56 protein-coding genes and 1 riboswitch (2 of these 57 cut by a window edge) are annotated in these 55,191 nt (G+C 63.4%); of the genes, 33 read left to right on the top strand and 23 right to left on the bottom strand.

Features of this window, described 5'->3' with window-relative positions; genetic code table 11:
- Nucleotides 1–1,536, top strand: partial view of an ABC transporter transmembrane domain-containing protein gene (locus tag ACYG9Y_RS27435; RefSeq protein ID WP_023737877.1) — the 3' portion only. Its footprint begins 267 nt before the window's first position; only the last 1,536 of its 1,803 coding nucleotides appear in the window; the start codon falls outside the window, past its left edge; its stop codon occupies nt 1,534–1,536.
- A 10-nt stretch (nt 1,537–1,546) separates the two neighbouring features.
- Here ACYG9Y_RS27435 and ACYG9Y_RS27440 read toward each other — a convergent pair whose 3' ends face one another.
- Entirely contained in the window at nt 1,547–3,034 is a 1,488-nt protein-coding gene (locus tag ACYG9Y_RS27440; RefSeq protein WP_023733004.1) for a carboxypeptidase M32, read from the bottom strand.
- Nucleotides 3,035–3,180: 146 nt separating this feature from the next.
- On the opposite strand from ACYG9Y_RS27440, the gene ACYG9Y_RS27445 reads away from it, so the two are divergent.
- Entirely contained in the window at nt 3,181–3,534 is a 354-nt protein-coding gene (locus ACYG9Y_RS27445; RefSeq protein ID WP_023668751.1) for a DUF1304 domain-containing protein, read from the top strand.
- A 78-nt stretch (nt 3,535–3,612) separates the two neighbouring features.
- Here the strand turns inward: ACYG9Y_RS27445 and ACYG9Y_RS27450 are convergent, their stop codons facing one another.
- From ACYG9Y_RS27450 to ACYG9Y_RS27480, 7 genes are all read right to left on the bottom strand, one after another.
- On the bottom strand, nt 3,613–4,038 hold the full coding sequence (locus ACYG9Y_RS27450; protein ID WP_023737876.1) for a hypothetical protein: 426 nt from the start codon (nt 4,036–4,038) through the stop codon (nt 3,613–3,615).
- Nucleotides 4,039–4,277: 239 nt separating this feature from the next.
- On the bottom strand, nt 4,278–5,309 hold the full coding sequence (locus ACYG9Y_RS27455) for a peptidoglycan -binding protein (protein WP_023684164.1): 1,032 nt from the start codon (nt 5,307–5,309) through the stop codon (nt 4,278–4,280).
- A 1-nt stretch (nt 5,310) separates the two neighbouring features.
- Nucleotides 5,311–6,336: a MotA/TolQ/ExbB proton channel family protein gene (locus ACYG9Y_RS27460; RefSeq protein WP_023668754.1), complete on the bottom strand. Its 1,026-nt coding sequence runs from the start codon at nt 6,334–6,336 to the stop codon at nt 5,311–5,313.
- A gap of 179 nt (nt 6,337–6,515) precedes the next feature.
- Nucleotides 6,516–7,232, bottom strand: coding sequence for a PAQR family membrane homeostasis protein TrhA (gene trhA / locus ACYG9Y_RS27465; protein ID WP_023737875.1), 717 nt, complete (start codon nt 7,230–7,232; stop codon nt 6,516–6,518).
- Between the two features lie 109 nt (nt 7,233–7,341).
- Nucleotides 7,342–8,142, bottom strand: coding sequence for an inositol monophosphatase family protein (locus ACYG9Y_RS27470; RefSeq protein ID WP_023684166.1), 801 nt, complete (start codon nt 8,140–8,142; stop codon nt 7,342–7,344).
- Between the two features lie 22 nt (nt 8,143–8,164).
- The gene (efp, locus tag ACYG9Y_RS27475) at nt 8,165–8,731 is read right to left on the bottom strand and encodes an elongation factor P (protein WP_023668757.1); all 567 of its coding nucleotides are present in this window, start codon (nt 8,729–8,731) and stop codon (nt 8,165–8,167) included.
- Nucleotides 8,732–8,872: 141 nt separating this feature from the next.
- Nucleotides 8,873–9,757: a LysR family transcriptional regulator gene (locus tag ACYG9Y_RS27480; protein WP_023737874.1), complete on the bottom strand. Its 885-nt coding sequence runs from the start codon at nt 9,755–9,757 to the stop codon at nt 8,873–8,875.
- An 80-nt stretch (nt 9,758–9,837) separates the two neighbouring features.
- Between ACYG9Y_RS27480 and ACYG9Y_RS27485 the strand changes: the two genes are divergently transcribed.
- On the top strand, nt 9,838–10,854 hold the full coding sequence (locus tag ACYG9Y_RS27485) for a zinc-dependent alcohol dehydrogenase family protein (protein ID WP_023737873.1): 1,017 nt from the start codon (nt 9,838–9,840) through the stop codon (nt 10,852–10,854).
- Nucleotides 10,855–10,863: 9 nt separating this feature from the next.
- Here the strand turns inward: ACYG9Y_RS27485 and ACYG9Y_RS27490 are convergent, their stop codons facing one another.
- The 3 genes from ACYG9Y_RS27490 to ACYG9Y_RS27500 form a co-directional block, all read right to left on the bottom strand.
- On the bottom strand, nt 10,864–11,928 hold the full coding sequence (locus ACYG9Y_RS27490; RefSeq protein ID WP_198018613.1) for a tetratricopeptide repeat protein: 1,065 nt from the start codon (nt 11,926–11,928) through the stop codon (nt 10,864–10,866).
- A gap of 46 nt (nt 11,929–11,974) precedes the next feature.
- Nucleotides 11,975–12,622 carry a thiamine phosphate synthase gene (locus ACYG9Y_RS27495; RefSeq protein WP_023737871.1) on the bottom strand — a complete coding sequence of 216 codons (648 nt, stop codon included), beginning with the start codon at nt 12,620–12,622 and terminating at the stop codon, nt 11,975–11,977.
- A 142-nt stretch (nt 12,623–12,764) separates the two neighbouring features.
- The gene (locus ACYG9Y_RS27500; protein WP_023684172.1) at nt 12,765–13,682 is read right to left on the bottom strand and encodes a DMT family transporter; all 918 of its coding nucleotides are present in this window, start codon (nt 13,680–13,682) and stop codon (nt 12,765–12,767) included.
- A 129-nt stretch (nt 13,683–13,811) separates the two neighbouring features.
- Between ACYG9Y_RS27500 and ACYG9Y_RS27505 the strand changes: the two genes are divergently transcribed.
- On the top strand, nt 13,812–14,249 hold the full coding sequence (locus ACYG9Y_RS27505; RefSeq protein WP_023704892.1) for an Lrp/AsnC family transcriptional regulator: 438 nt from the start codon (nt 13,812–13,814) through the stop codon (nt 14,247–14,249).
- On the opposite strand, the gene ACYG9Y_RS27510 is transcribed toward ACYG9Y_RS27505, so the two are convergent.
- On the bottom strand, nt 14,206–14,703 hold the full coding sequence (locus tag ACYG9Y_RS27510) for a GNAT family N-acetyltransferase (RefSeq protein WP_023737870.1): 498 nt from the start codon (nt 14,701–14,703) through the stop codon (nt 14,206–14,208). The two genes, ACYG9Y_RS27505 and ACYG9Y_RS27510, sit on opposite strands and share 44 nt — an antisense overlap.
- Before the next feature lie 229 nt (nt 14,704–14,932).
- Between ACYG9Y_RS27510 and ACYG9Y_RS27515 the strand changes: the two genes are divergently transcribed.
- The gene (locus ACYG9Y_RS27515) at nt 14,933–15,703 is read left to right on the top strand and encodes a sulfite exporter TauE/SafE family protein (protein WP_023737869.1); all 771 of its coding nucleotides are present in this window, start codon (nt 14,933–14,935) and stop codon (nt 15,701–15,703) included.
- Here ACYG9Y_RS27515 and ACYG9Y_RS27520 read toward each other — a convergent pair.
- Nucleotides 15,700–16,251, bottom strand: coding sequence for a DUF2269 family protein (locus ACYG9Y_RS27520; protein ID WP_245260371.1), 552 nt, complete (start codon nt 16,249–16,251; stop codon nt 15,700–15,702). The genes ACYG9Y_RS27515 and ACYG9Y_RS27520 overlap by 4 nt on opposite strands.
- Nucleotides 16,252–16,562: 311 nt before the next feature.
- Here ACYG9Y_RS27520 and ACYG9Y_RS27525 point away from each other — a divergent pair, with 311 nt between their 5' ends.
- From ACYG9Y_RS27525 to ACYG9Y_RS27560, 8 genes are all read left to right on the top strand, one after another.
- The gene (locus ACYG9Y_RS27525) at nt 16,563–16,946 is read left to right on the top strand and encodes a hypothetical protein (RefSeq protein WP_023737868.1); all 384 of its coding nucleotides are present in this window, start codon (nt 16,563–16,565) and stop codon (nt 16,944–16,946) included.
- Between the two features lie 347 nt (nt 16,947–17,293).
- Complete coding sequence (gene rcdA / locus ACYG9Y_RS27530; RefSeq protein WP_023688956.1) at nt 17,294–17,824, top strand: protease adaptor protein RcdA; 531 nt, start codon at nt 17,294–17,296, stop codon at nt 17,822–17,824.
- A 67-nt stretch (nt 17,825–17,891) separates the two neighbouring features.
- The gene (gene ruvC / locus ACYG9Y_RS27535) at nt 17,892–18,401 is read left to right on the top strand and encodes a crossover junction endodeoxyribonuclease RuvC (RefSeq protein WP_023737867.1); all 510 of its coding nucleotides are present in this window, start codon (nt 17,892–17,894) and stop codon (nt 18,399–18,401) included.
- Nucleotides 18,402–18,457: 56 nt separating this feature from the next.
- Nucleotides 18,458–18,727 (top strand): AbrB/MazE/SpoVT family DNA-binding domain-containing protein, encoded by a 270-nt coding sequence (locus ACYG9Y_RS27540; protein ID WP_023737866.1) that lies wholly within the window; start codon nt 18,458–18,460, stop codon nt 18,725–18,727.
- Nucleotides 18,705–19,124, top strand: a complete 420-nt coding sequence (locus ACYG9Y_RS27545) for a type II toxin-antitoxin system VapC family toxin (RefSeq protein WP_023737865.1) — start codon at nt 18,705–18,707, stop codon at nt 19,122–19,124. The genes ACYG9Y_RS27540 and ACYG9Y_RS27545 overlap by 23 nt, the downstream gene beginning before the upstream one ends.
- 28 nt (nt 19,125–19,152) lie before the next feature.
- Nucleotides 19,153–19,773, top strand: a complete 621-nt coding sequence (gene ruvA / locus ACYG9Y_RS27550; protein ID WP_023737864.1) for a Holliday junction branch migration protein RuvA — start codon at nt 19,153–19,155, stop codon at nt 19,771–19,773.
- Between the two features lie 43 nt (nt 19,774–19,816).
- Entirely contained in the window at nt 19,817–20,854 is a 1,038-nt protein-coding gene (ruvB, locus tag ACYG9Y_RS27555) for a Holliday junction branch migration DNA helicase RuvB (RefSeq protein ID WP_023700287.1), read from the top strand.
- 134 nt (nt 20,855–20,988) lie between these two features.
- The gene (locus tag ACYG9Y_RS27560; protein ID WP_023737863.1) at nt 20,989–21,891 is read left to right on the top strand and encodes a metallophosphoesterase; all 903 of its coding nucleotides are present in this window, start codon (nt 20,989–20,991) and stop codon (nt 21,889–21,891) included.
- A gap of 143 nt (nt 21,892–22,034) precedes the next feature.
- On the opposite strand, the gene ACYG9Y_RS27565 is transcribed toward ACYG9Y_RS27560, so the two are convergent.
- A complete protein-coding gene (locus ACYG9Y_RS27565) occupies nt 22,035–23,285 on the bottom strand; it encodes a glycoside hydrolase family 5 protein (protein WP_023737862.1) in 1,251 nt (416 codons plus the stop codon).
- A 65-nt stretch (nt 23,286–23,350) separates the two neighbouring features.
- On the opposite strand from ACYG9Y_RS27565, the gene ybgC reads away from it, so the two are divergent.
- The 9 genes from ybgC to ftsH all read left to right on the top strand — a co-directional run bounded on the left by ybgC (nt 23,351) and on the right by ftsH (nt 33,354).
- Entirely contained in the window at nt 23,351–23,821 is a 471-nt protein-coding gene (gene ybgC, locus ACYG9Y_RS27570) for a tol-pal system-associated acyl-CoA thioesterase (RefSeq protein WP_460223143.1), read from the top strand.
- A 311-nt stretch (nt 23,822–24,132) separates the two neighbouring features.
- Complete coding sequence (tolQ, locus tag ACYG9Y_RS27575; protein WP_023673844.1) at nt 24,133–24,843, top strand: protein TolQ; 711 nt, start codon at nt 24,133–24,135, stop codon at nt 24,841–24,843.
- 9 nt (nt 24,844–24,852) lie between these two features.
- Nucleotides 24,853–25,305, top strand: coding sequence for a protein TolR (gene tolR, locus ACYG9Y_RS27580; RefSeq protein ID WP_023673843.1), 453 nt, complete (start codon nt 24,853–24,855; stop codon nt 25,303–25,305).
- Between the two features lie 7 nt (nt 25,306–25,312).
- Nucleotides 25,313–26,470 (top strand): energy transducer TonB family protein, encoded by a 1,158-nt coding sequence (locus ACYG9Y_RS27585; RefSeq protein ID WP_023737861.1) that lies wholly within the window; start codon nt 25,313–25,315, stop codon nt 26,468–26,470.
- A gap of 40 nt (nt 26,471–26,510) precedes the next feature.
- The gene (tolB, locus tag ACYG9Y_RS27590; protein WP_023737860.1) at nt 26,511–27,815 is read left to right on the top strand and encodes a Tol-Pal system beta propeller repeat protein TolB; all 1,305 of its coding nucleotides are present in this window, start codon (nt 26,511–26,513) and stop codon (nt 27,813–27,815) included.
- Between the two features lie 249 nt (nt 27,816–28,064).
- Nucleotides 28,065–28,571 carry a peptidoglycan-associated lipoprotein Pal gene (gene pal, locus ACYG9Y_RS27595; RefSeq protein WP_023684182.1) on the top strand — a complete coding sequence of 169 codons (507 nt, stop codon included), beginning with the start codon at nt 28,065–28,067 and terminating at the stop codon, nt 28,569–28,571.
- Nucleotides 28,572–28,784: 213 nt separating this feature from the next.
- Nucleotides 28,785–29,867, top strand: a complete 1,083-nt coding sequence (gene ybgF, locus ACYG9Y_RS27600; protein ID WP_023737859.1) for a tol-pal system protein YbgF — start codon at nt 28,785–28,787, stop codon at nt 29,865–29,867.
- A 51-nt stretch (nt 29,868–29,918) separates the two neighbouring features.
- Complete coding sequence (tilS, locus tag ACYG9Y_RS27605; protein WP_460223144.1) at nt 29,919–31,325, top strand: tRNA lysidine(34) synthetase TilS; 1,407 nt, start codon at nt 29,919–29,921, stop codon at nt 31,323–31,325.
- Nucleotides 31,326–31,428: 103 nt separating this feature from the next.
- The gene (gene ftsH / locus ACYG9Y_RS27610; RefSeq protein WP_023684183.1) at nt 31,429–33,354 is read left to right on the top strand and encodes an ATP-dependent zinc metalloprotease FtsH; all 1,926 of its coding nucleotides are present in this window, start codon (nt 31,429–31,431) and stop codon (nt 33,352–33,354) included.
- 66 nt (nt 33,355–33,420) lie between these two features.
- Here ftsH and ACYG9Y_RS27615 read toward each other — a convergent pair whose 3' ends face one another.
- A complete protein-coding gene (locus ACYG9Y_RS27615; protein ID WP_023688965.1) occupies nt 33,421–33,789 on the bottom strand; it encodes a winged helix-turn-helix transcriptional regulator in 369 nt (122 codons plus the stop codon).
- Nucleotides 33,790–33,973: 184 nt separating this feature from the next.
- Here ACYG9Y_RS27615 and ACYG9Y_RS27620 point away from each other — a divergent pair, with 184 nt between their 5' ends.
- Both ACYG9Y_RS27620 and ACYG9Y_RS27625 read left to right on the top strand, forming a co-directional pair.
- Nucleotides 33,974–34,738, top strand: a complete 765-nt coding sequence (locus ACYG9Y_RS27620; RefSeq protein WP_023737857.1) for an SDR family oxidoreductase — start codon at nt 33,974–33,976, stop codon at nt 34,736–34,738.
- 28 nt (nt 34,739–34,766) lie between these two features.
- Nucleotides 34,767–35,642, top strand: coding sequence for an NAD(P)-dependent oxidoreductase (locus tag ACYG9Y_RS27625; RefSeq protein WP_023737856.1), 876 nt, complete (start codon nt 34,767–34,769; stop codon nt 35,640–35,642).
- 73 nt (nt 35,643–35,715) lie between these two features.
- On the opposite strand, the gene ACYG9Y_RS27630 is transcribed toward ACYG9Y_RS27625, so the two are convergent.
- Complete coding sequence (locus ACYG9Y_RS27630; protein ID WP_023688968.1) at nt 35,716–36,168, bottom strand: hypothetical protein; 453 nt, start codon at nt 36,166–36,168, stop codon at nt 35,716–35,718.
- 238 nt (nt 36,169–36,406) lie between these two features.
- Entirely contained in the window at nt 36,407–37,408 is a 1,002-nt protein-coding gene (locus tag ACYG9Y_RS27635) for a hypothetical protein (RefSeq protein WP_023737855.1), read from the bottom strand.
- A 347-nt stretch (nt 37,409–37,755) separates the two neighbouring features.
- Here ACYG9Y_RS27635 and glmM point away from each other — a divergent pair, with 347 nt between their 5' ends.
- From glmM to serA, 5 genes are all read left to right on the top strand, one after another.
- On the top strand, nt 37,756–39,108 hold the full coding sequence (gene glmM / locus ACYG9Y_RS27640; RefSeq protein WP_023673591.1) for a phosphoglucosamine mutase: 1,353 nt from the start codon (nt 37,756–37,758) through the stop codon (nt 39,106–39,108).
- 251 nt (nt 39,109–39,359) lie between these two features.
- Nucleotides 39,360–40,175: an outer membrane protein gene (locus tag ACYG9Y_RS27645; protein WP_023684191.1), complete on the top strand. Its 816-nt coding sequence runs from the start codon at nt 39,360–39,362 to the stop codon at nt 40,173–40,175.
- Between the two features lie 229 nt (nt 40,176–40,404).
- Nucleotides 40,405–41,175 (top strand): outer membrane protein, encoded by a 771-nt coding sequence (locus tag ACYG9Y_RS27650; RefSeq protein WP_023737854.1) that lies wholly within the window; start codon nt 40,405–40,407, stop codon nt 41,173–41,175.
- Between the two features lie 201 nt (nt 41,176–41,376).
- Nucleotides 41,377–42,552 (top strand): phosphoserine transaminase, encoded by a 1,176-nt coding sequence (locus ACYG9Y_RS27655; protein ID WP_023737853.1) that lies wholly within the window; start codon nt 41,377–41,379, stop codon nt 42,550–42,552.
- Nucleotides 42,553–42,610: 58 nt separating this feature from the next.
- On the top strand, nt 42,611–44,212 hold the full coding sequence (serA, locus tag ACYG9Y_RS27660) for a phosphoglycerate dehydrogenase (RefSeq protein WP_023699182.1): 1,602 nt from the start codon (nt 42,611–42,613) through the stop codon (nt 44,210–44,212).
- 64 nt (nt 44,213–44,276) lie between these two features.
- Here the strand turns inward: serA and ACYG9Y_RS27665 are convergent, their stop codons facing one another.
- The gene (locus ACYG9Y_RS27665; RefSeq protein ID WP_023737852.1) at nt 44,277–44,741 is read right to left on the bottom strand and encodes a DUF2231 domain-containing protein; all 465 of its coding nucleotides are present in this window, start codon (nt 44,739–44,741) and stop codon (nt 44,277–44,279) included.
- 105 nt (nt 44,742–44,846) lie between these two features.
- On the bottom strand, nt 44,847–45,752 hold the full coding sequence (locus ACYG9Y_RS27670; RefSeq protein ID WP_023737851.1) for a DMT family transporter: 906 nt from the start codon (nt 45,750–45,752) through the stop codon (nt 44,847–44,849).
- 209 nt (nt 45,753–45,961) lie between these two features.
- On the opposite strand from ACYG9Y_RS27670, the gene ACYG9Y_RS27675 reads away from it, so the two are divergent.
- Entirely contained in the window at nt 45,962–47,260 is a 1,299-nt protein-coding gene (locus ACYG9Y_RS27675) for an adenylosuccinate synthase (protein WP_023737850.1), read from the top strand.
- Nucleotides 47,261–47,336: 76 nt separating this feature from the next.
- Nucleotides 47,337–48,989 (top strand): hypothetical protein, encoded by a 1,653-nt coding sequence (locus ACYG9Y_RS27680; RefSeq protein ID WP_352608889.1) that lies wholly within the window; start codon nt 47,337–47,339, stop codon nt 48,987–48,989.
- A 26-nt stretch (nt 48,990–49,015) separates the two neighbouring features.
- On the opposite strand, the gene ACYG9Y_RS27685 is transcribed toward ACYG9Y_RS27680, so the two are convergent.
- From ACYG9Y_RS27685 to ACYG9Y_RS27700, 4 genes are all read right to left on the bottom strand, one after another.
- Entirely contained in the window at nt 49,016–49,315 is a 300-nt protein-coding gene (locus ACYG9Y_RS27685) for a CcdB family protein (protein WP_023737342.1), read from the bottom strand.
- Nucleotides 49,315–49,497 carry a type II toxin-antitoxin system CcdA family antitoxin gene (locus ACYG9Y_RS27690; protein ID WP_023707246.1) on the bottom strand — a complete coding sequence of 61 codons (183 nt, stop codon included), beginning with the start codon at nt 49,495–49,497 and terminating at the stop codon, nt 49,315–49,317. Before ACYG9Y_RS27690 ends, ACYG9Y_RS27685 begins: the two co-directional genes overlap by 1 nt.
- Before the next feature lie 105 nt (nt 49,498–49,602).
- The gene (locus tag ACYG9Y_RS27695) at nt 49,603–51,423 is read right to left on the bottom strand and encodes an ABC-F family ATP-binding cassette domain-containing protein (protein WP_023737344.1); all 1,821 of its coding nucleotides are present in this window, start codon (nt 51,421–51,423) and stop codon (nt 49,603–49,605) included.
- Between the two features lies 1 nt (nt 51,424).
- Nucleotides 51,425–52,084, bottom strand: a complete 660-nt coding sequence (locus ACYG9Y_RS27700; RefSeq protein WP_023690494.1) for a thiamine diphosphokinase — start codon at nt 52,082–52,084, stop codon at nt 51,425–51,427.
- A gap of 162 nt (nt 52,085–52,246) precedes the next feature.
- A riboswitch (TPP riboswitch) is annotated at nt 52,247–52,361 on the top strand.
- A gap of 43 nt (nt 52,362–52,404) precedes the next feature.
- Here ACYG9Y_RS27700 and thiB point away from each other — a divergent pair.
- On the top strand, nt 52,405–53,412 hold the full coding sequence (gene thiB / locus ACYG9Y_RS27705; protein ID WP_023737345.1) for a thiamine ABC transporter substrate binding subunit: 1,008 nt from the start codon (nt 52,405–52,407) through the stop codon (nt 53,410–53,412).
- Between the two features lie 220 nt (nt 53,413–53,632).
- A protein-coding gene (gene thiP / locus ACYG9Y_RS27710) for a thiamine/thiamine pyrophosphate ABC transporter permease (RefSeq protein ID WP_023737346.1) crosses the window boundary here: on the top strand, nt 53,633–55,191 show its 5' portion. The gene runs 40 nt beyond the window's last position; the window shows 1,559 of its 1,599 coding nt (coding positions 1–1,559); its start codon is at nt 53,633–53,635; the stop codon falls past the right edge of the window.

Below are 55,191 nucleotides of genomic sequence, written 5' to 3' on the forward strand. Positions count from 1 at the left end.
CGCTACTACTTCGTCATCACGCTCGGCGAGCGGGTCGTTGCCGACATCCGCAGCGACGTGTTTTCGCATGTCACGACGCTTTCGCCGTCCTTCTTCGACACCGCGCAATCGGGCGAGATCGTCTCGCGGCTTGCCGCCGACACCACGCAGGTGAAATCCGCCGTCGGCGCCACTGCCTCGGTGGCGCTGCGCAACGTCATCCTCGGGCTCGGCGCGGTGGCGATGATGGTTATCACCAGCCCGAAACTATCGGGCTTGGTGATCGCGGCCATTCCGCTCATCGTGCTGCCGCTGGTCGCGTTCGGCCGTTCGGTGAGGCGCCGGTCACGGCAGGCGCAGGATACGCTGGCGCAAGCGACCGCCTATGCCAGCGAGCAGATCGGCGCGGTGCGCACGCTGCAGGCGTTCACCAACGAGACGCTGGTCACCGGGCGGTTCTCGGCCGCGGTGGAAGCCGCCTTCCAAGCGGCGCGCTCGTCGATCTTCTCCCGCTCGCTGCTCACCTTCTTTGCCATCTTCATGATCTTTTCCTCGGTCGTGGCGGTGTTGTGGTTCGGCTCGCGTGACGTGCTTGCCGGCACGATGTCGCCCGGTACGCTCGGCCAGTTCCTGCTTTACTCCGTGTTTGCCGCAGGCGCGCTGGGCGCACTGTCGGAAGTCTGGGGCGAGCTTGCCCAGGCGGCGGGTGCGGCCGAAAGGCTGACCGAGATACTCGACGAGACGCCGGCGATTCAACCGCCGGCCAATCCGCTGCCGCTGCCCGCCAAGGCGACAGGCGCGATCAGCTTCGACGACGTCTCCTTCTCCTACCCGGCAAGGCCGGACCGTGCCGCCGTCCACGGCTTGAGTTTTCAGGTCAAGCCGGGCGAGACGGTGGCGATCGTCGGCCCGTCGGGCGCCGGAAAGAGCACCGTCTTTTCGCTGATTCTGCGCTTCTACGATCCCGAAACCGGCCGCATCGCCATTGACGGCGTCGACGTGCGCGAAGCCGATCCGGCTGAAGTGCGGGAGCGCATTGCGATCGTGCCGCAGGATGTCACCATCTTTGCGGCAAGCGCGCGCGACAATATCGGCTTTGGCAGGCCGGGCGCGACGAATGCCGAGATCGAGGCCGCCGCCGGGGACGCGCTGGCCGACGAGTTCATCCTCAGGCTCGACAAGGGCTATGATAGCCAGGTCGGCGAGCGCGGCGTCACCTTGTCCGGCGGCCAACGTCAGCGCGTGGCGATCGCCCGCGCCATCCTGCGCGACGCGCCGATCCTGCTGCTCGACGAAGCCACGTCGGCGCTCGACGCCGAAAGCGAAACGCTGGTGCAGACGGCGCTGGAACGGCTGATGCAGGGCCGCACCACCATCGTCATCGCCCACCGGCTGGCGACCGTGCTGAAGGCCGACCGCATCCTGGTCATGGATGGCGGCCGCATCGTCGAGGAAGGCACGCACCAGAGCCTGGTCGCCAAGGGCGGCATCTATGCAAGGCTGGCCAAGCTGCAGTTCGAAACCGGAGCAAGCGCCTTCAGGGGTGCCGCGGAGTAGCAACCCGCAATCAGGCGGGACCATACCGCTTGCGGAGATGCTCGGTGAAATGCGCGGCATTCAGTTTCTCGCCCGTGGCGCGCTCAAGCAGTTCGGGCGTCGACCAGCGCGATCCCTGCGACCAGATATTGTCGCGGCGCCAGTCATTGATGGCGGCGAAATTGCCCCTGGCGAGATCGCTGTCGGCTGAAGGATGGTCGCGCGTCAGCGCAGCCCATTGCTGCGCCGCCATCATGGCGCCCAGCGTATAGGACGGGAAATAGCCGAAGGCGGCGCCTGGCCAATGCACGTCCTGCATCGGTCCGTCGGCTGGGTTGTCGATGGTCGAAAGGCCAAGATACTCCCGTATCTTGGCGTCCCACGCTTCGGGCAGGTCGGCCGCCTGCAGCCGCCCCGAGACCAGCTCCTGCTCCAACTCGTAGCGCAGGATGACATGCAGCGGGTAGGTGACCTCGTCGGCGTCGACGCGGATCAGGCCGCGCTCGACCCGGTGCACATGCGGCAGGATGTCGTCCAGCGACCAGGCCTCGCCGAGATGCTTTTCCACCACCGGTAGCGCCCAGCGCCAGAATTCGGGGTTGCGGCCGATCTGCTTCTCGACGAACAGGCTCTGGCTTTCATGCACCGCCATGCCGCGCGCCTTGCCGAGCGGCCAGTGCGCCCAGGCCTTCGGCAGGTTCTGCTCGTAGAGCGCGTGGCCGGTCTCGTGCAGCACGCCCATCAAAGCCGACAGGAAATCGGACGTTTTGTAGCGGGTGGTGATGCGCACGTCGCTCGGCACGCCGCCGCAGAAGGGATGGTGCGATACGGACAGAGAACCGTGGGTGAGGTCGAAGCCGACCGAAGCCATCATGGCGAGACCAAGCTCGCGCTGCCGGTCGATCGCATAGCTGCCGGAGAGCGGCTTCACGGGATGCCTGGCCAGGCGCGCTTCCTGCGCGGCCAGGGCTTCCGGCACGAAGCCCTTCAGGAATGTCTTCAGCTCGGTGAACACCGGCGTGATGTCGGCGGCGCGGTTGCCAGGATCGTATTGCTCCATCAGCGCGTCGTAGGGATCGAGGCCGAGCGCGTCGGCGCGCAGGGCGGCTTCCTCGCGCACCAGCGCGATGACACCTTCGAGCGCCGGCAGGAATCCGGCCCAGTCATTCTTGGCGCGCAGGTCGCGCCAGAGCTGCTCGGAGCGCATACGCGCCACCGTCTGGCGCTCGACGAATTCGACCGGCAGGCAGGTCAGGTTGGTGTATTGGCGACGCAGTTCGCGGACCGCCGCCTGCTGCTCCTCGTTCAGCGCCTCCTGTTCGGCGGCGGCGAGCCAGTCGGCGATCTCCGGCGCCGTTGCCCTGATATGCAGCATCCCGGCCAGGGACGACATGGCTTCGGCGCGCTTCTCGCCGCCGCCGACGGCCATGTGGGTCGCCTCGTCGGCGCCGAGGATAGCGAGCGCATGTTCCAGCGCTTCGAGCTTGTGGCCGAGATCATCGAGCTTCTGAAAAGACATGACAGGTTCCGCGTTTTGGACCGCGGGAAAAGATACCAACGCGCCAGGATTGGCAACCCTCAAAGGTGGCTATGCAGCTTGCGCCGGTGAGCTGGTGCGTGGAATGCTGGCTGACGGTGGAACACCGCCATGGAGGGGAGACTAAGATGATCGGCAATATCCTGGTCGGGCTGGTGGCCCTGATCCACCTCTTTATCGTCTATCTGGAGATGGTGGCGTGGGACACACCGCGCGGGCACAGGGCGTTCAACCTCAAGCCGGACTTCGCCAGCGCATCGAAGGTGCTCGCCGCCAATCAGGGGCTCTACAACGGCTTCCTTGCCGCCGGGCTGATCTGGGGCCTCTATCTCGGCGCGGCGGGATTCCAGATCAAGGTGTTCTTCCTGCTTTGCATCGCCGTCGCCGGCCTCTATGGCGCGGCGACTGCCAGCCGGAAGATCCTCTATATTCAGACCGTGCCGGCGGTGCTGGCCCTCGCTGCGCTGTGGCTGGGCTGGTGACAAAAAAGACGCCCTCGGAGCCAGATCCGGGGGCGTCAGACAGTCCCTTCCTCATTCCTGGAGATATCAGAGCGGATCTCAGCCGTTCGGATAATTCCCACCGTCGGAGCCATCACCGATCATGAAGCCGCTGCCGGTGTCGGACATCAGCCTCTGATCGACATTGTCGAGGCGGCGCAGCAGATCGTGATATTGCGCGGCCGGGATCCGGCCATGGTCCGAAGCGGCGACCCGTTCGGCGGCCTGGCCGATATGCGCCGCACGCAGATGCAGCCACTGCGCTTCCGAGGTCGAGATGCCCTTGGTTTCGCGCGCATCCGCGATGCCCTGTTCGACGCCCCGCACCTGCTCGATCAGGCCGGTCACACGCGGACCGGTCATGTCGGTCGGGTCGCTGGCGTCGAGGGCGCCCTTGTGATGTCCGGCGGCATAGGCGCCGGCGAGTGGAACAGTGATCAGAAGTGTCGTGAGGGTTGCGGTCCTGAGAGTCTTCAAAGAGCGCATGATGTGCGTCTCCTCCTGCTATGGAAGGGGCAAGCGCTTTCGCTCCGCCTTCCGGAAGCGGGCCGTCCGGTTCCGTCGCGTCGCGATGGGAGGCATCGCCGGCGGTTCTCGGCCCTGCGCGTCAAAGTAGGAGCCCGGAAACGCGAAGTGTAATTAAAGAAAGATAATGTTTTCAGGCCTTGCCGGCCTGGCGTTTCGCCCTAGAGTTGAGCTGGCAAACAATTTCGCGTGACTGAAAATCACCGTTCGGTGAGTTTCAGTTCAATGCGTCGGTTCTTGTTGCGGGCGTCTTCGGTGTCGGCGGGGTCGAGCGGCTGGAATTCGCCGAAGCCGGCCGCAACCAGCCGGTTGGCGGGCACGCCGTTCTCGATCAGGAACTTGACCACCGAGGTCGAACGCGCCGTCGACAATTCCCAATTGTCGCGATAGCGGCCGGCGCCGGACAGCGGCTTGTTGTCGGTGTGGCCGTCGACGCGCAGCACCCAGTTGATCTCGGGCGGGATTTCCTTTTGCAACTCGATGATGGCGTCGGCGAGCTTCTTCATCTCGACCTTGCCGGCATCGTTGATCACTTCGGAGCCGGTCGGGAACAGAACTTCCGACTGGAAGACGAAGCGGTCGCCGACGATGCGGATGTTCTCGCGATCGGCGAGGATTTCGCGCAGGCGGCCGAAGAAGTCGGAGCGGTACCGGTTCAGTTCCTGCACGCGCTGCGCCAGCGCGACGTTGAGCCGACGGCCGAGATCGGCGATCTTGGTGTTGGAATCGCGGTCGCGCGTTTCGGACACGTTGAGGGCGTCCTCGAGCGCGCCGATCTGCTTGCGCAGTGCCGCGATCTGCTGGTTCAGGATCTCGACCTGGCTCAGCGCCTGCTGGCTGATCTGGCGCTGGCTGTCGAGTTCGCCGCCGAGTTCCGCGGCGCGCTGGGTGGCGGCGTCGCCGGCGCCGGCACCTTGTGCCAGCAGCTGCTCGAGCCGGCTCTTCTCAGCTTCGGCGGCCGACAGCGACGCCTGCAGATTGGCCAGCGAATCGTCCTTGTCCTGCGCGCTCGAGCGCTCCAGCGCCAGCAACTGCGTCAGTTCGTTGATCTGCGAGTTGAGGCGCGTGAGCGCCGTATCTTTGCCGGAGAGTTCGCGTCCGAGCAGGAACTGCGCCAGCACGAAAACGGTGAGCAGGAACATGATGGCGAGCAGCAGCGTCGACAGCGCGTCGACGAAGCCCGGCCAATAGTCGATCCGGCGATCGGTGCGCCGGCCCCTGGCGAGAGCCATGCTAGTGGACCCCGGGTTTCTTCAGCGCGTCGGCGATCTTTTCCAGCGTGTTGCGCATCGCCTTCTGCTCGTCCGATTGGGCCTCGACCCAGTCGCGCATGATCTGCTGCTCGGAGCGCATGTTCTTGACCAGTCCGGAAATGCCGTCGGCGAGATTGGCCATGGCGGTGGCGACGCGCGGATTGGAGCCGCCGCCGCTTTCCTGCATGCTGCGCAGCCGTTCCGACAGGACCCGGATCTCGTCGGAGGATTCAGTCTTGGCCGGGTCGGCGACGGCGATGTCGGAGGAGAGATCGGTGACCGAGGACAGCCAGTTTTCAAGCTCGGTATAGAAGCGGGTCTGCGCGCGGCCGGCCTGCAGGTCGAGGAAGCCTAGCACCAGCGACCCGGAAAGGCCGAACAGCGAGGACGAAAAGGCCGTACCCATGCCGGCCAGCGGCGCCGACAGCCCCTGCTTCAGCGAATCGAGCACCGCGGCGGCGTCGCCGGTGCCGGGATCGAGCGATTCGATGGTTTCGCGGATCGAGCCGATGGTGTTGAGCAGGCCCCAGAAGGTGCCGAGCAGACCGAGGAACACCAGCAACCCGACGAGATAGCGCGAGGTGTCGCGGCTTTCGTCGAGGCGGGTGGCGATCGAATCCAGCATGGTGCGCATCGAAGACGTCGAGAAGGCGACCGTCGAGGAGCGGCCGATCATCGCCTTCATCGGCGCCAGCAGCACCGGCTCGGTGGTTTCGGAACCGGCGCGGAAGGAATTGACCCAGCGCACTTCGCGAAACAGTCGTCCGACCTGGGCGAAGGCGAGCAGGATGCCGACCACAAGGACGCCGACGATGAGGCCATTGAGGCCGGGATTGCTCCCGAAAGCGGTCGAGATCTGGCGGGTGAGGATGGCGGCGATGAAGGCGACGATGACCAGGAAGATGACCATGGTCAGGAGGAAGACCTGCGGGCTCGACAGTTTGTGCGGATCGTACATCAGGACATCAGAACGCCTGCCCACGCCGAAGGATCTGAGAAAAGCCATCCGTGCCCCGTTTCCGATGCTCTATTTGCCTTGACGCAATTCCGAACGGGAAGCCGCTCATACTTCCCTGGAACCGCTCCATTGCCGCCGATCACGTAATTCGCGACTCTAAACGGAATTGTGACCAAATTGAATGGCGCTTGGCAATATTGCCCGACTGTCGGGCCGCACCACGCCGTTCAGAGGCGGTTGACGACCAGGCAGTCGACCATGGCGGCAAGATGCAGCCCGGCGCCGGTGACGACAAAGCCGTGCCAGAGGGCATTGTGGAAGCGCAGGCGTTTCCAGGCGAAGAAGATGACGCCGCAGGAGTACACGACGCCGCCGGCGACAATCAGCGCGATCGAAGTCGTCGGCAACGTCGCCACCAGCGGCTTGACCAGGACGACGCCGCTCCAGCCGATGGCGAGATAGAAGACAATGGCCAGACGATCAAAGCGGCCGGGCAGGAACACTTTCATGGCAATGCCGGTCAAAGCAGCGGTCCAGACAAGGACAATCATCGGCAGCGCCAGCGGCGAGCCGTCGAGCTGGGCCAGAAAGGGCGTGTAGGTCGCGGCGATCAGGAGGTAGATCGCCGCATGATCGAAGCGCCGCAAGATCCACTTCGCCGGCGACGTCACCGGCCACAGATTGTAGGTCAGCGAAATCAACAGCACAGTCAGCAGCGACACCACGAAGAAGGCGGCGGCGATGTATTCGCCGGGACCGGCATGGAAGGCGGCCAGCGCCAGCAAGGCCGAGCCGGCTGCTATCGCCAGCACGATGCCGACCGCATGGACGATGCCATCGGCGATCATCTCCGCACGCGAGTAGTGCCAACGCCCGACAAAAGGGATTTCAATTGGCTGGTCTGGCTGCGCCTCTCGCGAGGATAGTGAAGGTATGCTCGTCATAAAAGATCCTGCGTCCCCTTATCTGGGCGGCCGCCGGGCAGTATTTCAAGCTTTGATTGCGGTTTTGCGACTGCGGCGCTTCAGCACGCCGCGCCGGCATGCCAAGTGATCAGCGCGCCGAAAGCGGCTTCTTCACCGCCTTGAGCAGCGCGCGCTGGATGACCTCGTTGCCGGCGACGAGCGAACCCGCCTCGAGCATATCCTGGCCGCCATCCATGTCGGAGACGAAGCCACCGGCCTCGCGGATCAGCAGCAGGCCGGCGGCAATGTCCCAGGCCGAAAGGCCGGTTTCCCAAAAGCCGTCCATGCGGCCGGCGGCGACATAAGCGAGATCGAGCGCGGCGGAACCCAGGCGGCGCACGCCCGAGACCTCGGCCATCACATTGCGCAACTCGACGAGGAAATTGCCGTGCTGGCCGCGGCCGAGATGCGGCACGCCGCAGCCGATGACGCAGTCGGTGAGCTTGCTGCGGCCGGCAACGCGCAGCCGGCGATCGTTCATGAAGGCGCCGCCGCCGCGCTCGGCGGTGTAGAGCTCATCCATTGCCGGATTGTAGATGACAGCGGCGACCAACTGGCCCTGTCGCTCCAGCGCGATCGAGATGGAAAAGATCGGAATGCCGTGCAGGAAATTGGTGGTGCCGTCGAGCGGGTCGACGATCCAACGGTGCTGGTCGTCGTCCCCTGCGATCATGCCGCGCTCTTCCATCAGGAAGGCATAGCCCGGCCGTGCCTTCGACAGTTCGGCAAACAGAATGTCCTCGGCCTTGCGGTCGGCTTGGCTGACATAGTCGCCCGGTCCCTTCATCGACACCTGCAGGTTCTGCACCTCGCCGAAGTCGCGCGACAGCGAGCGGCCGGCCTTCATGGCGGCCTGGACCATGACATTGAGAAGTGCGGAGCGTGCCATCGTATCTGTTCCTGCCTACGCGTCAGTCTGCGCGGCGCATGTAGGTGAGTTCGTTGGTGTCGACGACGATGCGTTCGCCGGCGCCGATGAATGGCGGCACCAGCACGCGGATGCCGTTTTCCAGCACCGCCGGCTTGTACGAGGACGCGGCCGTCTGGCCCTTCACCACCGGGTCGGCCTCGGTGATGGTCAGCGTCACCTGGTCGGGCAGCGAAATGCCGATCGGCCTGTCCTCATAGAGCTGGACCGTCACCATCATGCCGTCCTGCAGGAAGGCGGCGCGGTCGCCGACGAAATCCTTCGCCAGCTCGAGTTGCTCGTAGCTCTGCGTGTCCATGAACACCAGCGCGTCGTCCTGGGCGTAGAGGAAGGAAAAATCCTTCAGATCGAGCCGGATCTGCTCGACGGTCTCCGCCGAGCGGAAGCGCTCGTTGAGCTTGGTGCCGTTGATCAGGTTCTTCAGTTCGACCTGGTTGTACGCGCCGCCCTTGCCGGGCTTGACGGTGTTGGTCCTGACCGCCACCCAGAGGCCGCCATCGTGTTCGATGACATAGCCGGGACGGATTTCGTTGCCATTGATCTTGGCCATGATGAGATTGATCCGGGATGCTACCAACGGCTTGGCCGTTGGTATGGGGATGGTCGCTGGACAAGCGATTTCGGGCCCCCAAGACCACAAATCGGCAGGAGAGGCAAGGGATGCCAGATCGCCCGACAGCGGCTGGTAGCCTCAAACCTGGGCTGCAATGACTTTGCCGACGGCCTCGACGATGGCATCCGCAGCCTCAGTCAGCCGGTTGAGATGAGGCGAGCGAAGTGCGGCGACCTGTAAGGAAAGGTCGACATCTGCCGTGTTGACGAGCATGAGGCCGTCGGGAAGTCGGCGCCTTGCAAGACGCAACGGCATTAGCCCAAGGCCGTGCCCCCGACGGACCCATTCCATCTGCAAGGCCGGATCCTGTATCTCCGCCGCGATCTCGAAATGACGCCTTCCGCCGACCAGAACGGACGTGAGCTTCTGGCGCGCGTCGCAAGGTGCCGGACTAAGCACCCACGGCATGGGTGTCCGGCCACCGTCTTCCGGATCGGCGACGGTGGACGCAGCTATGACGCCAAGACGTTCAGTGCCAAGCGCTTCCGGACCTGGCTTGTCCGACGATCGCAGAACAATCGTCACATCGAGCTCGCCGCGTTCGAATTGATCGATCAGTTCGGCGCTCCAGCCGGTCTTGAGCCGTAGCGACACTTTCGGGAACGCCGCCGCGGCGTTGGCGATGGCCCCCGCTATGTCGCGGTCCGAGAGGCCATGGGCGAGACCCAGGCGGAACAGTCCTTCCGGCTCGGTCTTTCCGGCGAAGGATTTCAGCGCTTCTACGGAAGCGATGATATCGCGGCCGCGCGCCAGCACTTCCAGCCCCGTCGGCGTCAGTCGCGGCGGCTTTTGCCGGCGGTCGAGCAGCGTCGTGCCAAGCATGTCCTCCAGCCGCTGGATTTGCCGGGTCACAGCCGGCTGCGTCAGCGGCAGGCGCCGGGCGACCTTCTGGATCGAGCCCTCCTCGGCAAACAGGGCGAGCGTGCGTAATTCCTCAAGCATAGCCAGAACGATGTTTTGCAAGCATAATCATTCTGAACATTATGAATTTGAAATCCACCGCCTGGCAAGCGATTTTCCTTTCAAACGGAAGGACAATGACAATGAAGGCAATCGAACTGCAGAAGCCGGGCGGCATCGACAATCTCAAGATGGTCGAACGACCAACGCCGGAGCCCGGCCGTCAGGAGATGATCGTCCGCGTCAAGGCGACGGCGCTCAACTACCGCGATGTCGAGATCGCGCGCGGCAGCTATCACACGACATTCCCCTTGCCGCTGGTGCCGCTTTCCGACGGCGTCGGCGAGGTCGTTGCGGTTGGCTCCGAGGTCAGCCGCTTCAAGGTCGGCGACCGGGTCTGCGGCACGTTCTGGCAGCGATGGGTCGGCGGCAGCTTCGCCATGGCCGAACCCTCATACCAGCGCGGCGGCCCCATCGACGGTTTGCTGAGCGAATTCGCCCGGCTGGACGAACAGGCGGCTGTCATCGCGCCGGCGCATCTCAGCGACGTAGAGGCGGCGACGTTACCCTGCGCCGCCGTCACCGCTTGGCATGCCTTGTTTACGGAAGGCAACCTCAAGCCGGGCGAGACCGTGCTCAGCCTCGGCACGGGCGGCGTATCGCTGTTTGCCATGCAGTTCGCGAAGGCGGCCGGCGCGCGGGTCGTCGTTACGTCGAGCAGCGATGAGAAGCTTGCCCGGGCGAAGGGGCTTGGCGCGCATGATGGCGTCAACTACCGCGACAATCCGGATTGGTCGTCGGCCGTGCTGGCGCTGACCGATGGCCGCGGCGCCGATCACATCATCGAAGTCGGTGGTCCCCAAAGTTTCGCGCAGTCGCTCAAGGCGTCGGCGCGCGGCGCCCAGATCAACGTCATCGGCTATCTCGGCGGCAGCGAAGGGGTGATCAATCCGCTCGACATCTTCCGACGCCAGGTGAAAGCACGCGGCATACCGGTCGGCTCGCGCGAGTCCTTCGAAGCGATGAACCGGGCGCTCGCCGTCAATCGGCTGCGGCCGGTGATCGACCGGGTCTTCCCATGGGCAGAGGCAGCGCAGGCCTTTCGCCATCTCGAACACGGCTCTCCCTTCGGCAAGGTCGTGCTGGATCATACAGAGTGACGTTGCGTGTCAGGGCAGGCGGTTGGCCTTCTGCAAGGCTTGCTTTGTCTGATCGTCGGTCAGCCCTTGCAGGAAATCGTCCATCTCCGGATCGATAAGGCCGGCGCGGCGGGCGACCACATACCAGGCCCCAGCCAGGATCAGGTCGGGGTCGGTGCCGATGCCGCCCATATAGAGCTTTGCCAACCGGTTCTGGGCAGCGACATTGCCGCCTTCAGCTGCCTGCTTCATCCAGTTGAAGCCGGATTTCAGGTCGCGAACACCGCCCCGGCCCTCGATCATCCAGGCGGCAAGATCGATCTGCGCGGTGTCGTAGTTCTGCCTGGCAGCCTGTGCCAGCAAGCTGCGCGCCTTTCCATCGTCTCGCGTCTTGCCGCCGACGCCATTGGCATAGACCTGCGCCATCGCATACTGGGCGTCGGCAAGCCCTGTCGCCGCGGCACGCTCATAATAGGGCACAGCCCGGGCGATGCCGGCATCGCCCGGATCCTGCTGCACGAGCAATTGCGCGAAGTTGAACTGCGCCAGCCGGTTGCCGGCCTCGGCGGCGGCCTGCATCAGCGCATAGGCTCCCTTCTCGTCCTTCTTGACGTAGCGGCCGTCGAGCAGCATCAGCGCATACTGGAACTGCGATTCAGGAATCCCCTGCTCGGCGGCCTGCGCATACCATTTGGCGGCCTCAGCCGGGTTGAGCGGCACGCCCAGCCCGCGCGACAGAATCTCGGCCACGAGCGTTTGCGCCGCCGGGTCGCCATTCTTGGCCCGCACCAACGCCAGATTGTAGGCGGTCTTGTAAAGACCGCGCTGGAAAGCGCCATAGGCGGGGTCCGCCGGCTTGGCGCCGAAACGTTCGGGGTTGATCGCGTCGGCCGACGGCAGCGGCGCGGTTGTCGCCGGCTGCGGCAGCGGGGTGTCGATCGGCTTGTCGATATGGACGCCGGAATCCGTGGCACTGGCTTTTGGGGCACCCGCATCGGGGGCGACCGCATCCGGCACGCTGAGGGCGGGCGCGCTGGTGTCCGGCCTCGGCTGCGGCAGCGGAACGGTCTCCGCCGCGATCGCTGCCCCGCTCATCAAGGCCGCAACGAGAACCGCGAGAGGAAGTCCAGGTCGGCGCACGTCAGCCCTCGAAGCGCGGCGCGGTTTCGTCGAGCAGCGCATTGGCGGCAGCAATCGCCGCCTTCGGATCGGCGCCTTCGGCAAAGACGGCGCTGGACAGCGCCACGAACTCGGCGCCAGTGGCGGCCACCGCTTCTACCGAAGCGATGGCGGAACCGGCCATGACGACGCAAGGGATCTCGATCACGTCCGCCCACCATTGCCCAAGCGACAGGTTGCGCGGGTGCGGCTCGGGCTTGTTGTCGTAGCCGAAGCGGCCGAAGAAGATGTAGTCGGGCCTGGTTTCGCCCAGTTCCAGCGCGTCGTCGCGCGTCTTGGCGCCGCCGGCGCCGACCATCATCTTGCCCTGGAAGTGCTCGATGGTCTCGGCCAGCGCGTCCTTGGAAACCTCGACATGAATGCCGTCGGCCTGGACACGGCCGGCAATGCGGGTGTCGCCGCCAATGATGACGGCGATGCCGGCCGCTTGCGCCGCCGGTACGATCTGTTCCGCAAAGGCCTGGAAGGCAGCCTCGTCCATGCCGTTCTCAGGCAGGATCAGCGAAGCGATATCACCGCCGTCGAAGGCAGTCGCAATACGCTCGGCCGGAGCGTCCTTAGGCGCGATCAGCACGATGCGGCAGCGGTTGGGGGGTGTTGCGTCGTTCATGGCTTTCGATCCCGGGTTTCGCCTATGCCGGGCGAAGATGGTTGCATTGCGGCATAGAACAAAGCGCCCGCCTTGAACAGGCGGGCGGGGAACGATGCGCTGGCTTTGGTTTACGATCGCCGGCGAGCCGACGCTCTGCGGCTCATTTGACGGCTTGCGGGCTTTCGACCGTTGGTTTGGCTTTCCACAAAGTCCAGCCGAGGTTCATGCCGGCGGCGGCGACCAGGATCGCGGCGGCGCCGACGAGCTGGGCCGGATGCAGCCGGTGGCCGAAAGCCATGACATCGACCAGGATCGCCACGACAGGATAGATGAAGGACAGCGACCCCTGCAGATGCGTCGGCAGTTTCTGGATGGCGGCGTACATCAATATGTACACCAGGCCGGTGTGAACGACGCCAAGCGTGGCCAGCATGGCCCAGCTCCAGGCATCGGCGGGCAAATGCGAGAGGTTGGCGAAGGGCGCCAGCATGACGACGCCGACGCAGACCTGGATCAGCGCGATCAGATGCGGCGGGGTGCCCTTGAGCTTCTTGGCGACGATTGCCGCGACAGCCCAGAAGAAGGCCGCTCCGAGCGCCATGACGATGCCGATGACATAATCTGTGCCGGTTATGCCGGAACCGACACCCGCATCGGGCCCTGTCTGCACGATCAGCAGCATGCCGGCGAAGGCGATGCCGAGCCAGGTCAGCTTGGCCAGGGTCAGCCGCTCGCCGAAGAACAGCGCGCCGAAGCCGACCAGCATGAAGGGCTGCGTGTTGTAGACCGCCGTGGCAATCGAGATCGAGGCGCGGGAGAAGGCGCTGAACAGCAACAGCCAGTTGATGACAATGGCCGCGCCGCCAAGAGCGGCGATGGCAACAATGCGCAGCGTCAGCCTGCCGCGCAGCAGCCCGAGTGCCGCGCAGGTGATCAGCAGCGCCACCGCGCCGAAGGCGCAGCGCCAGAACACCACGTCCATAACGGGCTGGCCCGACATGACGACAAACCAGCCGATCGTGCCGACGATCGTCATCGCCGCCGTCATCTCGATCGTGCCGCGTACCGTGTTGTCCATGACAATACCTCTATCTGTTGAGGCCATAATCTCATGCCGTCTTGAGGGTTTATATGCCCTATGAAAGGTGATAAGGGGGCAACACCTTATTTAATAAGGCGCGCGCTGCCCTTTTGCGAGGAGATGAAAATGCTGGACGAGTTGGACAGAAAGCTTCTCGACATCCTGATCCTGGATTCGCGGACTTCGTTGAAGGATCTGGCGCAGCAGGTCGGGCTGTCGTCGCCGAGCGTCTCGGAACGGCTGCGGCGGCTCGAGGAACGCGGCGTCATCCGCGCCTTCACCATCGAGATCGACCCGGAGGCGCTGGGGTTTCCGCTGCAGGCGATCGTGCGGGTGCGGCCACTGCCGGGCAAGCTGCATATTGTCCAGAAGCTGATCGAGGAGATCCCGGAATTCGGCGAATGCGACAAGGTCACCGGCGACGACTGTTTCGTGGCCCGGCTCTACGTACGCTCCATCGGCGAGCTCGACAAGCTTCTCGACCGCATCGCCGACAAGGCGGAGACCAGCACCGCCATCATCAAGGCGCAGCCGATCCGGCGCCGTCCGCCGCCACTGAATTAAGCTCCAGCTTGTAGCCGATGTGGCTGGCCTTGAAGCCGAGCCGGTCATAGAAGCGATGGGCGTCCTGGCGGCTCTTGTTGGTGGTCAGCTGGACAATCTTGCAGCCGCGTTCGCGGCACTGTTCGACCGCCCATTCCAGCAAACGCTGCCCCAGCCATTCGCCGCGCCGGTCGGCGGCGACGCGCACAGCCTCGATCTGGCCGCGCAAGGCGCCCTGCAGCGACAGCCCGGCGAGATAGCTGATCTGCAACGTGCCGATGACGCGGCCGCTATCCGTCATCACGGCAAGAAACTGGTTGGGGTCGGCGTCGATGGCGGCAAAGGCGTCGCGATAGGCCTTGGCGAGTGGCTCGGTCGCATCCTCGCGGCTGCGGCCAAGCGGATCGTCGGTGAGCATGGCTACGATGGCAGGCAGGTCGGCCGCTTCGGCGCGGCGGATGTGGGGTTCGCTCATTGTCAAAAACCTGGGGTCAAAAACCTGGGGTCAAAACCTGGGGCCAAAACCTGGGGTCAAAACCTGATGCATCGGACGGCGCCCTTATGCATCGGCGGCGATCTTGCCGTAAATCCGGAACCGTCGCTTTACGCACAGTTGATCGACACGGCCGGCATTTTCCCGGTCGCGGCGCAAGGGTTTCTGGGCTATTGCAGGGCAACCGTCTTCCCTCCAGCATTTCCAGTTCATGTCAGGTCTGCTCGCCGATCCGTGGTTTTATGCCGCCGCCATTCCGGCGGTGATACTTGTCGGGCTGTCGAAAGGCGGCTTCGGCGGCGCTGTCGGCTTCGTTGGCGTGCCTTTGATGGCGCTGGCCATGCCGCCGGTGCAGGCGGCGGCCATCCTGCTGCCGATCCTGTGCCTGATGGACATCGTTTCGGTGTGGACGTGGTGGGGCGTCTACGACAGAAAGATGCTGGTCGACATGATGCCGGGCGCGGTGATCGGCATTGGGCTCGGCTGGCTGACGGCAGCGCTCGTAACCGAAGAGATGGTGCGGCTGATCGTCGGCGCTGTCGCGCTGATCTTCGTGCTGCGCTGGCTCTATCTCCAGTTCCGCCACGGTTCCGACCATGCGGCGGCGCCCAACCGCATCGCCGCCGCCTTCTGGGGCACCGTCGCCGGCTTCACCAGCTTCGTCGCCCATGTCGGCGGGCCGCCCTTCCAGGTCTATGCGCTGCCGATCCGGCTCGATCCGAAGGTGCTGTCGGGGACATCGGCGATCTTCTTTGCCGCCACCAACGCGCTGAAGCTGATCCCCTATTTCGCGCTTGGCCAGTTCGACACCGCCAACCTGACGGCGTCGGCCGTGCTGATGCCGCTGGCGCCGCTGGCCACCATCGCCGGCGCCTGGCTGGTGCGGCGCATGCGGCCGGAGATTTTTTATCCCTTCACCTACGCGACCGTGGCCGTGGTCGCGGTCAAGCTGCTTTGGGACGGAATCGCCGGCCTGTTCTAAATGCCGCTCAGGCGGCTGCCGGTTTGGTTCGCCGGGCGCTCGCAAAGGTCAGCGATGCACCACCAACGACCACGACCGCCATGGCGCCGAGAATGGCGATGTCGTGCGCGGTCGGCTTCAGCACCATGTCGGCGACGACGGCGATCATGATGACGAAATCGAACTTGACGATCCGTATCATGCGGCGGCCAAACGCTATCGCGGCAGGGGTCATGCCGTCCGCGGCAACCATTGCGGCAAGCTTTTCGAACGAAGGCTTCAGCGGTCAGAAACGCGGCGGCGTAGCCGCAAAGGCCGATGACGACCCAAAGGTCGGAGAAGCCGGTCCATAGCGAAGTCAGCACCAGACCAGAAGCCAGGGTCGCGATAGACGCCGGCACGAACATACGCAAGCCGAGTTTGTCCGTCGTTCTCAGCATGACCATCAGCGTCTCGTCGTCGCCGGCGCGATCGGCGAGTATCGAAACCAGCAGCATGGCGAAACCGCCGCCGAGCCAGAGGATCGCTGCCATGACATGCAGGAATTTGAAGAGAGAATACCAGTCCATTGCCGCTCCTTGTGCATCGTTCCGGGGGTAAACGCTGCTTTCGCGCGTCTGCTTCCGAAGGAGGGCGGATTATCTCCGTACATGTATCCAGAAGATGCCGCGTGGGTGCCGGCTTGTTGCGGTGGCGCCGTCGCCGGATTTTACCGCCAGCCCGCACAATACCCGGCATTTGCCGGATGGACGCCGTGTCGGCATTGGCTGGTTTCGCGGCATGATCCTGAAACCTGCGGGGACTAAGCCGCTCGCGACCGACGCTCCATTTTGGCCGCGCGCGGTCGGACCAAGTCTGCAACAACCAACGAGGGTATCCCATGCAAGGCGTAGCACGAAATTTCTTCACCCTGGCCGTCATCTATTCCCTGTGCGGCATGGCGCTCGGCCTGCATATGGCGATCTCCAATGACCATGGGCAGATGCCGACCCACGCGCACACCATGGTGGCGGGCTGGCTGATGTCGGCGGTGTTTGCCTTCTTCTACCACCTGTTTCCAGCGGTCGGGCAAAAGACGATTGCCGTCGTGCATTTCTGGCTGACGGCAATCTGCGGCATCGCACTGATGATTGGGCTTTACTTTGAACTTGCCGGCCATCCGGAGATCGAGCCGGTGCTGGCTTCCTCCTCGATGGGCTTTTATGCGGCAATGCTGCTGTTCGCCTTCATTTCCTTGCCGGCTGTATGGGGGCCGTTGTGCTGATACGGTACAGAAGGGCAGCGGTCGAACAAGAAATATCCGCGGGTTAAGGGTTCATTAAGCTTTACAGGTGTTTACTATGTCCATCCAGTGATCTGGATTCTTACCGAGTGGTTGGAGCCACTTCGTTTGACGCCTCCCTGTTAAACTCCTGAGAGCCGCCTTATCCGCGGCTCTTTTTTTGTCTGCTTTTGGTCCGCTTGGCGCCCCTGCGCAGGCGTTAACCGTTTGTTAAACATGTGCTTGCCTTCGCCGGCGGCGAAGCGCATTTTCAAGCTTCAGTCATCTAGGGTGCCGGCGTGACGGCGATGAAGCCGAATCAGCCGACGGGGCAGTGCAGGGGCGTATCGATGAACGAGCCTTCGAAGGGCAGCGCGAAAACCATCAAGCTGGCGGAACGCCGGGTTTTCTCCCAATCCTTCAAACCGCTCTACCAGGAAGGCATGGGCCTGGTTGAGCAAGCAGCGGAATATCTCGACGGCAAGGGCCGGGCCGAGGCCAAGAAGCTGTCCAGACTGGCGGCGACGCTCTATGCGGCCGAATCGATGCGGCTGACCACAAGGCTGATGCAGGTCGCCTCCTGGCTGCTTTTGCAGCGGGCGGCAAATTCCGGCGAGATGACCCGCGACCAGGTCGCCTCGGAAAAATCCAAGGTGCGTCTCGACACCGCCTCGGCGCATGACGAAGCGGTCGGCTGGGGCGAACTGCCGAAGGATTTCCTCGACCTCGTCACCCGCTCGCTGCGCCTGCAGGCGCTGGTGCGCCGCATGGACGAAGAGATCTATGGCGGCGCGTTTGCCGAGACGCCGGTAACAGGCCGCCGCGCCAATCCGGTTTCCGACCAGATCACGCTGCTGAATACGGCTTTCGCTCGAGGTTAAACGCTTCCCGTTTCCGGTTTGTTCACATTTCCCTGACATCGCTGTGCGCCGGAGGTAGACTTCGCGCATGAGGGAAGCGATTCGCATTATCGGTATCGATCCGGGGCTGAGGCGCACCGGATGGGGCATCGTCGAGAGCCTCGGCAACTCGCTGCGCTTTATCAGTTCCGGCACTGTACGCTCCGACGACAAGGCGGCGCTGGCGACACGGCTCTGCCAATTGCATGACGGGCTGGCCGAGATCCTGCATGCGGCCATGCCGCAGGAAGCGGCCGTCGAGCAAACCTTCGTCAACAAGGATGCGGTGGCGACACTGAAGCTCGGCCAGGCGCGCGGCATAGCCATGCTGGTGCCGGCGCTCGCCGGCCTTGTCGTCGCCGAATATGCCCCCAATGCCGTCAAAAAGGCGGTGATCGGCGTTGGCCATGGCGACAAGAAGCAGATCCACATGATGGTAAAGGTGCTGTTGCCGAAAGCCGTTTTCGACACCGAACATGCCGCAGACGCGTTGGCTATTGCCATCTGCCACGCGCATCACCGGCAAAGCGTCGCCTACAGGATGGCGCTGGCCGGTTAGGCGCGTTCTTGACTTGTTCACGGTAAGGCAGTAAGTAATACCTGAGAGGTATTACCATGCGTGTCACCACCAAAGGGCAGGTCACGATACCCAAGCAGATAAGGGACCATCTGGGCATCGGGCCTGGTTCCGAGGTGGAATTTGTCGCCACCGACGATGGCGCCCGTCTTGTGGCTGTCACCGAAAATCTGTCTGAAGAGGAGGCAGCCCGCAGGTTCAGCGAGGTGCTTGACCGGATGGAGGGATCCCTGGATCTGGGTGGCATGACTGCCGACGAATATATGGAATGGTTGAGGGGGCCGCGTGAAGATCTCGACGTTGATTGACACCAATGTCCTCATCGACGTCTGGGGCCCGGCCGGACCCAATACAAAATGGTCGGCGTCGGCGATTGTTTCCTGCCGCCGCGACGGCGCATTGGTGGTCAACACGATTGTCTGGTCCGAACTGGCACCGCTGATCGCGACGGAGACGGCGCTTCGAAAGGCAGTCGAAACGCTCGAGATCGGTCGCGAGCCTCTGCCTTGGGACGCGGCTTTTCTTGCCGGTGTTACGCATTCGCGCTACCGCCGGGCAGGCGGCGTGCGGGAGCGTACCTTGCCCGATTTCTTCATTGGCGCCCATGCGACCGTTGCCGGGCACCGCCTCTTGACCCGCGACGCTGCTCGCTACCGCAGCTATTTCCTGGAGCTCGACATCATCTCTCCGGAAACACACCCATGAAAGCCCCTTCTTCCATGAAAGATCTGGCATGATCGGCAAATTGAAAGGCACGCTGGACGAGATCGACGAGGATTTCTGCCTCGTCGATGTGCACGGCGTCGGTTATGTCGCCTATTGCTCGGCGCGCACGCTGGCCGCGCTGCCTTCGCCCGGCGAGGCGGTGGTGCTGTTCATCGAGACCTATGTGCGCGAGGACATGATCCGGCTTTACGGTTTCCAGTCGGTGCTTGAGCGCGAGTGGTTCCGGCTGTTGATGAGCAATGTGCAAGGCGTCGGCGCCAAGGTGGCGCTGGCCATCCTGTCGACGCTGGCGCCGGCAGACCTCGCCAATGCGATCGCGCTGCGCGACATCGCCATGGTCAGCCGCGCGCCCGGCGTCGGCAAGAAGGTGGCCGAGCGCATCGTCACCGAGTTGAAGAACAAGGCGCCGGCCTATGCCGGAACCGCCTCCGGCACCATCGGCCTTAAGCAGGAGCTCGGCGAAGGCGTGGCGCCGGCGCCGATTACCGACGCCGTCTCGGCGCTGGTCAATCTCGGCTATTCGCGCGACACAGCAGCCAATGCTGTCGCGGCGGCGCTGAAGACGGCCGGCGAGGACGCCGATGCCTCGAAGCTCATTCGTTTTGGGCTGAAGGAACTGGCGCGGTGAGTGATTGCTTGTCCGGTCCTTTGCCCTGTGCGAGGAAGGCCGCATGAGCCTTTCACCCCGCCTCATTGCCCCGGAAAAGCGCGGCGAGGATGCTGAGCAGACCTTGAGGCCGCAGACGCTCGCCGATTTCGTCGGCCAGGCCGCGGTGCGGGCCAATCTCAAGGTCTTCATCGAGGCCGCCAAGGGCCGCAGCGAGGCGCTTGACCATGTGCTGTTCGTCGGGCCGCCGGGGCTTGGCAAGACAACGCTGGCGCAGATCATGGCGCGCGAGCTCGGCGTCAATTTCCGCTCGACCTCAGGTCCGGTGATCGCCAAGGCCGGCGATCTCGCCGCACTTCTCACCAATCTCGAAGACCGCGATGTGCTGTTCATCGATGAGATCCACCGGCTCAATCCGGCAGTCGAGGAGATCCTTTACCCGGCGATGGAGGATTTCCAGCTCGACCTGATCATCGGCGAAGGTCCGGCGGCACGCTCCGTCAAGATCGATCTTGCCCGCTTCACGCTCGTTGCCGCCACCACCAGGCTCGGCCTTTTGACCAACCCGCTGCGAGACCGTTTCGGCATTCCGGTGCGGCTCAATTTCTATTCTGTCGAGGAACTGGAGCAGATCGTGCGGCGCGGCGCCCGCATCCTGCAAATGCCGCTCGGCGACGACGGCGCGCTTGAGATTGCGCGCCGCGCCCGCGGCACGCCGCGCATCGCCGGCCGGCTGTTGCGCCGCGTGCGCGATTTCGCCTCCGTCGCCGGCGACGGCCACGTCGACAAGCAGATTGCCGACGAAGCTCTCACCCGGCTCGAGGTCGACGCGCTCGGCCTCGACGCGCTCGACCGCCGCTATCTCTCGATGATCGCGCGCAATTTCGGCGGCGGGCCGGTCGGCATCGAGACCATTGCCGCCGGCCTGTCCGAGCCGCGCGACGCCATCGAGGACATTATCGAGCCCTATCTGATCCAGCAGGGTTTCATCCAACGCACGCCACGCGGCCGCGTGCTGACCGCCAACGCCTGGCGCCATCTCGGCCTCGACGCGCCAAAGGATCTGGCACAGCAGCAGATCAACCTGTTCCAGGAAGAGTAACGGAGATTTGTTCTTCGGAACGGATTTCTGTGCAGAATCTCCTCAAACCTGCCAGCGTGAAGGCGCATTCCTCGATTGTATCGGGCGTCGCAATGTCGGCGCGAACTGCTCCGATCAAGGTCGGAGCCAGAAAAGTGATCACCAGACGCGGGTTCCTGAAATTCGCCGGAGGTTCGTTCCTCTCGCTGGCTTCGCTCAGTGCCTATGCGGTCGGCATCGAGCCGATGCTGTTGACGCATGTGAAGCGCTACCGGCTGACGCCGCCGCATTGGCCCGCAGATCTCAAGCTGCGCGTTGTAGCACTTGCCGATATTCACGCCTGCCGTCCCTGGATGACGCCTGAGCGGATCGCTTCGCTCGTCGAGGATGCGAACGTGCTGAAGCCCGATCTGATCGTACTCCTCGGCGACTATATCTCAGGCATGTCCCTGGTGACGAACCGGGTGGAGGCCCATGAATGGGCGCCGGCCTTGTCAGGACTGAAGGCGCCGCTTGGTGTGCTGTCGATCCTCGGCAATCACGACTGGTGGCACGATCCTTTCGCGCAGCAGGCTGGAGCGGGGCCGACTGTGGCACGCAAGGCATTGGAGGAAGCCGGCATCTCGGTTCTGGAGAATGACACTGTGCGTCTGGAAAAGAATGGATACGGCTTCTGGATCGCCGGACTCGCCGACCAACTGGCACTGTTACCGAACAAGGCCGCAGGCCGCGACAAATTTGAAGGCCTCGACGATCTCGACGGCACGCTGGCCAAGATCATCGACCAGGCGCCCGTCATCCTGCTCGCGCATGAGCCGGATATTTTCCCGAAAGTGCCGGGGCGGGTTTCGCTGACGCTGTCGGGCCATACACATGGCGGGCAGGTCAGGCTGTTCGGCTATTCACCGGTGGTTCCGTCGCGCTTCGGCAACCGTTTCGCCTATGGCCATGTCGTCGAGAATGACCGCAATTTGATCGTGTCAGGCGGGCTCGGCTTCAGCATCGCACCGGTGCGCTTCGGCATGCGGCCGGAAATACTACAGATCGACCTCGGTTAGAGCATGCCGGCATTCAGGTGATGCCGGCCTGCAAATGAGGTGTTCCTGCGCTTCCGTAGTCACGGACCAAAGTCCGCTCCGTTCCGGTTCTCGGAGCCCTCATTTCCGACTCGGCCTGATCTGGATCTCGATATGCCCTAGGGCTAATGGAGCGAGCGGATTGCATCCATCACGGCGGGTTCGGCCTTTTCGCCGTTGAAGGCATCGACGATGCCGAAGGCGCCGCCAAAACTCCACACCGACCATGAGAAGCCATGCGCCTCGGCGCGCGCGATCATGTCTTTGACATAGGCGGCGCGGTATTTGGGCGGCATCACATAGGGGTTGCCATACTCCTGGCGGATCATGCCGAACTCGCCCAGCGTGATGTTTTCCGGCTTGATGGCGTTGGCCTTCGCCCAGGCCTCGACCTTTTCGAACGGCGCATCCATGACGCCGAGCAGCTTTTCGTCCGTGTCCATGCTGGCGGCTTGTTCATCGAGATAGGCGAGCAGGCCGTTCCGTCTGGTCCATGGCGCCTCGGCTTTTATCTTGGCGCGGATTGCATCCAGCGTCGCATCGAGCTCGGCGCGCGGCACCGCGGTCAGCGGATAGGGCAGGCCGGTGACATAAGGGATGAAATCGCCGGCCCAGGTCGCGCCCTGGTGGGTCAGCAGGAACGGGTCGTAGGAGTGGAAGGTCCAGATGATGTTGTCGTCGGGGATCGACTTTGGGTCGATCCTGACCAGCGAAGCCGCACTGGAATAACAGGCGCCGGTCAGGATCAGCGTCAGCCTGGTGGCCGAGGCGCGCGCGGCCGCGAACAGCTTTTGCTGACGCTCCGGCCACAGGCTGGTGCCCTCGCTGTCGCAGTCGACGATAGGCTCGTTCATCGGCTCGAAAGCGACCTGCGCCGGGTCCTCGGTGGCCAGCGCGCGCGCCATTCTGCGGATCACCTCGACATAGGCGTCGAAGGTTGCGGGATCGTCCATCACCTGGCCCATGCCGATCTCGCGGCCGCCGCCGGCGGGGATCAGGTGCATGTCGACGATCACTTTCAGACCGGCCCGGCTGATCATGCGCGTCGAGTCCCGCACGCTGGCATAGAGGTCGTCGCGCAGCGCCAGCGTCTGATCCGACATAAACGGCGAGGGATCGACCGGCATGCGCAGAAAGTCGAAACCGGCGGCCTTCAGCGCCTTGAGGTCATCCTCGTTCAGGAACTTGCGCCATTCCGGATAGGGCAGGATGGCTTGTCGGTCGTTCCATTTATCTTCCCCGACCCAGGTCGTCCACTGGTCGAGGTTGAGGCCGCGCTTCATCGAAAAGCTAGCGGCCTGACCGGGAAGCGCAGACGCCGCCAGCACCAGCAGCGCTGCCATCACGGTCTTGATCATCGCCGTCAACAGTGCCATCCGGTTTGCTGCGCTGGTGATTTTGGCAAGACAGGTGCCCCGCCGGGGGCAAAAAGGAAAGCGCGATGGACGATCATGGTAAATCGGCGGCGCTTGCCGGCGGGCTTTCCGGAGCCTTGACGGAATTCGGCCATCGGCTGATGGCGCGAGTCTATTATGCCGACACCGATTTTTCCGGCGTCGTCTACCACGCGCGCTATCTCGAATTCTTCGAGCGCGGCCGCTCGGACTATCTCAGGCTGGCGGGCGTCCACCACACAGAACTTCACGAAGGCAAGCACGGCGAACGGATCGTCTGGGTGGTGCGGCGGATGGAGATAGATTTCCGCTCGCCTGCCCGCATGGACGACATCCTGACCATCGACACATCAACGCAGGATATTTCCGGCGCCCGCATCGTCATGGCGCAGCAATTGAAACGCGGGACAGAGGTTCTGGTCGAAGCAAAGGTCGAGGCGGCGATCATCGGCGAGAACGGCCGGCCGAAGCGCTTTCCGAAAGAATGGATCGCGGCCTTTCTACCAGGAGCAAGCTGATATCCAGGCCTGCCGGCCGGCAACGAGCGGCCAATCGGCAACGCATTCGATTGTGGATGGACGGCCAGCGGCGTCGCTGGGCGCGGCAATGCGCCGCGCCATATTCCTAACCCATCCTTAACCATAACGGTTCATGAAGAGATTGATGAAGATTGGAAGAATCCGCGCGCCTTCCTTTCACCAATATTTGCCCTGAAAAGGCCGCCAACGGTGCATTTTGGGGTTAATCCGGAAGCCAAGCGCGAACGGACCACAAGGGATGCCCATGGGCCAGCCGCCAGCGATGCCCGGAAAATCTTAAGGACTGAAGCATGGAAACTACCGCACTCGCCGATCCGGCAGCGCAATTGTCGATTTGGGCGCTGTTCACACAGGCCAGCTGGGTGGTCAAGCTGGTCATGATCGGTCTGCTCTGCGCCTCGGTCTGGACCTGGGCGATCATCGTCGACAAGCTGGTCAGCTATGCCCGCATGCGTCTGTCGCTCAATCGCTTCGAACAGGTGTTCTGGTCGGGGCAGTCGCTGGAAGAACTCTATCGCACGCTTGCCGACCGCAAGACCACGGGCATGGGTGCGATCTTCGTCGCCGCCATGCGCGAATGGAAGAAGAGCTTCGAGAAGGGGGCCAAATCGCCGCTCGGCCTGCAGACCCGCATCGACAAGGCGATGGACCTGGCGTTGACGCGCGAGATGGAGAAGCTGGAGGGCCGTCTCGGCTTTCTCGCTACCACTGGTTCGGCCGCACCCTTCATTGGCCTGTTCGGCACCGTCATCGGCATCATGACCTCGTTCCAGGCGATTGCCGGTTCGAAGAACACCAGTCTCGCGGTTGTTGCACCCGGCATTGCCGAAGCGCTACTGGCGACGGCCATCGGTCTTCTCGCCGCCATACCGGCGGTTATCGCCTACAACAAGCTGTCATCCGACGCGAACAAGATCGCCGTGCGGATGGAAGGGTTCTCGGACGAGTTCTCCGCCATACTCTCGCGCCAAATCGATGAAAAAGTAGCGCCTAAGGGCTGAGGTAAGAAGATGGGTATGTCGGTTGGCATGGCAGGACGCGGCGGACGCGGACACAGGCGGCGCGGCCGCCACCATGCATTGATGTCGGAAATCAACGTCACGCCGATGGTCGACGTGATGCTGGTGCTCTTGATCATCTTCATGGTCGCCGCACCTATGTTGACGGTCGGCGTGCCGGTCGACCTGCCGGAGACTAAGGCCAAGGCTATGAACGCCGACACCCAGCCGATCACCGTTTCGATCGACGCGGCCGGCAAGATTTTCCTGCAGGAGACCGAAATCCCAAGGGAAGAGCTGGTCGCCAAACTGCAGGCGATTTCCAAGACCGGCTACGAAGAGCGCATCTTCATCCGAGGCGACAAGGCGACCAACTATGGCGCCGCGATGGAGGTCATGGCCCTCATCCAGGCCGCCGGCTACAAGAATATCGGCCTGATTTCACTGCAGCAACAGGATCAGTAGACGCACGATGAAGACCGGCCTCACCACATCGGTGATACTGCATACGGTGGCACTGGCTTTCGGCCTGTTCACCCTGTCGGCGCCGGCCGCGCTGCCGTCCACGGATGTCGAGTCCATAGCGGTCGACATCGTTCCCATGGAAGCCATTGCGCAGACGCTGCAGGGCGACAAGAAGGCGGTGATGCATGAAAAGCCGGCGCCGATGCCGACCAAGCGTCCCGACATCGTGCCAGATGCACAGAAGATCGGCGAGAACAGCGTTGATACCGACAAGCCGGTGACGGACGAGCCCAAGCCGAAGCCGGTGGAGAAAACAGCGACGGCTGCTCCGGCTCCGACGCCGACCGAGAAGCCGAAACCCGAGGACGCGCCGAAACCGAAGGAAGTGCCGAAGCCGACGCCGGCGACGGAGGTGGCACCAACGCCGCAGCCGAAGGAAGAGGTCAAGCCCGAGCCGGTGAAACAGGTTGAACCGAAGCCGACCCCGGTGAAGGAGCCTGCACCAACACCGCAGCCGGACACGACCGCCGCCATAGAGCCGAAGCCACGCGTGAAGCCCGACGCGGTCGCCGAAGCCATATCGGATCAGCAGCCTCTGGAAGAAGCGCAGCTTCCGACTTCCGCTCCTGCTCCGGAAGCACGGCCGAAGCCGCAACCGGCGCAGGCTGAAAGCGCGAAGGCTCCGGACCGCAAGGACGCCGACAAGCCGGTCAAGGAAGCCTCGTCGAAGCCGAAGTCCGAGGAAAAGCAGTTCAATGAAGGTGAGATCACTGCTCTGCTCGACAAGCAGAAGCCTTCTGGCGGCGGCGCCAAGCGCTCGACGCAGCAGGCGTCGCTCGGCGCCGACAAGACCCAGGGCCAGAAACTGTCGCAGGCCGAAATGGGCACTTTGTCGGATCAGCTGGGCAATAGCTGGACCCTTCCGGTGGGGGTTGAGGGCTCGGAAAACTTCGTCGCCGTGATCGTGTTCAATCTCGATGCCTCCGGCAAGCTCGAAGGCCGTCCGACCGTCGAAAAATCGAGCGGAAACCGCCAATTCGACGAGAGTGCGGTACGTGCCGTCCAGAAGGCAAACATGGCTGGCCTGCAAGTTCCTGCCGGCAAGCATGATATCTGGGCCCAGGTTCGAGTCACTTTCGACCCCAGGGAGATGCTGGGGCTCTAGGCCTGGTATCCACAAAATCAGTTACGAGAAGCGAGAAGACATGAAATCTATCCTCAAGCCGCTCCTGACGATTGCAGCCATGGCGCTGGGCATGACTGCCGTTGCCACCTTGCCGGCGCGAGCACTCGTCGAGATCAACGTCAACAAGGGCAATGTCGAACCGTTGCCGATCGCAATCACCGATTTTCAAGGTGAGCTTGGCGCCCAGATTTCCGATATCGTCAGCGCCGACCTGAAACGCTCAGGCCTGTTCGCACCGATAGACAAGAACGCCTTCATCGAGAAGATCGCCAATCCGGATGCGCAGCCGCGCTTCGACGACTGGAAGGTGATCAATGCGCAGGCGCTGGTTACCGGCAGTGTCGCAAAGGAGGCGGACGGCCGCATCCGCGCCCAATACAGACTGTGGGATACTTTTGCCGGCCAACAGATGTCGGGCGAACAGTTCTTCGCCAATGATGCCAATCAGCGCCGCGTCGCCCACATCATCGCCGATGCGATCTACGAGAGGCTCACCGGCGAGAAGGGCTATTTCGACACCCGCGTCGTCTTCATCGACGAATCCGGCGCCAAGAATGCGCGCAAGAAGCGGCTCGCCATCATGGACCAGGACGGCGCCAATGTGCGCTATCTCTCGGACGGCCGCTCGATCGTGCTGACACCGCGTTTCTCGCCGAACCGGCAGGAAATCACTTACATGTCGTACGAAAGCGGCCAGCCGCGGGTCTATCTGCTGCAGATCGAGACCGGACAGCGCGAACTGGTCGGCAACTTTCCCGGCATGACCTTTGCGCCGCGCTTCTCGCCCGACGGCCAGAAGGTGATCATGAGCCTGCTGCGCGATGACGGCAATTCCAACATCTTCGCCATGGATCTGCGAAGCCGCTCGACCACCCGGCTGACCAACTCGACCGCCATCGACACCTCGCCCTCTTATTCGCCCGACGGCAGCAAGGTGGTATTCACTTCCGATCGTGGCGGCCGTGCGCAGATTTATGTGATGGGCGCCGACGGCTCGGGCCAGACCCGCATTTCGTTCGGCGACGGCGTCTATTCGACGCCGGTGTGGTCGCCGCGCGGCGACCTCGTCGCCTTCACCAAGCAGACCGGCGGCGAATTCCAGATCGGCGTCATGAAGACCGACGGTTCGGGCGAGCGCATCCTCTCCTCGGGCTTCCAGCAGGAGGGACCGACCTGGGCGCCCAACGGCCGCGTGCTGATGTTCTTCCGCGACTCCGCCGGCGGCCCAAAACTGGTTTCCGTCGATCTCACCGGCCGCAACGAACAGTCGATCCCGACCGCGAATTTCGCGTCGGATCCCGCCTGGTCGCCGCTGCTGGAGTAGGTTCGGCCGAATTGCCACACCTGCTAAAAAGGGGCCCGTTTGGCCCCTTTTCCATTCATTAGTCGCGTTTCGGCCGCATTTCCGCCTAGGGTCCGCGCCAACTGTGACCGTGGATTTGAAGGTCGTGGACGGTCGATCGAAACCAAACATTAACCGTATTTCTTGAATGCCGGTTAACCCAAACGTGGTTACTGGGTGATCAACGAAATCACTCGAAATACGATCACTCGAATACGAAGGAGAGGCGGCATGGGCCGTATCGCAGCACTTACCAGAAACCCGGCGATGATCGCCCTGATCGCGATGCTCGCCATCACCGGTTGCGCCTCGAAGAAAACCCCGAACAACGCTGCCGATCTCGGTCTCAATGGCGCGGGCGCCGCAACGCCGGGCTCGGCGCAGGACTTCACCGTCAACATTGGCGACCGCATCTTCTTCGACACGGACTCGACCGCGATCCGCGCAGATGCGCAGACGACGCTGTCGCGCCAGGCACAGTGGCTCAACCAGTACAAGCAGTACGCCATCGTCGTCGAAGGCCATGCCGACGAACGCGGCACGCGTGAATACAATCTGGCTCTCGGCGCCCGCCGCGCCGCCGCCACTCGCGACTTCCTGGTCGCCAGGGGCGTCTCGGCGAGCCGATTGAAGACGATTTCCTACGGCAAGGAACGTCCGGTCGCGGTCTGCGACGACATCTCCTGCTGGTCGCAGAATCGCCGCGCGGTCACCACGCTCTCCGGCGCCGGCTCCTGATAGGCAAGACGGCGGCGCCTTAGTCGCATAATTGCAACACCTCCATGCGAAAGGCGGCCTTGTGGCCGCCTTTTTCACTTTCGGTCCCGGAAACAAACCCGGAAACAAAATTTGGCCGAAGTCTCGCCTCCTGCTAAGAGCCGAGGGCGTCGTGCCGGTCCCACTTTGATCGGAAGGCGCGAACAGGCTCACGATTTTCACGGCGAGAGGCACATGCATTTCAGATCGGTCTTGAGCGGCACGCTCGCGCTGCTGCTCGTATCAGGCTTCGCGGCTTCTGCGAGCGGCACCGGACAACCCGCGGATAGCGGCTTTTCCTTCCATCTGCCGACGCTCGGCATTTTCGGCAAGAAGGAGAAGCCGGAGCAGCAACAGATCGCGCAGCAGCAGGACGGCACCGCCGCCGCGGGGCTGGAAGATCAGCTCCGGCAGATGAACGGCAAGCTCGAGGAACTCAACTTCCAGATCCTGCAGATGCAGGAGCAGATGCGCAAGCAGCAGGAAGACAACGAGTTCCGCTTCCAGCAGTTGGAAGGCGGCTCCAGCGGGCAGCCGCCGGCCCAGAAGAAATCGGAGGCCGCGCCGCAGGACGGTGGCGCGGGCACCGGCGTCGCCGAGGCCCCGGCAGACCAGGCGCCGGCCGATGCCGGCGCGCAGCCGGATGGCGGCCAGAGCGTCGGCGAGGTCATCGTCGAATCGCAGACCGGCGATCCCGGCAAGGTGATCAACGGCACGCCGCCCAAGACCTTCGGCACCATTACCGTCGACAAGAACGGCAATGTAATCGACGCCGGCGGTAACACGCAGGCAGCGGCGCCGGCGGAAGGTGCGGCTCCCGCCGCCGAGGCGCCGGCTACCGGGGCTAAGACCGGCAAGTCCGACGGCACGGTGGTGGCGGCGCTGCCTGCCACCAACAACCCGGAAGAGATCTACCGCAACTCCTACCAGTTCATCCTGTCGGGCGACTACAGCACCGCCGAGCAGGGTTTTCGCGACCACATCGCCCGGTTCCCGAAGGACGCCAAGGCGGCGGACGCGCATTACTGGCTTGGCGAATCGCTGCTTGGCCAGCAGAAGTATCATGACGCTGCCGAGGTTTTCCTCTCCGCCAGCAAGGACTATCCGAAGGCCAAGAAGGCGCCTGACATGCTCCTGAAGCTTGGCGTGTCGCTGGTCGGCCTCAAGCAGAAGGATGTCGCCTGCGCCACCTTCGGCGAGATCGGCAAGCGCTATCCCGATATTTCGGCCGCGCTCAAGGAACGCGTCAAGCAGGAGAGGGCGCTGGCGGCGTGCTAGTCTTTGCCGTGTTGTCCCAGAACCGGGACCACTTTTGCGCGACATGCATTGATGCTCGATACCGAGCCTGACCTTTCGAATTTTTCGCAGATCGACTTTACCAACGGCGCGCTTGCGGCCGTGTCCGGCGGCAGCAACTCGACCGCCCTCCTTCTTCTCCTCAAGGCTCACCTCGGCCGCAGCGCCCCGACAGCCCGGCTGCTGGCGGTGACGATCGACCACGGCCTGCGTCCGGAAGCAGCAGCCGAAGCGCGCAGCGTGGCAAAGCTTTGTGCCGAGCGCGGCATCGCGCACCGGACGCTCAACTGGTCCGGCACCAAGCCGTCGGCCGGCCTGCCCGCGGCGGCGCGCGAGGCGCGCTACCGGTTCCTGGCCGAGGCAGCGCAGGCGCAAGGCATTGGTGTGATCGTGACCGGCCACACCGCCGACGACCAGGCCGAGACCGTCCTGATGCGAGCCGCGCGGAATGATGGGCGAGAGCTTGCAGGCCGAGGTCTGGCCGGCATGGCGCCTGCCACTCTCTATGACTGGCGGACCTGGATCGCGCGGCCGCTGCTCGGCGCTCGGCGCGCGGCGTTGCGCGCCTTCCTGCAGCGCGAACATGTCGGCTGGGTCGAGGATCCGACCAACATCGACACGAATTTCGAACGCGCGCGCATCCGCGCCGTGCTCGGCGAAGACCGGAGCGGGCAGCGTTTTGCCGAAGCGATCGGCCTGGCCAGGCGGGCCGCCGGCGAGCGCGAACAACTCGGTCGCCGCGCCGCCGCCCTGATCGGTGAATTTGCCAGCCGGCCGGCGAGGGGTCTCATCCGTCTCGATCCCGGTCTTGCCGAAGCTGACGACACGCGAGCCGCGGTCTATGCGCTGCGTGTCCTGCTGGCGGCGACGGGCGGCACCGCCTTGTTGCCGGACCAGGCGCGCGGCGAAGCGCTGTTCGAGCAAATGCGGGCCGGACCGCTTTGCGCCACATTGTCGCGGACGGTGGTCGATATCAGGCGAAACGGCATCTTCCTGCGCCGTGAATCGCGCGACCTGCCGCGTTCCGCGCCGGCAGCTGGCACTCTGCTCTGGGACGGTCGCCGGCGGATCACGCCAGACATCGAAGCCGGGGCGATCACATTGGGCGACAGTCCGGGTGCATGGTTGATCGCGCCGCTTGGCGCCGCTGCCGCCGCCAAAACGCCGATTGCCGGGGATGGCGCGCCGCCAAGCCTTGTGCGCGCCGCCCTGGCTGCGGAACCGGCGCTGTGGCGCGGCGGCGAATGCCGTGGTTTTGCAGAGGATGTAGCGTGGGCGCCGGCAGCCGCCGTCAGCCCCGCCGTTGCCCCCTTTGCCCGTTTCCTGCCGTGCTTCGATCTGGTGTTGGCGCAGGCCGTCGCCGAGTTGATCGGCGCACCGCCTGTCCCGGCTTGCCCTTTGGCCGCCACAGTGCCGGTTGATCATGGCGCGAAAGCTTAACCCAGACGTGTTGTTATGCTTGGCAAGGGGGGGCGCTCTCCCTATGTTAGGCGCAAGTTTCCTCTCATGACGCGTGTCCCAGCGGGCACCAACGGGACAATTGATGAATCCGAATTATCGCAATCTCGCGCTCTGGGCGATCATAGCGGTCCTGCTCATTGCTCTCTTCAATCTGTTCCAGACGCCGCAGACGCGTGGGGCCTCCACCGACGTTCCCTACTCGCAGTTCCTGCAGGAGGTCGCGGCGGGCCGGGTCAAGACGGTGGTCATCACTGGACCCCGCATCACGGGCACCTATAGCGACAACGCCAACGGCTTCCAGACGTATTCGCCTGGCGATCCGCAGCTGGTCTCGCGGCTGCAGGACAAGAACGTCACCATCAATGCGCGCGCTGAGAACGACGGCTCGGGCGGGTTGATCAGCATGCTCCTCTCGTGGCTGCCGATGATCCTGATCCTTGGCGTGTGGATATTCTTCATGCGCCAGATGCAGTCCGGCTCTGGCCGCGCCATGGGTTTCGGCAAGTCGAAGGCCAAGCTTCTCACTGAGGCGCATGGCCGCGTCACCTTCCAGGATGTCGCCGGCGTCGACGAGGCCAAGGAAGATCTGGAGGAGATCGTCGAGTTCCTGCGCGATCCGCAGAAGTTCCAGCGCCTCGGCGGCAAGATCCCGCGCGGCGTGCTTCTGGTCGGACCTCCCGGCACCGGCAAGACGCTGCTCGCCCGCTCCGTCGCCGGCGAAGCGAATGTGCCGTTCTTTACCATTTCGGGTTCCGACTTCGTCGAGATGTTCGTCGGCGTCGGCGCAAGCCGTGTCCGCGACATGTTCGACCAGGCCAAGAAGAATGCTCCCTGCATCATCTTCATCGACGAAATCGACGCTGTCGGCCGCCATCGCGGCGCCGGCCTCGGCGGTGGCAATGATGAGCGCGAACAGACGCTGAACCAGCTGCTGGTCGAGATGGACGGATTCGAGTCCAACGAGAGCATCATCCTGATCGCCGCCACCAACCGGCCCGACGTGCTCGACCCGGCGCTGCTGCGTCCGGGCCGTTTCGACCGCCAGGTGGTGGTGCCGAACCCCGACATCGTCGGCCGCGAGAAGATCCTCAAGGTGCATGTGCGCAACGTGCCGCTGGCGCCGAATGTCGACCTCAAGGTGATCGCACGCGGCACGCCGGGCTTCTCGGGCGCCGACCTGATGAACCTGGTCAATGAATCCGCTCTGATGGCGGCGCGCCGCAACAAGCGCCTTGTCACCATGGCGGAGTTCGAGGACGCCAAGGACAAGATCATGATGGGCGCCGAGCGCCGCTCGTCGGCCATGACCCAGGCCGAAAAGGAACTCACGGCCTATCACGAGGCCGGCCACGCCATCCTGGCGCTCAACGTGCCGTCGGCCGATCCGCTGCACAAGGCGACCATCATCCCGCGCGGTCGCGCGCTCGGCATGGTCATGCAACTGCCGGAAGGCGACCGCTATTCGATGAGCTACAAATACATGATCTCGCGGCTTGCCATCATGATGGGCGGCCGCGTCGCAGAGGAGTTCAAGTTCGGCAAGGAGAACATCACCTCCGGCGCGTCCTCGGACATCGAGCAGGCGACAAAGCTGGCGCGCGCCATGGTCACGCGCTGGGGCTTCTCCGACAAGCTCGGCCATGTCGCCTATGGCGACAACCAGGAAGAGGTTTTCCTCGGCCATTCGGTGGCGCGCACGCAGAACGTCTCGGAAGAGACCGCGCAGATCATCGACGCCGAAGTGCGCCGGCTGATCGACGAGGCCTATGTCACGGCCAAGTCCATTCTGACCAAGAAGAAGAAGGAATGGATCGCTCTGGCGCAGGGCCTGCTCGAATACGAGACGCTTTCGGGCGAAGAGATCAAGCAGCTGATCGCCGGGCAGAAGCCCGCGCGAGATTTGGGGGATGACACCCCCACAAGCCGCGGCTCGGCTGTGCCGAAGTCCGGCCGCCGCAAGAAGGGTCCCGAGCCCGAAGGCGGCATGGAGCCTCAGCCGTCGAGCTGAGCTGACATCACTTGATGCAAGAAAACGCCGCGGCTCAATCCGCGGCGTTTTGCTGTTCAGGGTCTCTCAAACAGCGGGCGATGCGGATGCATTTACTTTGCCGGGGCGCACACCGTCAGTCCGGCCAGCATGTTGCTTGCCCCATCTGGCCAGCGGGATCAGGGCATTGTCCAGCTCGATCCCGAATTCGGTAATCGAGTATTCGACCCTCGGCGGCACCTCGGGAAAGATTTCGCGATGGACGATGCCGTCGGCCTCCATTTCGCGCAGCTGTTGGATCAGCATCTTTTCGCTGATGTCAGGCACCAGCCGCTTCAGCTCACCGAATCGTGCCGGCGCCTTGTGAATCTGCCAGAGCAGTAGCGCCTTCCATTTGCCGCTGATGACCTCCAGCGCCGGCCCCAATCCGCAACTATCTGGCTGTTTCTTTCCCATGTTTCATCCAATTCTGAGCAATCGGTGGGTAGCTTACATTTTTGTCGGTACTTGAGAAAAACCAAGCCGGTCCATAGCTTCAAACCAGCTCGCCGGCATCGGCGAACACCACAACGTCATATCGGTACCTCGCTTCGACCTGCAAAGGCGTCGGCGGCCGGATTTTGTCAAAAACGGATGGATCATGACAGGATACGCAAACAAGAAGGCCGTTGTCATCGGCGGGACGCACGGCATGGGGCTCGCCGTTGCCGAAGCCCTGATCGAAAGCGGCGCCGAGGTCCTGGTCACCGGCCGCGACCAGCGCAACATCGAGGCCGCGCGAGCCAAGCTGCTTTCGCGAGCTCATGTCGTGCGGTCCGATATCTCAGACATGGCCGATATCGTCACGCTCGGTGCCGAAGTGGGGCAGAAGCTTGGCCAGATCGACTTCCTTCACGTCAATGCCGGGGTGGCCAATCTCGAACCTGTGGAGCGGGTCACCGAGGACAGTTACGATCGCACCTTCGACATCAACACCAAAGGCGCATTCTTCACCGCGCAGCGCCTGCTGCCCCTCATCAGGGATGGTGGCGCCATAGTCTTCACCTCGTCGATCGCCGACGAATCCGGCACCGGCGGCATGAGCGTCTATTCCGGATCGAAGGCGGCACTGCGCGCCTTCGCCAAGGTCCTGGCCGCCGAGCTTCTGCCGCGCCGCATCCGCGTGAATGTGGTCAGCCCTGGTTTCATCGATACGCCGACGATGGGTGTGGCGGACGCCTCGGCCGAGGAGCGGGCCGCCTTCATGGCGATCGGCGACGCGGTCACGCCGATGAAGCGCCACGGCACGATGGAGGAGGTGGCGCGCGCAGTGCTGTTCCTGGCGTTCGACGCGACCTTCACCACGGGCGCGCGGCTGACCGTGGACGGTGGCCTTGGCCAGGACCTGAGCCCGACACCGGCGTAACCGCGCAACGAAACCAAGGAGAAGCAGAATGAGCGACATAACAGTAATCGGTCTCGGCGCCATGGGCACGGCGCTTGCGGAAGCCTTTCTAAACCAGGGACATGCGGTGACGGTGTGGAACCGTTCTCCGGCAAAGGCTGAGGCTTTGGCAGCCAAGGGCGCCACTGTGGCCAAGAGTGTCGAGGAAGCCGTCAGATCGAGTCCACTGATCGTGGCGTGCCTGCTTGTCTATGACACCGTTGGTGAGGTGCTCGGCCCAAGCCGAGACGCGCTGTCGGGCCGCACATTGGTCAATCTCACCAACGGCACGCCCGAGCAGGCGCGGGCGATGTCGGGTTGGGCGGTGAGCCAGGGCGCCAGCTATATCGACGGCGGCATCATGGCGGTGCCGCCGATGGTGGGCGGGCCGCACGCCTTGATTCTCTACAGCGGTTCGCGCCAGGCGTTCGATGCCTGTTCGGGGCAGCTCGGAGCGCTCGGCACCAGCAAATATCTCGGTGAGGATCCAGGCCTCGCGCCGCTCTATGATATTTCGCTTCTGACCGGCATGTACGGCATGTTCGCGGGCGTTCTGCAAGCGTTGGCATTGACGGGCGCAGCAGGAATCCCTGCCGGCGAGTTCATGCCGCTGCTGGCCTCCTGGCTTCAGTCGATGCAAGGCCTACTGCCGAAGTGGGCGGAACAGATCGACAGTGGCGATCACACCAGCAATGTCGTTTCCAACCTGGGCATGCAGGCTGATGCCTACGTCAATCTCATCGATGCCAGCAGGTCGGCTGATGTCAGCACCGAACTCGTCTTGCCGATGCAAAGCCTGATGAAGCGCGGGGTGGCTGCCGGCCAGGCCAATGCCGATCTTACAAGACTGGTCGCACTGCTCCAGCTCTCGAAACAAGGCGCTTGACGGGGCAAGACCCAAGAGAAGGCCCGCCAACCTTGCGGTTGGGGGCCTTCGATCTTCAAACGCTGCTGGTCGATCAGCTCTTCAGCTTGGCGTTGCAGAGGCTGTAATAGCCGCCGCCCTTCTGGATCCAGCGAAGGCCGTTCAACGTACCCGCGTCCTTGTTGCCGTGGTAGCCCTGCAGGCAGGTCTTCATCCGCGCCTTCGAGGGCTTCTCGGTCTTGAATTCGGCGGCGAGGGTGGTCGGGAATGTCACGCCCGTCGGCGCTACAGCGGGGGCGACCGCCGCGCTGGTTTCCTTCTGCGACTGCGGCTCGGTTTTGACCGCATCCGCATTGGCACTCTCCGCAGCTGACGTCGCGCATTTCTCGGTGCGGAAAGCGGTCCAATCCATGCCGTTCAGAGTGCCGCCTTCCTTGGCTGTGCGATAGGCCTCGCCGCATTCCTTCATCGTCAGTGCGCTTGCAGGGGCGACGCTCCACGCAATCCATGCCGTCACAGCCAATGCCGCCAATTTCAATCTGGACATAAGACCCTCCTGGTTGACAAAAGTTCGATGTCCTTTTGTATACCATTTGTTCTGCATATGTTCAATTGGAATCTTTGCGCCAACCATAAGTCTGCGGTGGGCAGTGTGGGCGAATAGATGATGCCGACAGCTTCCGCGATATGTAAACGCGAGCAACGCCAGGTGTCTTCGAGCGCAACAAAAAGGCCCGCGCATGCTGCGATGCGCGGGCCTCTGTCTGGAGAATATGGCTACGCGATCAGCTCTTCAGCTTGGCATTGCAGAGACTGTAGAAGCCGCCGCCCTTCTGGATCCAGCGCAGGCCATTCAGCGTGTTGGCGTCCTTGTTGGCATAATACACCTCGAGGCAGGTATGCATGCGGCCCTTGGCCGGGGTCTCGCCGGCATATTTCTTCGAGATCGCGGCCGGGAACTTCACGCCCTTGGGAGCGCTGACCGAGGGCTTCTCGGGCTCGCTGGTATAGGTCGCCTCGCTCGGAGCCGGCACGGTGTCGTCGTCATCTGCGCCTGCGCCGCATTCGGCCTTGCGGAAGTCGTTCCACTTCTTGCCGCCCAGCGTATTGGCAGACTTGGCAGCCTGGTACTTGGCGCTGCAATCGGCCATGCTCAGGCCCTTGCCGCTGCTGTCGGCAGCTGCCTTGGTGGTTGCCTTGGCGGGTGCTGCCGCGGCCGAGGCCCCGGCGGCGCATTCGGTCTTGCGGAAGTCGTTCCACTTCACGCCGTTCAGCGTGCCGGCGGCCTTTGCCGCCTGGTATTTGGTGCTGCATTCCTTGGCCGTCAGGCCCTTGGCGCCATCGTCGGTTGTGGCTGCGGCCTTGGTCGTGGCCTTGGCCGGTTCTGCCGCGGCGGATGCGCCGGCGGCGCATTCGGTCTTGCGGAAGTCGTTCCACTTTGCGCCATTGAGCGTACCGGCGGCCTTGGCAGCCTGGTACTTAGCGCTGCATTCCTTGGCCGTCAGACTCTTGGCGCCATCATCAGCAGCGGCGGCCTTGGTCGTGTCCGTCTTGGCCGCAGCGGCCTTCTTGGCCGCCGGCTTTGCGGTCTCGGTGGTGGCCGCCGCGTCGGTGCCGCACTCGGCCTTCCGATACTGATTCCAGGTCTGCCCGTTCAGCGTGCCGGCGTCCTTGGCGGCATTATACTTGGTACTACACTGGGCCATGGTCAGCGCGCTGGCGGGCGCCGCCATGAACAAGGTTGCGACGGCAAGACCCGTCAAAGTTGCAAGTCGGTGGATGAGCATGCGTTTCTCCCGTTGCTGCGCCCATAGGTTGTACCTGTGTCAATCAATAGCTCTCAACGCTAGGCTGCGCCAGATGCTAAACGGCGTTCTCCCGATAAGGTGATGGATCCATTGCGATCTGCCCACTCCAACAGTCCGGCTTACCGGCCCAATCTGCGCGGTGTCGCCCAGTGTGAATGCTATATTGCGGCAACACCGTGTCATGGTACGTTGCCCAACGCTCAGAACAGCCTGCTACAATGATTTTCTAAGAATTGGTAATATACAATCACACAATGTGATAGTCGGGCTCGGACCAATTGTGGCATTACGAGCCGGCTGAAAAACCGACGGGGATTCTGGCAAGCATGGCAGGACGTTATTTTGGCACCGACGGCATTCGCGGGCGCGCCAACAAGTTTCCGATGACGGCTGAGATCGCGATGCGGGTCGGCATGGCCGCCGGCCTCTCGTTCCAGCGCGGCAGCCATCGCCACCGCGTCGTGCTCGGCAAGGATACCAGGCTGTCCGGCTACATGATCGAAAACGCCATGGTGTCCGGCCTGTGCGCGGCCGGCATGGATGTGTTCCTGCTCGGCCCGATCCCGACACCGGCGGTCGCCATGCTGGTACGCTCGCTGCGTGCCGATATCGGCGTCATGATCTCGGCCTCGCACAATCCCTATTACGACAACGGCATCAAGCTGTTCGGTCCCGATGGCTACAAGCTCTCCGACGAGATCGAGGAGCGCATCGAGAGCATGCTCGACAAGGATATCGAACTGGCGCTCGCCGATTCCGACGGACTTGGCCGCGCCAAGCGCGTCGACGGCGTGCATGACCGCTACATCGAATTCGCCAAGCGCACGCTGCCGCGCTCAATGTCGCTGTCGGGTCTCAGGATCGTCGTCGATTGCGCCAACGGCGCGGCCTACAAGGTGGCGCCAGCAGCACTTTGGGAACTGGGCGCCGAGGTCATTGCCATCAATGTCGATCCGAACGGTTTTAACATCAACAAGGAATGCGGCTCGACCCATCCGGCCGGCCTGCAGAAGAAGGTGCATGAAGTGCGCGCCGATATCGGCATCGCACTCGACGGCGATGCCGACCGTGTCGTCATCGTCGACGAGAACGGCACCATCGTCGACGGTGACCAGATCATGGCGCTGATCGCCGAGTCCTGGCACCAGAGCGGGCGACTGGCCGGCGGCGGCGTCGTCTCGACGGTGATGTCCAATCTCGGCCTCGAACGCTTCCTTGGCGACATGAAGCTGCAACTGCATCGCACCAAGGTCGGCGACCGCTATGTCGTGGAACATATGCGCGCGCACGGGTTGAATGTCGGCGGCGAGCAGTCGGGCCACATTGTGCTGTCCGATTTCTCGACCACTGGCGACGGGCTGGTCTCGGCTCTGCAGGTGCTGGCCTGCATCAAGCGGCAGAACCGGCCGGTCAGCGAATTGTCGAAGAAATTCGAGCCGGTGCCGCAGCTGTTGAAGAATGTCCGCATCGCCGGCGGCAAGCCGCTTGAGGAAGCCACGGTCAAGGCGGTGATCGAAGACGCGCGCAACCGTCTCGGCAAGGCCGGCCGCCTGGTCATACGGCCCTCCGGCACCGAGCCGCTGATCCGCGTCATGGCCGAGGGCGACGACCCACAGCTGGTCGAGGCCGTGGTCAACGACATCGTCGACATTATTTCGGAAACGCGCAGCGCCGCCTGATTGCGCTGCGTCCAACGGCAGGGGCGAACTGCCGGCTCAAGACTTCAAGCCCGCCTGCAGGCGGGCTTTTTGTTTCGGCCAGGGTTGGTCCCAGCGTTATGCCGGCGGAGACTGTTTGCTAAAATGTCGAGAATTCGTGGTTAATCGACAGGGTTAAACGCCTTTTAACTTTTCCAATTCATTATCCACAACTGAGGTCAATCACATTCGGGCAAGTTGGACTTTCCCGACGGTTCTCAGGGGTGACAAACATGTTCAATACAGCAAAAAAGGCCCTCCTTGCCGCGCTGTTCGCAGGTGTGGCCGGGCCAGTATTCGCCGCCGATCTGGCGGAGCCGCCGGTGGTCGAAGAGGCGCCGGCGCCGATCGCCTACGAGCAGCCGGCCGATTTCGGCGGCTGGTACATCCGCGGCGACATCGACTATCATAAATCGGATTTGCGCGGCATCGACTATATCACCTACGGGCCGCCTCCCGGCAGCAATGTTTTCGATTCCGGCGAGCTTAAGGGCGGCTTCTCACTCGGCGCCGGCATTGGCTACAAGATCAACGATCATTTCCGTACCGACCTGACAGCCGACTATTGGTTCGCTTCGGACTTCAACGGATCAACCAACGATGGCGTTACGACCTCGGTCGAAGTGTCGAAAATGAGCGCATTGCTGCTCTTGGCCAACGCCTATTACGATATCGGCACCTGGCACGGCATCACGCCTTATGTTGGCGCTGGCATCGGCGGCGCGCACGTCAAATGGGATACCGTCCACGACCCGAACACAACCGAGACCAACCCCGGGTCGAAGAATTGGCGCTTTGCCTACGCGCTCATGGCCGGCGCGTCCTATTGCCTTACCGACAGGGTGATCCTGGATGCCGGCTATCGCTACTCTCACATTGAGGGGGGCCGCATGTTCGACTTCGACGTGAGCAGTTCCGGGCCCGGCTTCGACCATGGCATCAACACACATGAGGTACGAGGCGGTCTGCGCTATCAGTTCGGCGGCAATAATGGTTGCACATCGCCGGAGCCCTACGTTCCAGAGCCGGAGCCGATCTACACCAAGTAGTCGCTTCGAAATCCAGGAATTCGCGAACCGCCCGGTCTTGCCGGGCGGTTTTCGTTTGCCGATGCTTGCGCGTTTTCAACCGGCCGCGTGTGCCGAAGAAACCCAATTGAAATCAATTCGGTACGGCGCGTTATCCTTAACCCTGACTTAACCACTATGGTTAACAATGCTTGGTGAAACGGCGCTTGCGATCAAAATGACGGGCGCCAATTTCAGGAGCCGGGGACCCATGAATTTCAAATCGCTGACAGCGCCGGCGCTCGCCGCACTCGTCCTTGTGCCGCTGACGCCGGCGCAGGCCGCGGACTACGATCCGCCGATCTATGTCGATCAGGCGCCGGACTATCAACCGGTCGAGGTCGGCTCGGGCTGGTATCTGCGCGGCGACGTCTCTTATCTGGCGCAGAAGAGCTACGAGGATCAGGATTTCACCTTCGCCCCCGCGAGCTTCAGCGAGAAGCAGGATCCGGCCTTTGCCAGCATCGGCTTCGGCTACCACTTCAACGACTATCTGCGCGGCGACGTCAATCTTGGCTATCTGCCCGGCAACAAGATCGGCGTCGGCTTTGACGATTCGGCGACGCCGCCGCCGGGTGGTGCGACCATCGCGTCGGCATCGCTGCAAAATTATTCCCTGTCGGGCATGGTCAATGGCTATGTCGATCTCGGCACTTATGTCGGGATCACGCCCTACCTCGGCGCCGGCATTGGGCTGGTCCGGAGCAAATACAAGCTGTCGGCGAGTTACTTCACCGACAATGTCGACCCTACGGATGATTTCGTCCGGAACGACAACAAGACCCAGTATTCCCTCGCCTACACGCTGGATGCGGGCCTGGCCTATCAGGTGACCAAGAATGTTTCTGTAGATCTCGGCTACCAGTACTTCTCCACGCCGGATGCCGAATATGTCACGGCCGAGAGCCTGACCTCCTATCCGATCCGCAAGGGCATCAGCAATCATCAGGTCAAGCTCGGCCTGCGCTACGACCTCTGGTAGGAAGCTTGCTGTTCGGAAGCCCAACGGCGGATCCCTTCGATCCGCTGTTTGCGTTTTAGCCCACGACATGCTGATCCCGTATCGCCGGTATCCCGCCAGCGACAAAAACTTTCCTCTTGACGCCTGAGGGCTGAACGCATATCGCCGTCCGTGGGCCACCCCTCCCCAACGAGGGGCCACTATCTGGAAGGATAGACCACGATGACGACGCATACGAAGCCCGGACTCCGTCCGGCAAATCCCAATTTCTCCTCAGGTCCCTGCGCAAAACGCCCCGGCTGGTCGGTCGAGGCACTGAAGAATGCTGCGCTCGGCCGTTCCCACCGCGCCAAGATCGGCAAGACCAAGCTCGAACAGGCGATCGAGCTGACGCGCGAGATTCTCCAGGTTCCGGCCGATTACCGCATCGGCATCGTGCCGGCGTCGGACACGGGTGCTGTCGAGATGGCGCTGTGGTCGCTGCTCGGTGAACGCGGTGTCGACATGGTGGCATGGGAAAGCTTTGGCTCGGGCTGGGTGACCGATGTCGTCAAGCAGCTGAAGCTCGCCGATATCAGAAAGGTCGAGGCAGGCTATGGCGAACTGCCGGATCTCACCAAGATCGATTTCGACCGCGATGTGGTCTTCACCTGGAACGGCACGACCTCAGGCGTGCGCGTGCCGAATGGCGATTTCATACCGGCGGATCGCAAGGGCCTGACCATCTGCGATGCCACCTCAGCGGCATTCGCGCAAAAGCTCGATTTCCAGAAGCTCGACGTCGTCACCTTCTCCTGGCAGAAAGTGCTGGGCGGCGAGGGCGCACACGGCATGCTGATCCTGTCGCCTCGCGCCGTCGAGCGACTGGAAACCTACAAGCCGGCGTGGCCGCTGCCGAAAATCTTCCGCCTGACCTCGGGCGGCAAGCTGATCGAAGGCATCTTCAACGGCGAGACCATCAACACGCCGTCGATGCTGTGCGTCGAGGACTATCTCGATGCGCTTCATTGGGCGAAGTCGATCGGCGGTCTCGATGCGTTGATTGCCAGAGCCGATGCCAATGCCGCCGTGCTCGATGGCTTTGTCGACAAGTCGTCCTGGCTCGGCCATCTCGCGGTCGATGCGGCGACACGGTCCAACACGTCCGTATGTCTGTCCTTCACCGACGCCGATGTCGCGGCGCTCGACGCCAACGGGCAGGCGGCTTTCGCCAAGGCGATCGTCTCTGTGCTCGACAAGGAAGGCGTCGCGTACGACATCGGCTCCTATCGTGACGCACCTCCCGGTCTGCGCATCTGGTGCGGCGCCACCGTCGAGACCTCCGATCTCGAAGCGCTGCTGCCTTGGCTCGACTGGGCCTTCGCCACGCAGAAGGCTTCGCTGAAGGCCGCAGCCTGAGATTTCGTGGTGGCCTGCGGGCCGCCCTTTCCCGACAATCCAGTTCAAGGAGGCCGCCATGGCGCCCCGCGTTCTCGTCTCTGACAAACTCTCCACCACCGCCGTCCAGATATTCAAGGACCGCGGTATCGAGGTCGACTATTTGCCCGATCTCGGCAAGGACAAGGAAAAGCTGCTCGAAGTCATCGGCCAGTATGATGGCCTTGCCATCCGCTCGGCGACCAAGGTCACGGAAAAACTGATCAACGCAGCGACAAGACTCAAGGTCGTCGGCCGCGCCGGCATCGGTGTCGACAATGTCGACATCCCCGCGGCGAGCCGCAAGGGCATCATCGTGATGAACACGCCCTTCGGCAATTCGATCACCACGGCCGAACATGCGGTGGCGATGATCTTTGCACTCGCCCGGCAGATCCCGGAGGCCAATGCCTCGACCCATGCCGGCAAATGGGAAAAGAACCGCTTCATGGGCGTCGAGATCACCGGCAAGACGCTGGGCGTCATCGGCTGCGGCAATATCGGCTCGATCGTTGCCACGCGCGGCGTCGGCCTGAAGATGCATGTCGTCGCCTTCGATCCGTTCCTGTCGGACAAGCGCGCCGAGGAACTCGGCGTCGACAAGGTCGAGCTGGACGAGCTTTTCGCCCGCGCCGATTTCATCACGCTGCACACGCCGCTGACCGACAAGACGCGCAACATCATCGACGCGGCGGCGATCGCCAAAATGAAGAACGGCGTGCGCATCATCAATTGCGCGCGTGGCGGGCTCATCGTCGAAGCCGACCTGGTCGCGGCGCTGAAGAGCGGCAAGGTGGCGGGCGCCGGCGTCGATGTGTTCGAGGTCGAACCGGCGGAGAACAACGCGCTGTTCGGCATGGAGAATGTGGTGGCAACGCCGCATCTGGGCGCCTCGACAGCGGAAGCGCAGGAAAATGTCGCGCTCCAGGTGGCCGAGCAGATGGCCGACTATCTGATCAAGGGCGCGGTTTCGAATGCCATCAACATGCCCTCGATCACGGCCGAGGAAGCACCGCGGCTAAAGCCGTTCGTCAAGCTCGCCGAAGTGCTCGGCGCCTTTGTCGGCCAAGTCACCGAGGACCCGATCAACGAGGTCGAGATCCTGTTCGACGGCTCGACCGCGACGATGAACACGCGTGCCCTGATCAGTGCCGCGCTTGCCGGACTGATCCGGCCGCAGGTCGCCGACGTCAATATGGTGTCGGCGCCGATCATGGTGAAGGAGCGCGGCATCATCGTCGCCGAGGTCAAGCGCGACAAGTCGGGCGTGTTCGACGGCTACATCAAGCTGACGGTGAAGACCGAGCACATGACGCGCTCGATCGCCGGCACCTGCTTCTCCGACGGTAAGCCGCGCTTCATCCAGATCAAGGGCATCAATCTCGACGCCGAGGTCGGCCAGCACATGCTCTACACAACCAATGCCGATGCGCCCGGCATTATCGGCCTGCTCGGCACGGTGTGCGGCGAGAACGGCGTCAACATCGCCAACTTCCAGCTCGGCCGCAACCGGCCGGGCGGCGACGCGATCGCGCTGCTCTATCTCGACGCGCCGTTCCCGGAGAAAGTGCTGGAACAGGTCAAGGCGCACAAGTCCATCGACTCAGCCAAGCGGCTGCAGTTCGACGTCAACGCAATGTAGTTGACGGCTTGGCGGATGCGGCGGTCCTCCCCCCATCATTGGGGCGGCCGTCGCAGAGGCCGGTTCAGGTCAATTCGTCTGAGCCGTCGGAGACGCCCACGCGATGCCGATAGACCAGTTCCCAGCCCTTCCACCCTGTAAACAGCAGGATCAGAACCACGATCAGCGATAAGATAAAGCCGATCGGGATCACAGCCGCCGCTCCAGCGACATAACGCGAGTACCAGTTATAAAGCTCGATCAGCACGACGAGAACGTTGCCGCCGGCATGGAGCCATGCCGTCGTGAGATTGCGGATCCGAACATCGCCGAGAACATCCGTCAGGCCGGTAAGAGCGGCCAAGGCGCCCATGATCAGGCCGGCGCCGAGAAGCCAAAGCGATCCGGTGACCCACCCTGGATCGGCTGTTTGCCAGAAAATCAGATCGCAAACGAAGGTGCCGACAAAGAAGGCGATCGGAAACGGAATCAGCATTGGATGAATGGGGTGACCGGCAATGCTTGCCGTGCTGCGAGGGTTGTGGCTCATCTTGTTGCCTCCCTCCCCAGCAAACTCCGCCAGAGGTAAAATGTTCCAGGTCGGCGCGCGGCAGCAGTTATCGCGACGGCGGCGCAGCGCGGCAGCGGCCAAATGTTATCCGCGGCGGTTCGGTGCCGCCATCTTGCGCCCGCTGTATTCGGCGAGCGAAATGCCGCCCAGCACCAGGACGAGCGCCAGCGCCTGGTAGAGCTGGAATGTCTCGCCGACGATCAGCACTGACAGCAACGTGCCGAAGATCGGCACCAGATTGATGAACAGCCCGGCACGGTTGGCGCCGATCAGTTCGTTGCCCCGGATGTAAGTGATCTGCGAAATGACCGAAGCGCCGATCGCGGTATAGACGATGACCACCCAGCCGCTGATATCGGGGACGATAACCTTGCCGGCGGCGACCTCCCACAGGAAGAACGGCAGCGAGGTGATGAGGGCAGCGATCGCCAGGGACAACATCAGGCTCTGCCAGCGCATGACCGGCTTCAGCCGCAGCCCGACCGAATAACCGCTGTAGAGGACGACCGCGACCAGCATGATGGCGTCGCCGAAATTGAGTTCCAATGTGAGCAGCCGGCGCGGATCGCCGTGGCAGGCAGTCAAGATGACACCGAAGATGGTCAGCACCACGCCCGCAATCTGAGCCCAGCTCACGCGCAGGCGGAAGAAGAAGAAATTGGCAATGATGATCAAGACCGGCATCGCCGCCTGTTCGATCGAGACATTGATCGCGGTCGTGTAGTTGAGCGCGGTGTAGAAAATGGTGTTGAACAGAGTGAAGCCGCTGGCGCCAAGTGCAGCCAGCACGAACCAGTGTTTGCGCACCACCGGCCAGTCCTCCCTGATCGTGCGCCAGCCGATCGGCAGCAGGATCGCAACGGCCAGCACCCAGCGCAGGAAGACCAGCGTCATCGGCGAGACGTGATCGACCGCCAGCTTGCCGGCGACGGAATTGCCGCCCCACAACAAGGTAGTCAGCAGCAGGAACAGGTAGGCGCGTCGATGCATTGCGGGATTCCGGCCGCTTGGGGAGTTGTGTTTGCCGGCCTATTGCCCCCGCCGACGCAAGTAAATGATGTCAAAGCCGAAAATTGTTGTGCCTCAGGGCATTTTCGGCGGCAAAGAAAGGTCGCGCTTGCGAGGTCTTGACGCTATAGAGGCCTGTCGTTTCGAACCATATCCAGGCCGCCAGGGCGGCATCTCAAGGGAAAAGAAACATGGCCAATGTGGTGGTCGTCGGCTCGCAATGGGGCGACGAAGGCAAGGGCAAGATCGTCGACTGGTTGTCGGAGCGCGCCGACGTCGTCGTGCGCTTCCAGGGCGGCCACAATGCCGGCCATACGCTGGTCGTCGACGGCAAGGTCTACAAACTGTCGCTGCTGCCGTCGGGCGTGGTGCGGCAAGGCAAGCTGTCGATCATCGGCAATGGCGTCGTCTTCGACCCGCACGCCTTTGTCGCGGAAGTGGCAAAACTCAAGGCGCAAGGCGTCGAGGTCACGCCGGACCGCCTGAAAATAGCCGAAAACACCGCGCTTATCCTGTCGCTGCACCGGGAGCTGGACGGATTCCGCGAGGACGCCGCCTCCAATTCCGGGACGAAAATTGGCACGACGCGTCGTGGCATCGGCCCAGCCTATGAGGACAAGGTGGGCCGGCGCGCGGTTCGGGTGATGGATCTGGCGGATTTGGAAACGCTGCCCCTCAAGGTCGACAGGCTGCTGACGCATCACAATGCGCTGCGTCGCGGGCTTGGCCATGGCGAAGTCACGCATGACGCGATCATGTCCGAGCTGACCTCGGTCGCCGATGAGATCCTGCCCTATATGGACCGCGTCTGGAAAATCCTCGACGACAAGCGCCGCGCCGGCGAACGCATCCTGTTCGAGGGCGCGCAAGGCACGCTGCTCGACATCGACCACGGCACCTATCCGTTCGTCACCTCGTCCAACACCGTTGCCGGCCAGGCAGCCGCCGGCTCGGGGGTGGGCCCCGGCGCCATCGGCTATGTCCTGGGCATCACCAAGGCCTATACGACGCGTGTCGGCGAAGGCCCGTTCCCGACCGAGCAGAAGAACGAGATTGGCGAATTTCTCGGTACGCGTGGCCACGAATTCGGCGTCGTCACCGGGCGCAAACGCCGTTGCGGCTGGTTCGACGCCGTGCTGGTGCGCCAGGCCGTCGCCGTCAACGGTATCAAGGGCATCGCCCTGACCAAACTCGACGTGCTCGACGGGCTGGATGAGATCAAGGTCTGCACCGGCTACCGTCTCGACGGCGAAACGATCGACTATCTGCCGGCCAGCCAGGGCGCGCAGGCGCGTGTCGAGCCGGTCTACGAGACGCTCGAAGGCTGGAAAGGCACCACAGCCGGCGCGCGCAGTTGGAACGACCTTCCGGCGCAGGCCGTCAAATATGTCCGTTACATCGAGGAGCTGATCGGGGCACCCGTCGCGCTCCTTTCCACCAGCCCGGAACGGGACGACACGATACTTGTGACCGATCCGTTTCAAGACTAGTTTTCTGAAGCCTTTCCGGGCATCGCGGCCGATTTGCGGGGGCCGGCGCGGAAACACAATACAGGTCGACTGAAGCATGGCAGATTTCGTTGCTATTCTGAAAAAGGCGCTCGACAAGCACGGCGACGAAACGCCCGAAAAGCGTACGCGGATCTATGAAAGCGTTCGTACCATGCTGGCGAAGAAGCTTGCGGAGTATTCGCCGCCGCTCGCCGCCGAAGCCATAAGCACGCAGAAGCGATCCCTGGAAGATGCCATCTCGAGCGTCGAGCGCGACTATGCCAGGGCACTGCCGGCATCCGACCCACTGGCGGAGCTGGAGCACATCTTCTCCTCCATCGACCGCAACAAGAACCAGTCCAGTCATGTAAAGCCTTCCGCCACGCCTGCGCCGGCCTGGCAGCCGGCGAAACCCGTGCAGCCGGCGCCGACCACCAGGACAGAGCCGAGCTGGCAGAGGCCCGCTCCGACACCGCCTCCGCCTGTGGCGCGTGCAGAAACCATCGACAAGCAAGCCGCGGAGCTGGACGCCGACGACGATAGCGCCGATGTCTTTGCCAATGACGAGCAGCCGGCGGCGGACACGTTCCAACGCCTGCGCCCCGCCGAGCGCAGGCGCAGCTATGGCGGGTTGATCGCGGCTGTCGTCGCGCTTCTGGTGGTCGCCGGCGGCGGCTATGGCATCTGGCTGAACAAGGATGCCTTTGGCTCGATGCTGGGCCTCGGCGGCGACACCAAGACGGTCTCGACCGAACCGCTGGTAAAGCCGGCGCCGGCCAAGCCCGCGGCCGATGCACCGGCACCGGCCGCTGCCGGCGAGGGAACGAAGTTCACCCAGCGCCTGTCGCCCGAAGGCGGTGAAACCGACCCCGGTCCCGCGGCCGGTCAAAGCGGCATCGGCGAGGGCGAGTCCGTCGCCGCGCTGACCACACCGCCACCACCGGCTCCAGCGCCACCTGCGGCTCCAGCGCCTGCGACCCCGCCGGCCGGCGACGCCGCAGCCACGGGCGCGCCCGCCACGCCGGCGCCCGACGCTTCCGCCACGCCACCGGCAACGCCGCCCGCCGATGGCGTCGCTCCGCCGGCCAACGGGGCAGCACCGGCCGCCGCCACGCCGCCCGCGGCCGGCACGCCGCCCGCTGCGCCGGCGGCCGCCGCTCCCGCGCCGACCGTTGCGGTCGGCCAGAAGGCGATCTTCTACGAGGAACGCACCTCGACCGCGCAAGGTTCGGCCGAACCCGGCAGCATCGTCTGGTCGCTGGTGCAGGAATCGCCCGGCGGCGACCTGCCGCCCGAGCCGGCGATCCGCGCCGAGGCGACCATTCCCGGCAAGGACATCCAACTGCGCATGACCATCCGCCGCAATACCGACCAGACGCTGCCGGCCAGCCACATCATCGAGATGATCTTCCTGACGCCCGAGGGCTTTGACGGCGGTGGCGTCGACAACATCCTGCGCGTCGCCATGAAGAGTTCGGAACAGGATGCCGGCAGCCCGCTGATCGGCATTCCGGCCAAGATCGCCGACGGCTTCTTCCTGGTGGCGCTCAACGACACCAAGGCCGACGAGGACGCCAACATGACCTTGCTTCGAGGCCAGGACTGGATCGACGTGCCGGTGGTCTACAAGACCGGACGCCGGGCGCTGCTGACCATGGAAAAGGGCATTCCGGGCGAGAAGGTGTTCGACGAGGCGCTGAAGGCCTGGCAGGCCAAGACGGCAGGTTGACGGGCGGCAGTAGCGGCTGCCTTCGCTCAGAAGCCCTGGAACAGCATGTCGAGGGCGGCGACGATGTCGTCGTGTTGTCTAGAAAGGTTTCCCTCTGGCATCCGCAATTCGGACGCGCTGAAGGCCGACACAAACTGTGTGACCATCACAAGATCTTTGCCGTTTATAGCGAAGGTCGGGTTCAGGCGGCGGCCAGGAAGCGGGGCAATCTCGGGCGGCATCAAAGGAACGACCACCGTCGTGCTCAGCCCTTCAAGCATATCTGACTGCACGTCGAGAAGATAACCGTCGCTCTCGGTACTCCGATAGAAATCGTAACGCGCCATCAGAACGGCCGGTGTTTAGCCAATGGCAGTCCGTTCTTTCGGACATATTCGTTGGAGCTTTCGATGGCTTCCCTGTTTTCTTCTTGCCATCGACGCGTTTTCTCCGCCGCAATCGCTTTCGCGATCCCTGCTTCGGCAGCGCGGGAGATGTTGATGCCCAACGCTTTGGCGTCCTTGATCAACTGAGAGTCAATGGACGTGTTGACAGAGGCCCGCTGAGTCGATTGAAGCACGGAGATGCCTCCTTTCATGCGCACAATATACGCGCATAAAAACCGCAGGCAATGCTACCCCTCCATCTCCTCACGCAGCATTTCCAGCTCCAGCCACTCTTCCTCGAGTGCGGCCAGCGTGGCGCGTTCCTTGTCGAGGGCGGCGATGGTCTTTTGGAACGAGGCCGGGTCGCGCTCGTAATAGGCGGGATCGGCAATGTTGTTTTCCAACCGCGAGATCGAGGCCATTATCGCCTCGATCTTCTTGGGCAAGGATTCCAGAGCGAATTTCTGCTTGAACGACAGTTTCTTAGACGGCCCTTTTGGCGCTGCCGGCTCGCTCTTGCCCGGCGCCGGCGCATCGCTGGCTTCGGCCTTGGCGCGCGCCTTGCGGTCGTCGAGCCGGGTGCCGCCGCGCTGCGCCAGCATGTCGGAATAGCCACCGGCATATTCGATCCAGCGGCCGCCTCCGTCCGGGGCGATGATGCTGGTGACGGTGCGGTCGAGGAAGTCGCGGTCGTGGCTGACCAGGATGACCGTGCCGGCAAAGCCGGCGACAAGTTCCTGCAACAGTTCCAGCGTCTCCATGTCGAGATCGTTGGTCGGCTCGTCGAGCACCAGAAGGTTGGCCGGCCGCGCCAGAACACGCGCCAGGAGCAGCCGCGCCCGTTCGCCGCCGGACAGCTCGCGCACCGGGGTGCGCGCCTGTTCCGGCTTGAACAGGAAATCCTTCATGTAGGACACGACATGGCGCTGCTCGCCATTGACGACGAGGTTTTCGCCGCGCCCGTCCGTGAGATACTGCGCCAGGGTCTCGGCCGGATCGACCGCCTCGCGCTTCTGGTCGAGCGTGGCGATTTCCAGATTGGTGCCGAGCCGCACCGAGCCGGCATCGGGCTTCATCTCGCCGGTGAGCATCTTCAACAGCGTCGTCTTGCCGGCGCCGTTCGGCCCGACAAGGCCGACGCGATCGCCGCGCTGGATGCGGGTCGAGAAGCCCTTGACCACGGTCAGGTCGCCAAAACTCTTCTCGATGTTCTTGGCCTCGATCACCAGCTTGCCGGATTCGGCGGCGTCGCTGGCCACCATGGTCGCCGAGCCCTCGGCGCCGCGATGGCCGCGAAAACGCTGGCGCATGGTCTGCAGTTCGCCCAGGCGGCGCATGTTGCGTTTGCGGCGAGCCGTCACGCCATAGCGCAGCCAATGCTCCTCGCGCACGATCTGGCGGCCGAGCTTGTGCTGTTCGCGCTCTTCCTCTTCCAGCACAAGGTCGCGCCATTCCTCGAAATGGCCAAAGCCCTTGTCGAGGCGGCGGGTCTGGCCACGGTCGAGCCAGACAGTGGCGCGCGAGACGCGTTCGAGGAAGCGACGGTCGTGCGAGATGACGATCAGCGCCGAAGACGTCCGGACAAGCTCTTCTTCCAGCCATTCGATGACCGACAAATCGAGATGGTTCGTCGGCTCATCAAGCAGCAGAATATCGGGTTCGGGCGCCATGACGCGGGCAAGTGCTGCGCGGCGCGCCTCGCCGCCGGAGAGATCGTTGGGGTTCTCCGTGCCGGCGAGGCCGAGATGCTCCATCAGATATGTGGCGCGGTAGGGATCGTCGGCAGGCCCAAGCCCGGCCTCGACATAGGCGCGCACATTGGCAAAGCCGTCCATGTCGGGCATTTGCGGGAGATAGCGCACCGTTGCCGAAGGCTGGCGGAAGACCTCGCCGTCTTGCGGCTCGATCAGACCAGCAGCAATCTTCAGGAGCGTCGACTTGCCGGAGCCGTTGCGGCCGACGAGCGCGATCTTGTCACCGGCGGACGCCGTCAGTTCGGCGCCATCGAGCAGCGGCGTGCCGCCAAAGGTCAGTCTTATGCCGTCGAGGTTGAGAAGGGGCGGGGCCATGTCAGCTTTCAGGCAAGGGGTAGGGGTGGGCGAGCAGCAGCGCGCGGCCATGGCCGAGCGCGATTTCGAGGCCGCCCCCGGTCGTGTTGGACTTGACCTCGTTCGAGATGGTCAGCGACGAGCCGAACACGACCTCGACATGGTCGAGCGGCCACTTCGCGCCGGACACGGTGAGGCCCGAAAGATCGGAAAAGCCGAGCACCGAAAACAGCGTTCCGTCGGCATAGTCGAAGCCGGCCTTGCCAGGCAGCAGAGGGGCGCCTTCCTGCGCTCCGCTGGTCAACAGCAATTTTGTGCCGGCCTCGGCCAGCCGCAGGCTGAGCGCCAGATGGAGGAAGGCGTGGTCGGCGCGCTTGCCGCCGAAAGCGCCGGCCAGCACCAGGCTGGTGGCGCCGCGTTCCAATGCCGCCGCGATCGCCAGTTCGCCATCGGTCTTGTCCTTTTCGGGAGGAAACACCTCCCGCGGCACGGCGGCGAGATCGGCAGGCAGGTCCGCCGGCACGGAATCGAAATCGCCGACCCACAGCTCCGGCATCACGCCGAGCAGGCGGGCATGATCGATGCCGGCGTCGGCGGCGATGACGCGCGTGCCCGCGACCTGGCGGTCGAGCCGCGGCGTGCGGACGAGATCGCCGCCAAGCAGGATGGTGAATGTGCTCATATCCGCTGGCCCTTACCAGCCCCGCCGACGAAACGGAAGGCCGAGCGGCACCGTCACTCTTTGTTGGAGCATGATCTTTTTCCGGAAACGGATTCCACTTTCCGGGATCACGCTCGGGCAAACTTCCACTTGCGTGGCACCTTGGCCGGGCCTATGTGTCGAAACGCTCTAACGGGGTGCCGGACGCGATCTTCGCGGACCGGCTGAGAGGCAGTCTCGCCAACCCGCTGAACCTGATCCGGTTTGTACCGGCGGAGGGATTAGACGCTTCGGACAGCCCGACGCCTCAATTCCTTTCAACACGAATGAAGGAGGCGCCGATGCGCATTTTTTTGTCCCGTCTTGTCCCAGCGCTTGGGCTTGCTGTTTCGCTACTGGCAAGCCCTGCGTGCGCGCAGGAAAAACTCACGATCTATACCTATGAGAGTTTCACTGCCGACTGGGGTCCAGGCCCCCAGGTGAAGAAGGAATTCGAGGCCGAGTGTGGCTGCAGCGTCGACTTCGTGTCGGTGGCCGACGGCGTCGCGCTGCTCAATCGCGTCAAGCTCGAAGGTGCGTCGACCAAAGCCGATATCGTGCTTGGCCTCGACACCAACCTCACCGCGGAAGCCAAGGCTTCCGGCCTGTTTGTCCCACATGGCGCGGTGGCTGAAAACAACGTGCCGGGCGGCTGGAGCGACGACACTTTCGTGCCCTACGATTATGGCTATTTCGCCGTCGTCTACGACACCGAGAAGCTGAAGAACCCACCGAAGAGCCTGAAGGAATTGGTCGAGGGCGATGCCGCCGACAAGATCGTCATCCAGGATCCGAGGACGTCGACGCCGGGCCTTGGCCTGCTGCTGTGGGTTAAGTCGGTCTATGGCGACAAGGCGCCGGAAGCCTGGGCGAAACTCAAGGGCAAAGTGCTGACGGTGACGCCGGGCTGGAGCGAGGCCTACGGCCTGTTCACCAAGGGCGAGGCGCCGATGGTGCTTTCCTATACGACGTCGCCGGCCTACCACATGGTGGCGGAGAACACCGGGCGCTACCAGGCGGCCTCGTTCGAGGAAGGCGAGTATCTGCAGATCGAGGTCGCCGGCATCACCACCACGGGCGCGAAGAATCCGCTGGCGGCGAAGTTCCTGGCCTTCATGACCGGGCCGAAATTCCAGGATGTCATTCCGGAGACCAACTGGATGTTCCCGGCCGGGAAAACCGACAAGCCGCTCAATCCGGCTTTTGATAGGCTGGTCAAGCCGGCGAAGACCTTGCTGTTCAGCCCGGAAGAGGTCGCGGCAAATCGCAAGGCCTGGGTGGATGAATGGCTGGCGGTGATGAGCAAGTAGATTTGGCTGTATAGTCAAAAGATGAGTGCTCTACGGCGCCCCCCTCTGTCCTGCCGGACATCTCCCCCACGAGGGGGGAGATTGGCCTTTACGTTGACTTTCGCCAATCTCCGAAGCTGCAGGAATGAGCGGAGCGCTAAAACCGCCAATCTCCCCCCTCGTGGGGGAGATGTCCGGCAGGACAGAGGGGGGCGCGAAGGAACGCGACGCCCGGTAAAGAGTGCAACGCTCTGACCCCCGCATCACGGCCGGCATTGTCGCGCTTGCGGCAATCGCGCTGCTGATCGGTGGCGCCTTCGCCGGCCTTATCCGCGAAGGCGCGCACGACCTTTCCGGCGCCGCGTCCGCCTTTGACCTCTATCTCCTGCGCGTTGTCCGCTTCACGCTCTGGCAGGCTGCGCTCTCGACTCTGCTTTCCGCCGTACCGGCGCTCTTCGTCGCCCGGGCGCTGTCGCGGCATCCGCGCTTCTTCGGACGCGGCTTCATCCTGCAGCTATTCACTGTTCCCCTTGCCTTGCCGGCAATTGTCGGAGCGCTGGGAATACTGGCGCTCTATGGCCGCGCCGGTTATTTCGCCGCGATCGGTGGCCAGAGCTGGCCCGACATCTATGGGCTGTCGGGCATCCTCGTCGCCCACGTCTTCTTCAACCTGCCGCTGGCCACCCGGCTGTTCCTCGAAGCGCTGGGAACGGTGCCGGCCGATCAATGGCGGCTGGCGAGCCAGCTCGGCATGGGGGCGAGGCCAGCCTTCCGGCTGATCGAGTGGCCGGTGCTGCGCGCCGCGCTGCCGGGCGTCGCCGGGCTTGTCTTCATGCTTTGCATCACCTCCTTCACCATCGTCCTGATCCTCGGCGGCGGGCCGGCGGCGACGACGCTGGAAGTCGCCATCTATCAGGCGCTGCGTTTCGACTTCGATCCGGCGCGAGCGGTGACGCTGACGGTGCTACAGATCGCGCTGACTTTCGCCGTCATGCTGGCGCTGACGCGGCTCGGCGCCAATGTGACCGGCGACGCCAATTTGCCTGTCGCGCCGCGCCGCTATCACTTGGCCGGCAAAGCAGAAACAGCGTTCAACGCCGTCCTGATCGTGCTCGCCTTGCTGTTCGTCGCCGGACCAATGGCGGCCACCGTCGCGTCCGGCCTCGGCGCCGATCTCGGCCGGCTGGCGGGCGAGAGTGCCGTGCGTCAGGCGACCCTGACCAGCGCCGGTCTCGCCCTCTCGGCGGCGCTACTTTCGGTGGCGCTGTCGCTATCGCTGATCATGGCTCGGCGGGCACTGTCGCTGCGCCGCCGGTCCAGTGCCCGTTCATTGCTCGAACATGCCACCGACACCGGCGCCGGCTTCGTCCTCGTCGTGCCGCCCATTGTCATCGGCGCCGGCTGGTTTCTCCTGCTGCGCACGGTCAGCGATGTCTTTGCCATCGCGCCGGTCATGGTCGTCATCGTCAATGCGGTGATGGCGATGCCCTTTGCCATCCGCGCGATGCGCCCGGCCTATGATGCGGCGAGCGAGCGCCACGAAAAGCTGTGCGCGCAGCTCGGCATTGCGGGCTGGAACCGGCTGCTTCTGGTCGACTGGCCATCGCTCCGGCGGCCGCTGGCCACCGGCTTTGCCTTCGCCATGGCACTGTCGCTCGGCGATCTCGGCGTCATCGCGCTGTTCGGCAGCGATTCGGTACAGACCTTGCCCTATCTCCTGCTGGCGCGCATGGGCAGCTATCGCACGGCCGATGCTGCCGGGCTGGCTTTGCTGCTCGGGGCGGTCTGCCTTGCATTGGT

The organism is Mesorhizobium sp. W050, from assembly GCF_054719535.1.

Bases quoted from the DNA above. Each gene is read 5' to 3' on its own strand.
- ACYG9Y_RS27485 (WP_023737873.1), top strand. From the start codon at position 9,838: ATGAAGGCAATCGAACTGCAGAAGCCGGGCGGCATCGACAATCTCAAG.
- ACYG9Y_RS27700 (WP_023690494.1), bottom strand. From the start codon at position 52,084: ATGAGCACATTCACCATCCTGCTTGGCGGCGATCTCGTCCGCACGCCG.
- ACYG9Y_RS27470 (WP_023684166.1), bottom strand. From the start codon at position 8,142: ATGGCACGCTCCGCACTTCTCAATGTCATGGTCCAGGCCGCCATGAAG.
- ACYG9Y_RS27630 (WP_023688968.1), bottom strand. From the start codon at position 36,168: ATGTCCAGATTGAAATTGGCGGCATTGGCTGTGACGGCATGGATTGCG.
- tilS (WP_460223144.1), top strand. From the start codon at position 29,919: ATGCTCGATACCGAGCCTGACCTTTCGAATTTTTCGCAGATCGACTTT.
- ACYG9Y_RS27695 (WP_023737344.1), bottom strand. From the start codon at position 51,423: ATGGCCCCGCCCCTTCTCAACCTCGACGGCATAAGACTGACCTTTGGC.
- ACYG9Y_RS27655 (WP_023737853.1), top strand. From the start codon at position 41,377: ATGACGACGCATACGAAGCCCGGACTCCGTCCGGCAAATCCCAATTTC.
- ybgF (WP_023737859.1), top strand. From the start codon at position 28,785: ATGCATTTCAGATCGGTCTTGAGCGGCACGCTCGCGCTGCTGCTCGTA.
- serA (WP_023699182.1), top strand. From the start codon at position 42,611: ATGGCGCCCCGCGTTCTCGTCTCTGACAAACTCTCCACCACCGCCGTC.
- tolR (WP_023673843.1), top strand. From the start codon at position 24,853: ATGGGTATGTCGGTTGGCATGGCAGGACGCGGCGGACGCGGACACAGG.
- ACYG9Y_RS27540 (WP_023737866.1), top strand. From the start codon at position 18,458: ATGCGTGTCACCACCAAAGGGCAGGTCACGATACCCAAGCAGATAAGG.
- ACYG9Y_RS27450 (WP_023737876.1), bottom strand. From the start codon at position 4,038: ATGCGCTCTTTGAAGACTCTCAGGACCGCAACCCTCACGACACTTCTG.
- ACYG9Y_RS27565 (WP_023737862.1), bottom strand. From the start codon at position 23,285: ATGGCACTGTTGACGGCGATGATCAAGACCGTGATGGCAGCGCTGCTG.
- ACYG9Y_RS27585 (WP_023737861.1), top strand. From the start codon at position 25,313: ATGAAGACCGGCCTCACCACATCGGTGATACTGCATACGGTGGCACTG.
- ACYG9Y_RS27455 (WP_023684164.1), bottom strand. From the start codon at position 5,309: ATGGCTCTCGCCAGGGGCCGGCGCACCGATCGCCGGATCGACTATTGG.
- ACYG9Y_RS27495 (WP_023737871.1), bottom strand. From the start codon at position 12,622: ATGAACGACGCAACACCCCCCAACCGCTGCCGCATCGTGCTGATCGCG.
- ACYG9Y_RS27440 (WP_023733004.1), bottom strand. From the start codon at position 3,034: ATGTCTTTTCAGAAGCTCGATGATCTCGGCCACAAGCTCGAAGCGCTG.
- ACYG9Y_RS27505 (WP_023704892.1), top strand. From the start codon at position 13,812: ATGCTGGACGAGTTGGACAGAAAGCTTCTCGACATCCTGATCCTGGAT.
- trhA (WP_023737875.1), bottom strand. From the start codon at position 7,232: ATGACGAGCATACCTTCACTATCCTCGCGAGAGGCGCAGCCAGACCAG.
- ACYG9Y_RS27525 (WP_023737868.1), top strand. From the start codon at position 16,563: ATGCAAGGCGTAGCACGAAATTTCTTCACCCTGGCCGTCATCTATTCC.
- ACYG9Y_RS27515 (WP_023737869.1), top strand. From the start codon at position 14,933: ATGTCAGGTCTGCTCGCCGATCCGTGGTTTTATGCCGCCGCCATTCCG.
- ACYG9Y_RS27445 (WP_023668751.1), top strand. From the start codon at position 3,181: ATGATCGGCAATATCCTGGTCGGGCTGGTGGCCCTGATCCACCTCTTT.
- ACYG9Y_RS27665 (WP_023737852.1), bottom strand. From the start codon at position 44,741: ATGAGCCACAACCCTCGCAGCACGGCAAGCATTGCCGGTCACCCCATT.
- ACYG9Y_RS27520 (WP_245260371.1), bottom strand. From the start codon at position 16,251: ATGGACTGGTATTCTCTCTTCAAATTCCTGCATGTCATGGCAGCGATC.
- rcdA (WP_023688956.1), top strand. From the start codon at position 17,294: ATGAACGAGCCTTCGAAGGGCAGCGCGAAAACCATCAAGCTGGCGGAA.
- pal (WP_023684182.1), top strand. From the start codon at position 28,065: ATGGGCCGTATCGCAGCACTTACCAGAAACCCGGCGATGATCGCCCTG.
- ACYG9Y_RS27685 (WP_023737342.1), bottom strand. From the start codon at position 49,315: ATGGCGCGTTACGATTTCTATCGGAGTACCGAGAGCGACGGTTATCTT.
- ftsH (WP_023684183.1), top strand. From the start codon at position 31,429: ATGAATCCGAATTATCGCAATCTCGCGCTCTGGGCGATCATAGCGGTC.
- ACYG9Y_RS27625 (WP_023737856.1), top strand. From the start codon at position 34,767: ATGAGCGACATAACAGTAATCGGTCTCGGCGCCATGGGCACGGCGCTT.
- ruvB (WP_023700287.1), top strand. From the start codon at position 19,817: ATGAGCCTTTCACCCCGCCTCATTGCCCCGGAAAAGCGCGGCGAGGAT.
- ACYG9Y_RS27635 (WP_023737855.1), bottom strand. From the start codon at position 37,408: ATGCTCATCCACCGACTTGCAACTTTGACGGGTCTTGCCGTCGCAACC.
- ACYG9Y_RS27460 (WP_023668754.1), bottom strand. From the start codon at position 6,336: ATGGCTTTTCTCAGATCCTTCGGCGTGGGCAGGCGTTCTGATGTCCTG.
- ACYG9Y_RS27615 (WP_023688965.1), bottom strand. From the start codon at position 33,789: ATGGGAAAGAAACAGCCAGATAGTTGCGGATTGGGGCCGGCGCTGGAG.
- efp (WP_023668757.1), bottom strand. From the start codon at position 8,731: ATGGCCAAGATCAATGGCAACGAAATCCGTCCCGGCTATGTCATCGAA.
- ACYG9Y_RS27675 (WP_023737850.1), top strand. From the start codon at position 45,962: ATGGCCAATGTGGTGGTCGTCGGCTCGCAATGGGGCGACGAAGGCAAG.
- thiB (WP_023737345.1), top strand. From the start codon at position 52,405: ATGCGCATTTTTTTGTCCCGTCTTGTCCCAGCGCTTGGGCTTGCTGTT.
- ACYG9Y_RS27645 (WP_023684191.1), top strand. From the start codon at position 39,360: ATGTTCAATACAGCAAAAAAGGCCCTCCTTGCCGCGCTGTTCGCAGGT.
- glmM (WP_023673591.1), top strand. From the start codon at position 37,756: ATGGCAGGACGTTATTTTGGCACCGACGGCATTCGCGGGCGCGCCAAC.
- ACYG9Y_RS27620 (WP_023737857.1), top strand. From the start codon at position 33,974: ATGACAGGATACGCAAACAAGAAGGCCGTTGTCATCGGCGGGACGCAC.
- tolQ (WP_023673844.1), top strand. From the start codon at position 24,133: ATGGAAACTACCGCACTCGCCGATCCGGCAGCGCAATTGTCGATTTGG.
- ACYG9Y_RS27670 (WP_023737851.1), bottom strand. From the start codon at position 45,752: ATGCATCGACGCGCCTACCTGTTCCTGCTGCTGACTACCTTGTTGTGG.
- tolB (WP_023737860.1), top strand. From the start codon at position 26,511: ATGAAATCTATCCTCAAGCCGCTCCTGACGATTGCAGCCATGGCGCTG.
- ruvA (WP_023737864.1), top strand. From the start codon at position 19,153: ATGATCGGCAAATTGAAAGGCACGCTGGACGAGATCGACGAGGATTTC.
- ybgC (WP_460223143.1), top strand. From the start codon at position 23,351: ATGGACGATCATGGTAAATCGGCGGCGCTTGCCGGCGGGCTTTCCGGA.
- ACYG9Y_RS27510 (WP_023737870.1), bottom strand. From the start codon at position 14,703: ATGAGCGAACCCCACATCCGCCGCGCCGAAGCGGCCGACCTGCCTGCC.
- ruvC (WP_023737867.1), top strand. From the start codon at position 17,892: ATGAGGGAAGCGATTCGCATTATCGGTATCGATCCGGGGCTGAGGCGC.
- ACYG9Y_RS27680 (WP_352608889.1), top strand. From the start codon at position 47,337: ATGGCAGATTTCGTTGCTATTCTGAAAAAGGCGCTCGACAAGCACGGC.
- ACYG9Y_RS27650 (WP_023737854.1), top strand. From the start codon at position 40,405: ATGAATTTCAAATCGCTGACAGCGCCGGCGCTCGCCGCACTCGTCCTT.
- ACYG9Y_RS27500 (WP_023684172.1), bottom strand. From the start codon at position 13,682: ATGGACAACACGGTACGCGGCACGATCGAGATGACGGCGGCGATGACG.
- ACYG9Y_RS27490 (WP_198018613.1), bottom strand. From the start codon at position 11,928: ATGAGCGGGGCAGCGATCGCGGCGGAGACCGTTCCGCTGCCGCAGCCG.